The 55,954-nt window shown below is 65.5% G+C and carries 51 protein-coding genes, 2 tRNA genes and 1 riboswitch (1 of these 54 cut by a window edge); of the genes, 28 read left to right on the forward strand and 25 right to left on the reverse strand.

The annotated features are described in order from the left end of the window. Positions 1-369: 369 nt before the first annotated feature. Together ACXR2T_RS13625 and glyA are read right to left on the reverse strand one after the other, a co-directional pair. Positions 370-1,266 (reverse strand): bifunctional methylenetetrahydrofolate dehydrogenase/methenyltetrahydrofolate cyclohydrolase, encoded by an 897-nt coding sequence (locus ACXR2T_RS13625; protein WP_458839825.1) that lies wholly within the window; start codon positions 1,264-1,266, stop codon positions 370-372. A 5-nt stretch (positions 1,267-1,271) separates the two neighbouring features. Further along, on the reverse strand, positions 1,272-2,555 hold the full coding sequence (gene glyA / locus ACXR2T_RS13630; protein WP_458839823.1) for a serine hydroxymethyltransferase: 1,284 nt from the start codon (positions 2,553-2,555) through the stop codon (positions 1,272-1,274). A gap of 51 nt (positions 2,556-2,606) precedes the next feature. Continuing rightward, positions 2,607-2,704: riboswitch (ZMP/ZTP riboswitch) on the reverse strand. A gap of 89 nt (positions 2,705-2,793) precedes the next feature. On the opposite strand from glyA, the gene purU reads away from it, so the two are divergent. Continuing rightward, the gene (gene purU / locus ACXR2T_RS13635) at positions 2,794-3,678 is read left to right on the forward strand and encodes a formyltetrahydrofolate deformylase (RefSeq protein ID WP_458839822.1); all 885 of its coding nucleotides are present in this window, start codon (positions 2,794-2,796) and stop codon (positions 3,676-3,678) included. A 137-nt stretch (positions 3,679-3,815) separates the two neighbouring features. Here purU and ACXR2T_RS13640 read toward each other — a convergent pair whose 3' ends face one another. Next, positions 3,816-4,622, reverse strand: coding sequence for a TetR/AcrR family transcriptional regulator (locus tag ACXR2T_RS13640; RefSeq protein ID WP_489945545.1), 807 nt, complete (start codon positions 4,620-4,622; stop codon positions 3,816-3,818). Between the two features lie 282 nt (positions 4,623-4,904). Here ACXR2T_RS13640 and ACXR2T_RS13645 point away from each other — a divergent pair, with 282 nt between their 5' ends. The 3 genes from ACXR2T_RS13645 to ACXR2T_RS13655 all read left to right on the forward strand — a co-directional run bounded on the left by ACXR2T_RS13645 (position 4,905) and on the right by ACXR2T_RS13655 (position 9,592). Continuing rightward, positions 4,905-6,347 carry an APC family permease gene (locus ACXR2T_RS13645; RefSeq protein WP_458839818.1) on the forward strand — a complete coding sequence of 481 codons (1,443 nt, stop codon included), beginning with the start codon at positions 4,905-4,907 and terminating at the stop codon, positions 6,345-6,347. A gap of 64 nt (positions 6,348-6,411) precedes the next feature. Continuing rightward, a complete protein-coding gene (locus ACXR2T_RS13650) occupies positions 6,412-8,067 on the forward strand; it encodes an amidohydrolase (protein WP_458839816.1) in 1,656 nt (551 codons plus the stop codon). 106 nt (positions 8,068-8,173) lie between these two features. Next, positions 8,174-9,592: an APC family permease gene (locus ACXR2T_RS13655; protein ID WP_458839814.1), complete on the forward strand. Its 1,419-nt coding sequence runs from the start codon at positions 8,174-8,176 to the stop codon at positions 9,590-9,592. A 63-nt stretch (positions 9,593-9,655) separates the two neighbouring features. Here ACXR2T_RS13655 and ACXR2T_RS13660 read toward each other — a convergent pair whose 3' ends face one another. Next, complete coding sequence (locus ACXR2T_RS13660) at positions 9,656-10,660, reverse strand: biotin--[acetyl-CoA-carboxylase] ligase (protein ID WP_458839812.1); 1,005 nt, start codon at positions 10,658-10,660, stop codon at positions 9,656-9,658. A 49-nt stretch (positions 10,661-10,709) separates the two neighbouring features. Continuing rightward, positions 10,710-11,117, reverse strand: a complete 408-nt coding sequence (locus ACXR2T_RS13665; protein ID WP_458813120.1) for a hypothetical protein — start codon at positions 11,115-11,117, stop codon at positions 10,710-10,712. A 1,071-nt stretch (positions 11,118-12,188) separates the two neighbouring features. On the opposite strand from ACXR2T_RS13665, the gene ACXR2T_RS13670 reads away from it, so the two are divergent. Genes ACXR2T_RS13670 through ACXR2T_RS13680 form a run of 3 tightly spaced genes read left to right on the forward strand, consistent with a single transcriptional unit; the run spans position 12,189 to position 14,818 of the window. After that, positions 12,189-13,781 carry an acyl-CoA carboxylase subunit beta gene (locus tag ACXR2T_RS13670; RefSeq protein ID WP_458839810.1) on the forward strand — a complete coding sequence of 531 codons (1,593 nt, stop codon included), beginning with the start codon at positions 12,189-12,191 and terminating at the stop codon, positions 13,779-13,781. A gap of 9 nt (positions 13,782-13,790) precedes the next feature. Next, positions 13,791-14,099, forward strand: coding sequence for a hypothetical protein (locus ACXR2T_RS13675; RefSeq protein WP_458839808.1), 309 nt, complete (start codon positions 13,791-13,793; stop codon positions 14,097-14,099). 17 nt (positions 14,100-14,116) lie between these two features. Continuing rightward, positions 14,117-14,818 (forward strand): NUDIX hydrolase, encoded by a 702-nt coding sequence (locus tag ACXR2T_RS13680; RefSeq protein ID WP_458839806.1) that lies wholly within the window; start codon positions 14,117-14,119, stop codon positions 14,816-14,818. 23 nt (positions 14,819-14,841) lie between these two features. Here ACXR2T_RS13680 and ACXR2T_RS13685 read toward each other — a convergent pair whose 3' ends face one another. Then, positions 14,842-15,477 (reverse strand): class II aldolase/adducin family protein, encoded by a 636-nt coding sequence (locus ACXR2T_RS13685; RefSeq protein WP_458813128.1) that lies wholly within the window; start codon positions 15,475-15,477, stop codon positions 14,842-14,844. A gap of 74 nt (positions 15,478-15,551) precedes the next feature. Further along, the gene (locus ACXR2T_RS13690) at positions 15,552-17,276 is read right to left on the reverse strand and encodes a deoxyguanosinetriphosphate triphosphohydrolase family protein (RefSeq protein ID WP_458813130.1); all 1,725 of its coding nucleotides are present in this window, start codon (positions 17,274-17,276) and stop codon (positions 15,552-15,554) included. A 62-nt stretch (positions 17,277-17,338) separates the two neighbouring features. On the opposite strand from ACXR2T_RS13690, the gene ACXR2T_RS13695 reads away from it, so the two are divergent. Both ACXR2T_RS13695 and ACXR2T_RS13700 read left to right on the forward strand, forming a co-directional pair. Then, on the forward strand, positions 17,339-17,908 hold the full coding sequence (locus tag ACXR2T_RS13695; protein ID WP_458813132.1) for a hypothetical protein: 570 nt from the start codon (positions 17,339-17,341) through the stop codon (positions 17,906-17,908). A gap of 103 nt (positions 17,909-18,011) precedes the next feature. After that, positions 18,012-18,962: a diacylglycerol/lipid kinase family protein gene (locus tag ACXR2T_RS13700; protein WP_458839804.1), complete on the forward strand. Its 951-nt coding sequence runs from the start codon at positions 18,012-18,014 to the stop codon at positions 18,960-18,962. Positions 18,963-18,983: 21 nt separating this feature from the next. Here the strand turns inward: ACXR2T_RS13700 and ACXR2T_RS13705 are convergent, their stop codons facing one another. Continuing rightward, a complete protein-coding gene (locus ACXR2T_RS13705; RefSeq protein WP_458839802.1) occupies positions 18,984-20,177 on the reverse strand; it encodes a RimK family alpha-L-glutamate ligase in 1,194 nt (397 codons plus the stop codon). A 25-nt stretch (positions 20,178-20,202) separates the two neighbouring features. Between ACXR2T_RS13705 and ACXR2T_RS13710 the strand changes: the two genes are divergently transcribed. Together ACXR2T_RS13710 and ACXR2T_RS13715 are read left to right on the forward strand one after the other, a co-directional pair. Continuing rightward, complete coding sequence (locus ACXR2T_RS13710) at positions 20,203-20,682, forward strand: ATP-dependent zinc protease family protein (RefSeq protein WP_458839800.1); 480 nt, start codon at positions 20,203-20,205, stop codon at positions 20,680-20,682. Positions 20,683-20,763: 81 nt separating this feature from the next. Next, positions 20,764-22,155 carry an aminotransferase class I/II-fold pyridoxal phosphate-dependent enzyme gene (locus ACXR2T_RS13715; RefSeq protein ID WP_489945546.1) on the forward strand — a complete coding sequence of 464 codons (1,392 nt, stop codon included), beginning with the start codon at positions 20,764-20,766 and terminating at the stop codon, positions 22,153-22,155. A gap of 145 nt (positions 22,156-22,300) precedes the next feature. Here ACXR2T_RS13715 and ACXR2T_RS13720 read toward each other — a convergent pair whose 3' ends face one another. Both ACXR2T_RS13720 and ACXR2T_RS13725 read right to left on the reverse strand, forming a co-directional pair. Next, a complete protein-coding gene (locus ACXR2T_RS13720; RefSeq protein WP_458813151.1) occupies positions 22,301-23,008 on the reverse strand; it encodes a DUF4282 domain-containing protein in 708 nt (235 codons plus the stop codon). Positions 23,009-23,237: 229 nt separating this feature from the next. Next, positions 23,238-23,324: transfer RNA gene (locus ACXR2T_RS13725), tRNA-Ser, on the reverse strand. Between the two features lie 204 nt (positions 23,325-23,528). Here ACXR2T_RS13725 and ACXR2T_RS13730 point away from each other — a divergent pair. Continuing rightward, positions 23,529-24,167, forward strand: coding sequence for a CHAP domain-containing protein (locus ACXR2T_RS13730; protein WP_458813153.1), 639 nt, complete (start codon positions 23,529-23,531; stop codon positions 24,165-24,167). Positions 24,168-24,260: 93 nt separating this feature from the next. Here ACXR2T_RS13730 and ACXR2T_RS13735 read toward each other — a convergent pair whose 3' ends face one another. Together ACXR2T_RS13735 and ACXR2T_RS13740 are read right to left on the reverse strand one after the other, a co-directional pair. Continuing rightward, entirely contained in the window at positions 24,261-25,601 is a 1,341-nt protein-coding gene (locus ACXR2T_RS13735; RefSeq protein ID WP_458839799.1) for a glycosyltransferase, read from the reverse strand. Next, positions 25,601-26,761: a glycosyltransferase gene (locus ACXR2T_RS13740; protein WP_458839833.1), complete on the reverse strand. Its 1,161-nt coding sequence runs from the start codon at positions 26,759-26,761 to the stop codon at positions 25,601-25,603. The genes ACXR2T_RS13735 and ACXR2T_RS13740 overlap by 1 nt, the downstream gene beginning before the upstream one ends. Positions 26,762-27,008: 247 nt before the next feature. Between ACXR2T_RS13740 and ACXR2T_RS13745 the strand changes: the two genes are divergently transcribed. Further along, a complete protein-coding gene (locus ACXR2T_RS13745; RefSeq protein ID WP_458839797.1) occupies positions 27,009-27,392 on the forward strand; it encodes a helix-turn-helix domain-containing protein in 384 nt (127 codons plus the stop codon). Positions 27,393-27,669: 277 nt separating this feature from the next. Here ACXR2T_RS13745 and ACXR2T_RS13750 read toward each other — a convergent pair whose 3' ends face one another. From ACXR2T_RS13750 to dnaK, 5 genes are all read right to left on the reverse strand, one after another. Further along, the gene (locus tag ACXR2T_RS13750) at positions 27,670-29,202 is read right to left on the reverse strand and encodes a class I SAM-dependent methyltransferase (RefSeq protein ID WP_458839795.1); all 1,533 of its coding nucleotides are present in this window, start codon (positions 29,200-29,202) and stop codon (positions 27,670-27,672) included. After that, entirely contained in the window at positions 29,190-29,612 is a 423-nt protein-coding gene (locus tag ACXR2T_RS13755) for a heat shock protein transcriptional repressor HspR (protein ID WP_458813161.1), read from the reverse strand. The genes ACXR2T_RS13750 and ACXR2T_RS13755 overlap by 13 nt, the downstream gene beginning before the upstream one ends. 78 nt (positions 29,613-29,690) lie before the next feature. After that, complete coding sequence (locus ACXR2T_RS13760; protein WP_458813163.1) at positions 29,691-30,644, reverse strand: DnaJ C-terminal domain-containing protein; 954 nt, start codon at positions 30,642-30,644, stop codon at positions 29,691-29,693. Then, positions 30,637-31,269, reverse strand: coding sequence for a nucleotide exchange factor GrpE (locus ACXR2T_RS13765; protein WP_458813165.1), 633 nt, complete (start codon positions 31,267-31,269; stop codon positions 30,637-30,639). Before ACXR2T_RS13765 ends, ACXR2T_RS13760 begins: the two co-directional genes overlap by 8 nt. A gap of 2 nt (positions 31,270-31,271) precedes the next feature. Continuing rightward, positions 31,272-33,116, reverse strand: a complete 1,845-nt coding sequence (dnaK, locus tag ACXR2T_RS13770) for a molecular chaperone DnaK (protein WP_458813167.1) — start codon at positions 33,114-33,116, stop codon at positions 31,272-31,274. A gap of 270 nt (positions 33,117-33,386) precedes the next feature. Here dnaK and ACXR2T_RS13775 point away from each other — a divergent pair, with 270 nt between their 5' ends. Together ACXR2T_RS13775 and ACXR2T_RS13780 are read left to right on the forward strand one after the other, a co-directional pair. Continuing rightward, a complete protein-coding gene (locus tag ACXR2T_RS13775) occupies positions 33,387-34,754 on the forward strand; it encodes an MFS transporter (RefSeq protein WP_458839793.1) in 1,368 nt (455 codons plus the stop codon). 164 nt (positions 34,755-34,918) lie between these two features. Further along, on the forward strand, positions 34,919-36,193 hold the full coding sequence (locus ACXR2T_RS13780) for an ATP-dependent DNA helicase (protein WP_458839792.1): 1,275 nt from the start codon (positions 34,919-34,921) through the stop codon (positions 36,191-36,193). A gap of 134 nt (positions 36,194-36,327) precedes the next feature. Here ACXR2T_RS13780 and ACXR2T_RS13785 read toward each other — a convergent pair whose 3' ends face one another. Further along, complete coding sequence (locus ACXR2T_RS13785) at positions 36,328-37,446, reverse strand: biliverdin-producing heme oxygenase (protein ID WP_458839791.1); 1,119 nt, start codon at positions 37,444-37,446, stop codon at positions 36,328-36,330. A gap of 198 nt (positions 37,447-37,644) precedes the next feature. On the opposite strand from ACXR2T_RS13785, the gene ACXR2T_RS13790 reads away from it, so the two are divergent. Then, positions 37,645-38,853, forward strand: a complete 1,209-nt coding sequence (locus tag ACXR2T_RS13790; RefSeq protein WP_458813175.1) for a serine hydrolase domain-containing protein — start codon at positions 37,645-37,647, stop codon at positions 38,851-38,853. Positions 38,854-38,946: 93 nt separating this feature from the next. Continuing rightward, positions 38,947-39,017, forward strand: a tRNA-Gly gene (locus ACXR2T_RS13795). A gap of 104 nt (positions 39,018-39,121) precedes the next feature. On the opposite strand, the gene proC is transcribed toward ACXR2T_RS13795, so the two are convergent. Then, positions 39,122-39,931, reverse strand: coding sequence for a pyrroline-5-carboxylate reductase (proC, locus tag ACXR2T_RS13800; protein ID WP_458839831.1), 810 nt, complete (start codon positions 39,929-39,931; stop codon positions 39,122-39,124). 162 nt (positions 39,932-40,093) lie between these two features. Here proC and ACXR2T_RS13805 point away from each other — a divergent pair, with 162 nt between their 5' ends. From ACXR2T_RS13805 to ACXR2T_RS13825, 5 genes are all read left to right on the forward strand, one after another. Next, positions 40,094-41,056, forward strand: a complete 963-nt coding sequence (locus tag ACXR2T_RS13805; protein WP_458813177.1) for a cation diffusion facilitator family transporter — start codon at positions 40,094-40,096, stop codon at positions 41,054-41,056. 206 nt (positions 41,057-41,262) lie between these two features. Further along, positions 41,263-42,411: an ABC transporter substrate-binding protein gene (locus ACXR2T_RS13810; protein WP_458813179.1), complete on the forward strand. Its 1,149-nt coding sequence runs from the start codon at positions 41,263-41,265 to the stop codon at positions 42,409-42,411. Between the two features lie 45 nt (positions 42,412-42,456). Then, the gene (locus ACXR2T_RS13815) at positions 42,457-43,308 is read left to right on the forward strand and encodes an ABC transporter permease (RefSeq protein ID WP_458813472.1); all 852 of its coding nucleotides are present in this window, start codon (positions 42,457-42,459) and stop codon (positions 43,306-43,308) included. Next, positions 43,305-44,183, forward strand: a complete 879-nt coding sequence (locus ACXR2T_RS13820; protein ID WP_458839789.1) for an ABC transporter permease — start codon at positions 43,305-43,307, stop codon at positions 44,181-44,183. Before ACXR2T_RS13815 ends, ACXR2T_RS13820 begins: the two co-directional genes overlap by 4 nt. Continuing rightward, positions 44,170-45,246: an ABC transporter ATP-binding protein gene (locus ACXR2T_RS13825; protein WP_458813183.1), complete on the forward strand. Its 1,077-nt coding sequence runs from the start codon at positions 44,170-44,172 to the stop codon at positions 45,244-45,246. The genes ACXR2T_RS13820 and ACXR2T_RS13825 overlap by 14 nt, the downstream gene beginning before the upstream one ends. 337 nt (positions 45,247-45,583) lie before the next feature. On the opposite strand, the gene ACXR2T_RS13830 is transcribed toward ACXR2T_RS13825, so the two are convergent. After that, on the reverse strand, positions 45,584-46,018 hold the full coding sequence (locus tag ACXR2T_RS13830) for a nucleoside deaminase (protein ID WP_458813474.1): 435 nt from the start codon (positions 46,016-46,018) through the stop codon (positions 45,584-45,586). 57 nt (positions 46,019-46,075) lie between these two features. Between ACXR2T_RS13830 and upp the strand changes: the two genes are divergently transcribed. From upp to ACXR2T_RS13850, 4 genes are all read left to right on the forward strand, one after another. Next, entirely contained in the window at positions 46,076-46,714 is a 639-nt protein-coding gene (gene upp / locus ACXR2T_RS13835; RefSeq protein WP_458813185.1) for a uracil phosphoribosyltransferase, read from the forward strand. A gap of 379 nt (positions 46,715-47,093) precedes the next feature. Then, the gene (locus ACXR2T_RS13840; protein ID WP_458813187.1) at positions 47,094-47,795 is read left to right on the forward strand and encodes a winged helix-turn-helix domain-containing protein; all 702 of its coding nucleotides are present in this window, start codon (positions 47,094-47,096) and stop codon (positions 47,793-47,795) included. 147 nt (positions 47,796-47,942) lie between these two features. After that, complete coding sequence (locus ACXR2T_RS13845; RefSeq protein ID WP_458839788.1) at positions 47,943-48,695, forward strand: DUF4234 domain-containing protein; 753 nt, start codon at positions 47,943-47,945, stop codon at positions 48,693-48,695. A gap of 89 nt (positions 48,696-48,784) precedes the next feature. Further along, positions 48,785-49,408 (forward strand): magnetosome magnetite crystal formation protein family, encoded by a 624-nt coding sequence (locus ACXR2T_RS13850; RefSeq protein ID WP_458839786.1) that lies wholly within the window; start codon positions 48,785-48,787, stop codon positions 49,406-49,408. 113 nt (positions 49,409-49,521) lie between these two features. On the opposite strand, the gene ACXR2T_RS13855 is transcribed toward ACXR2T_RS13850, so the two are convergent. Further along, positions 49,522-49,905: a TIGR02611 family protein gene (locus ACXR2T_RS13855; RefSeq protein ID WP_458813193.1), complete on the reverse strand. Its 384-nt coding sequence runs from the start codon at positions 49,903-49,905 to the stop codon at positions 49,522-49,524. A 131-nt stretch (positions 49,906-50,036) separates the two neighbouring features. Between ACXR2T_RS13855 and ACXR2T_RS13860 the strand changes: the two genes are divergently transcribed. Then, on the forward strand, positions 50,037-51,275 hold the full coding sequence (locus ACXR2T_RS13860; RefSeq protein ID WP_458839784.1) for a MalY/PatB family protein: 1,239 nt from the start codon (positions 50,037-50,039) through the stop codon (positions 51,273-51,275). A gap of 89 nt (positions 51,276-51,364) precedes the next feature. Next, complete coding sequence (locus ACXR2T_RS13865; RefSeq protein ID WP_458839829.1) at positions 51,365-52,738, forward strand: O-acetylhomoserine aminocarboxypropyltransferase/cysteine synthase family protein; 1,374 nt, start codon at positions 51,365-51,367, stop codon at positions 52,736-52,738. Between the two features lie 161 nt (positions 52,739-52,899). Here ACXR2T_RS13865 and panB read toward each other — a convergent pair whose 3' ends face one another. The 4 genes in view from panB to ACXR2T_RS13885 are tightly spaced (at most 44 nt apart) and all read right to left on the reverse strand, a layout consistent with a single transcriptional unit that may run on beyond the window. Beyond that, the gene (gene panB, locus ACXR2T_RS13870; protein WP_458813197.1) at positions 52,900-53,745 is read right to left on the reverse strand and encodes a 3-methyl-2-oxobutanoate hydroxymethyltransferase; all 846 of its coding nucleotides are present in this window, start codon (positions 53,743-53,745) and stop codon (positions 52,900-52,902) included. Positions 53,746-53,789: 44 nt separating this feature from the next. Next, a complete protein-coding gene (gene panC / locus ACXR2T_RS13875; protein WP_458839782.1) occupies positions 53,790-54,638 on the reverse strand; it encodes a pantoate--beta-alanine ligase in 849 nt (282 codons plus the stop codon). Then, on the reverse strand, positions 54,635-55,576 hold the full coding sequence (locus ACXR2T_RS13880; protein WP_458839781.1) for a DUF2520 domain-containing protein: 942 nt from the start codon (positions 55,574-55,576) through the stop codon (positions 54,635-54,637). Before ACXR2T_RS13880 ends, panC begins: the two co-directional genes overlap by 4 nt. Before the next feature lie 21 nt (positions 55,577-55,597). Beyond that, positions 55,598-55,954: the final stretch of a UDP-N-acetylmuramate dehydrogenase gene (locus ACXR2T_RS13885; RefSeq protein ID WP_458839827.1), read on the reverse strand. It continues 789 nt past the right edge of the window; only the last 357 of its 1,146 coding nucleotides appear in the window; the start codon falls outside the window, past its right edge; the stop codon is at positions 55,598-55,600.

Below are 55,954 nucleotides of genomic sequence, written 5' to 3' on the forward strand. Positions count from 1 at the left end.
TTTCCACGAAGCCCCGCAGGAATTCAACGTTCTTGCCCTCAAATACCGGAAAATCACCCCAAAGCGGTCAACTCAGGTTCCAACCCCGTATCCAAAAAAATATGCGCGACTACTTCCGCTTAAGCCAGCCCCAAAAGCGGAACTTGTCGCGCATATTTTTCCTCCGCAGTGCGCGTGAGCCAACCGGCACATAAGGGACTCGTAGATTTACTATGAGGGTTGGTTGTTAACACCGCCCTTGTTCTGAGTGGTGGTCACTAGATCGGTCAGTTCAAGGGCCGCGATGATGCCATCTTGCGGACCAAGAAGATGGGGCTGCTGCCCGTCGACGCCTAGCGTCAACCGGCAGCAGCCCCACCAGTGGCCGAGCTAAGCGGTTGCCCGCTCAGCCATCTCCACCACGTTCTTGAGCAGCAGCGCGCGGGTCATGGGACCCACACCGCCCGGGTTCGGTGACATCCAGCCGGCGACGTTTGCCACCGCCGGATCAATATCGCCCACCACGCGGCTCTTGCCCGTGACGGGGTCGATCTTGCGCGAGACACCTACGTCGAGCACGATCGCTCCCGGCTTCACATGCTCGGGCTGCACGATGCCCTCGACGCCGGCGGCGGCGACGATCACGTCGGCCCGGCGCAGCTCGGCGCCCAGGTCGGTCGTACCCGTGTGCGTAAGCGTCACGGTCGCGTTGTACTCGCGACGCGTGAGCAGCGGCCCGATCGGGCGCCCCACTGTCACACCACGGCCCACGACGACCACGTGCTTACCCGCCCACGACAGGCCGTTGCGCTCGACGAGCTCGATCACACCGCGCGGCGTGCACGGCAGCGGCGAGGTGATCTCGGTGTTTACGTTGAGCACGAGCCGGCCGAGGTTCGTCGGGTGCAGCCCGTCGGCATCTTTCGCCGGGTCGATGCACTCGAGAATACGGTCGGTGTCGATGTGTTTCGGCAGCGGCAGCTGCACGATGTAGCCGGTGCACTCGGGGTTCGCATTGAGCTCGGCAATAACCGCCTCGAGCTCCTCCTGCGTCACCGTCTCGGGCAGCTCGCGCTTAATCGACGCGATACCGACCTCGGCACAGTCACGGTGCTTGCCCGCGACGTACCACTGAGATCCCGGATCGCTGCCCACCAGCACTGTCGCGAGCCCGGGAACGACGCCCCGTGCCGCGAGTGCCGCAACACGCGCGGTGAGCTCTTGCTTGATTGCTTTAGCTGCGGCGGTGCCGTCGAGCTTTTGCGCGGTCTGTGTTTCGTCTGCCATGCGAATTACCAGGTCTCGAGGCCCGGGTAGAGCGGGAACGCCTCGACCAGAGCGGTAACGCGAGCCTTGAGCGCTTCGATGTCGCCAGTCTGCTGCAGCGTCAGCGCGATGATGTCAGATACCTCAGCGAACTCTGCGTCGCCAAACCCGCGAGTTGCGAGAGCGGGCGTGCCGATCCGGAGCCCCGAGGTGACCATCGGCGGGCGGGGGTCGAACGGAACCGAGTTGCGGTTCACCGTGATGCCCACGTTGTGGAGCGCGTCTTCAGCCTGCTGGCCATCGAGCGGCGAGTGGCGCAGGTCAGCGAGCACCAGGTGCACATCGGTGCCGCCGGTGAGCACGTCGACGCCCGCAGCCTTCGATGCGTCGGTGGTGAGGGCCTGCGCGAGCAGCTTCGCGCCCGAGAGGGTGCGCACCTGGCGCTCCTTGAACTCGTCGGTCGCGGCGAGCTTGAACGCCGTTGCCTTGGCAGCAATCACGTGCATCAGCGGGCCGCCCTGCTGGCCGGGGAACACGTTCGAGTTGAGCTTCTTGTAGAGGTCAAGGTCGTTCGTGAGAATGAAGCCCGAGCGTGGGCCACCGATCGTCTTGTGCACGGTCGATGAGACGACATGCGCATGGGGCACCGGGTTGGGGTAGAGACCCGCAGCAACGAGACCAGCGAAGTGCGCCATGTCGACCCACAGGGTCGCGCCCACCTCGTCGGCGATCGCACGGAACGCCGCGAAGTCGAGCGTGCGGGGGTACGCCGACCAGCCGGCGATGATCACCTTGGGCTTGTGCTCGAGCGCCTTTTCGCGCACCACGTCCATGTCGACGAGCATCGTCTCGGGGTCGACGCCGTAGTGCACGACGTTGTAGAGCTTGCCCGAGAAGTTGAGCTTCATGCCGTGGGTGAGGTGGCCGCCGTGCGACAGCTCGAGGCCCAGGATCGTGTCGCCGGGCTCGGCGATCGAGCTGAGTACTGCGGCGTTCGCGCTCGCGCCCGAGTGGGGCTGCACGTTCGCGTACTTCGCGCCAAAGAGGCTCTTGGCGCGGTCGCGGGCCAGGTCTTCTGCGACGTCGACGTACTCGCAGCCGCCGTAGTAGCGGCGGCCGGGGTAGCCCTCGGCGTACTTGTTGGTGAGCACCGAGCCCTGCGACTCGAGCACTGCGCGCGGCACGAAGTTCTCGCTCGCGATCATCTCGAGCGTGCCACGCTGGCGGCCGAGCTCGTTCTTGAGCACCTCTGCGATCTCGGGGTCGACGACCTCGAGCGGCTCATTAAAGAATGCTGACTGGGTTGACATGTGTGCTCCTCGTAGCTCAACTTCACGCTTTGGGCGCGCGAAAATGGATTCGGATTCGGCCCAGGCGAGCGGCCATTCCATCAGTGGAAAGGGTTAAAGTCGTCGTTCCCCGATGGTGTCCCATCTGCACGCCAGTCACGACGCTAGCAAGTTTAGCAAGTCTCGCCTCGATGCACGTGGCATGTTTCGCAGCGTGTAGCGGGGGTATCGCTCAGCGCGCATCGACTACCCTAAAGCCGTGACCAGTAACGACGTGACTAGCTCAAACTCCCAGTGGGTGCTCACCCTGTCTTGCATCGACGGGCCGGGTATCGTGCACGCGATCAGCGGCGCGATCGTTGCCGCGGGCGGCAACATCGAAGAGAGCCAGCAGTTTGCGTCTGCCGACACCGGTCGTTTTTTCATGCGGCTGCAGGTGAGCGCGGTCGCGCAGCCTGACACGTTTGAGGCTCGCTTTGCGGGGGCGCTCGCGCCCGTGACCGAGCGCTACCACATGTCGTGGCGGCTCGACGAGGTGGGGCGGCCCGTGCGCACCCTGCTGCTCGCTTCGACCGCGACGCACTGCGTCAACGACCTGCTCTACCGCCGCCGTGGCGGCCAGCTGCCCATCGAAGTGCCGCTGATCCTCTCCAATCACGAGACAGTGCGCGACATCGCCGAGTTCTACGACGTGCCGTTTGAGCACCGCGCGATTGCTGGCAAGGAAGACAAGGCCGCGTTTGAGGCGCGCGTGCTCGAGGTCGTCGAAGAGCAAAACATCGAGCTCGTCGTGCTCGCCCGCTACATGCAGATCCTGTCGCCCGAGTTGTGCGAGGCGCTGGCCGGCAAGGCGATCAACATTCACCACTCATTTTTGCCCGGGTTCAAGGGCGCAAACCCCTACAAGCAGGCGCACGAGCGCGGCGTGAAGCTGATCGGCGCGACCGCGCACTTCGTCACGACCGATCTTGACGAGGGCCCCATTATTGAGCAAGACACGGTGCGGGTGGACCACTCGTACTCGGTGCGCGAGCTCACGCAGCTCGGTCAAGACGTCGAGGCGCGGGCGCTGCGCCACGCTGTCGCCTGGTTCGCTGAAAACCGCGTGCTGCACGACGGCGACCGCACGATCATCTTCAAGTAGGGATCGCGCGGCGCGGGTTCGAGTTCAGGTTCCAGAAATATGCGCGACTAGTTCCGCTTATGCCTGCGTGATAGACGGAAGAAGTCGCGCACATTTTGCGGGACCCGTAACTTTCTAGGCAGCGCCCGCAGGAGTCACTACCGCGCGGCGTCGAATTCGGCCTTGAACCCCGCGACGAGCGCGCGCAGCCCGAGTTCGAACGAGGCATCGGCAGGGCGCTGCCCCACCGCGCCAAGCGCCCGCTCACGCGCCGCATATGCCGACGCGAACGCTGGCGCCGCCGCGCCCGCGTCTGGTTTCATCATGTCGTCGGGCGCCGACGAGTCGAGCGCCGACCCCAGTATGAATGACTCGAGCGCGACGATCGCGACGAGCACTTTGCGCTCGTCCCACCCCGCGCGCACCATCGCTTCCACCACCCGGTCATACATGAGAATTGTCGCGCCTGCCCCCTCAAGCGGAATCACCGCGAGCAGCGCAATCGTCGACGGGTGCGCCGCAAAGGCTACCCGGTAGTCGCGCGCCCACTGTTCGAGCGCTTCGTCCCACGGCAGCGTGTCAAAGGCCGCGGTCGATATGCGGTCACTCACGAGCTCCCGCATACCCGCGATCAGCTCGGCCTGCCCGCTGACGTGGTTGTACAGTGCCGACGGCCGCACGCCGAGCCGCTTCGCGATCGCACGCATGCCAGCGCCCTCTGCCCCGTGTTCGTCGATCAGCGCCAGCCCGGCCTCAAGAATTAACCGCCGCGACAGCACGCTCTGCTTTGGTCGCCCAACCCGCCGCTTCGGCGCGGTCGCGGGCGCGGGCGCGGTCGCGGGCGCGGGCGCGGTCGCGGGCGCGGGCGCGGTCGCGGGCGCGGGCGCGGGCGCGATCTCACCAGCAGAAGCACCAGCACCCGGCTCCGTTTCAGCCGACACGACCGCCCCACCTTTGCTCGTCATCGTCGACCCTCCCAGTGTGTCTGCGCGGGCACCGCGCGCTTGATCCGGCGCCTTTACAGTACCCCGCTTTCGCAGCGACCCGACGCCACCCGACGCCACGCGCACGCCACCCGCACGCAGCACGCACGCAACACACCACCCGCAGGGTAGTTCGACATCGAGCAAACACTCTCTTGACATCGAACAAATTGCGCACCGCGCCAGATTGAGTTAGTGTCATCACGAACTTAAAAGAACATTGTTCATTTAAGTGAGTTTGACCCAGCATCAAAGGAGATACGCGTGAGCACCACCCCGGGCAAAGCCCACCTGAAACGAGAGCTCGGCCTCGGCGGCCTCGTGCTCTTTGGCCTCGCATACATGGCGATCGCGACGGTCTTCACGACGTACGGCATCGTCAACCAGATCACCGATGGCAAGCTGCCGCTCGCGTACGTCGTGGCACTGCTCACTATGCTCTTCACCGCCAACAGCTACGCGTCGATGGTGCGCCGCTACCCCGTCGCAGGGTCGGCGTACACCTACACACAGCAGGCGTTCGGCGGTGGCGCCGGGTTTTTGACCGGCTGGGTACTGCTGCTCGACTACCTATTCATCCCGATGATCAACTTCATCATCTTGGGTCTCTACGTCAGCACCCAGTTCCCCTCGATCCCCGCGAAGCTCGTCTCGTTCATCACGCTCGTGGCTGTGTTTGCGTTCAACGTGTTGGGCATCAACCTCGTCGCGAAGCTCAACATTGCGATCGTGAGCATCTCGGCCGCCGTCATCGCCGTCTTCGCCATCTTCGCGTTCAAGATGGCAGTCGCAGACCCCTCCGCTCCCAGCATGATCGAGCCGTTCATTCCCGGCGCCGAGGGATTCAGCCCCATCTTCACGGGCGCCGCCGTGCTCGCCCTGTCGTTTCTCGGTTTCGACGCGGTCTCGACGCTGTCTGAAGAGGCGAAGCACCCGCGTCGCGACATTCCCCGCGCCATCATTCTCACCGCCCTCATCGGCGGCGGCCTGTTCATCGCCGTCTCGTGGGTGGGCGCTATCGCATACCGCCCCACCGACTGGGCTCTTATTCCCCGCGAGATGATCGACGCCGCCGGCATCGTGCTCGCGCACCACGTCGCTGGCGAGTGGCTCGGCATGCTGTTCGTGCTGTTCTCGGTGGCGGGCTGCTTCGGATCGGGCCTCGCCGGCCAGGTGTCTGTCGCCCGCATTCTCTACTCGATGGGTCGCGACGGCACCCTCCCCAAGCCACTCGGCACCCTGTGGTCGCGGTTTGGCACCCCCGTCGTCGCCGCGAGCACGGTGTCGGTGTTTGCGCTCGCGAGCCTGTTTCTCACCCTCGAGCAGGCGGCCTACATGATCAGCTTCGGAGCGCTCGCGGCGTTCGCGATGGTCAACCTCTCGGTGATTCGCGTGTACCTGTTTCCGCGAGCTGGCGGGGCCACTGGCGAAGCTACCGGCGGGACCGCGCCCCGCGATGCCCGTTCGTTCAAAAACATCGTTCTGCACGGCATTTTCCCCGCAATCGGCCTCGCGCTGACCCTGTGGCTGTGGACCTCACTCGAGACCATGACCTGGGTGGTCGGCGGCATCTGGTTCGCCATCGGCCTCGTGATTCTCATCGTCAAGACCCGCGGATTCAAGAAGCCTGTGCCACGCATGGACTTTGCTGACGGCCCCGAAACCACCGCCATCGACGCAATGGTCGAAACCGCCAGCGCCAAGTAAGCAGCACCAAGTAAGCAGCACGCAGTAACCTCACCCCAAGACCGTTTCGCGTTAGGAGCACACTATGACCCTCACCGTATTCACCGGCGGCACGATCATCACGGCCGCACGTCTCGACGGCAGCCACGCCACGACCGATGCCCTCGCAATCGAGGCGGGTCGGGTCGTCGCCCACGGCGACGAGGCGCGTGCGCTCGCGACGCCCACCGCGAGCACGCCCCATGATCCGGATCATGCCGCGCCCCAGTCGCCCGTGGTCATCGACCTCGCAGGCGACACGGTCGCGCCCGCCTTCGGTGAGGGGCACGCGCACCCCGTGCTCGGCGGGCTCGAGGCACAGGGGCCCGCGGTGCGCGAGGCGGCAGACCTCGCGGGGATCCTCGCGGCGGTCGCGCAGTGGAAGGCCGAGCATCCCGAGGCAGCGTGGATCGTCGGCGCGAGCTACGACGCAACGTTCGCGCCGGGCGGCCGGTTTGACGCGCGCTGGCTCGACGAGGTGACGGGCGACACCCCCACCGTGCTGCGCGCCTGGGACTACCACACCGCGTGGGTCAACACGGCAGCGCTTGAGGCTGCGGGCATCACGGCAGACACCCCCGGCCCCGAGCTCGGACGCATCTTGCGCCGCGAAGACGGCAGCCCGCTCGGCACACTGCAGGAGGCAGCTGCGAACGACCTGCTCGCACACGTCGTGCCCGCGTTTGCGCTCGAAGACCGCGTGCGCGCGCTCGAGGATGCGACGCGCATGTACGCCGAGCAGGGCACCACCTGGGTGCAAGACGCGTGGGTCGACGCCGCCGACATCGACGTGTACCGGGCTGCCGCGGCCGAAAACCGGTTGCACACCCGCGTGAACCTTGCCCTGCGCGCCGACCCCGCGTCGTGGCGCGAGCAGCTCACCGAGTTTGCGTCGGTGCGTGAAGAGTTTCGCGCCCTCGATCACCCGCGGGTGAGCGCCGAGACGATCAAGTTCTTCGTCGACGGCGTGATCGAAAACCACACGGCGGCGCTCACCGAACCGTACGCAGACACCCCGGGCGACCGCGGCCTGCCCAACTGGAGCGAAGACGAACTCGTCGCCGCCGTCACCGCGCTCGATGCGGCCGGGTTTCAGCTGCACCTGCACGCGATCGGCGACCGCGCGGTGCGCATCGCCCTCGACGCGCTCGAAGCAGCGCAGGAGGCCGAGCCGGGCCGCAGCCGCGCCCACGTCGTCGCACACGTCGCGATGCTCGCCCCCGAAGACGTGTCGCGGTTTGCAAAGCTCGGCATCATCGCTAACTTCGAACCGTACTGGGCGCAGTGCGACGCCGTGATGCGGGCGCTCACGATTCCGCACATCGGGCACGACCGCGAGTCGTGGCAGTACCTGATCGGCTCGGTCGTAGGCTCGGGCGCGACCGTCTCGTTCGGCAGCGACTGGCCCGTCACCACGAAGGACTGGCGGCCCGCTCTCGCCACGGCGATCGCGCGCCGCGACGTCTTTGACCCCGCCGACGCGTCATGGCTGCCCGAGGAGTGCGTGACCCCGGCGACCGGCCTCGCTGCCTACACGACCGGCATCGCGCGGCAGGCCCTCGCGCCGGATCGCGGCACCCTTGCGGTGGGCTACATCGCCGACCTGGTGCAGTTGTCGGCGAACCCGCTCGAGGTCACGCCCGAGGAGATTCCCGCCATCGAGGTGCGGGGCACCTGGCTCGCGGGCGAGCGCACGTTCTAGGAGGCGAGTGAACGTTGTTCATTTAGGCCAGATTCGCGCTATGATTCTGGGCGCGGGGAGCTTACACTTCGAGTGACCGCCCCGCACCAGCATCAAAGGAGATACTGTGAGCGAATCAGCCAGCCCCCACCTGAAACGAACCCTCGGGCTCGTCGGCCTGACCCTGTTCGGCGTGACCTATATGACCGTGATTACGGTCTTCACGACCTACGGCATCGTGAACCAGGTCACCGACGGAAAGTTGCCCGCCGCGTACGTGATCGCCGTCGTCGCGATGCTGTTCACCGCAGCCTCGTACGGTGCGATGGTGCGCCGCTACCCCGTCGCAGGCTCGGCCTACACCTACACGCAGCAGTCGTTTGGCGGCGCGGCCGGATTCTTGACCGGCTGGGTGATGCTGCTCGACTACCTGTTCATTCCAATGATCAACTTCATGCTCATTGGCATCTACTTGAACACGCAGTTTCCGGCCGTACCGGTGTGGGCGTTTACGCTCGCCGCGCTGCTGCTCGTGCTGCTGTTCAACATTTTGGGCATCAACCTGGTGAACAAGGTGAACTTCGCGATCATCGCCCTATCGGTGGTGCTCGTCGTGATGTTTATGGTGCTCGCATTCAAGAGCGCGTTTGGCGGCGATGCCTCGGTGAGCCTCATCGAACCGTTCACGTTTGGTGAGGGCGGCATCGGTGCGGTCGCGTCGGGCGCCGCGATTCTCGCGCTGTCGTTTCTCGGGTTCGACGCTGTCTCGACGCTGTCAGAAGAGGCAAAGCACCCGCGCCGCGACATTCCCCGCGCGATCATTCTGTCGACGCTCGTCGGCGGCCTGTTCTTCATTCTCGTCTCGTGGGCGGGCGCGGCAGCGTTCTCACCCGACTGGTCGACACTGTCAGACACCGAAATCGACGCGGCCGGCGTCACCGTGATGAACAACATTGGCGGCGAAGCGTTCACCGCGTTCTTCGTGGCCGTGTACGTGGTCGGCGCGTTTGGCTCGGGCATGACCGGGCAGGTGTCGGTGTCGCGCATCCTCTACGCGATGGGCCGTGACGGCATGCTGCCCCGCCCCCTCGCACACCTGCACCACCGCTTCGGCACCCCGATCATCGCGGCCTGCGTCGTGTCGTTCTTTGCGCTGTCGGCGCTGTTTCTGTCGCTCGACGTGGTCGCGTTTATGATCAGCTTCGGTGCGCTGGCGGCGTTTGCGATGGTCAACCTGTCGGTGGTTCGCACCTACATCTTTACGCGCGGCGGGCGGCGCGAGGCGTTGACAGTTCGTCTGGTGCTGACAAGGCTCGTCGCGCCGCTCATCGGGTTTGGCCTGACGATCTGGCTGTGGACCTCGCTGCAGCCCACTACCTGGATCGTGGGCGGCATCTGGATCGCGATTGGTGTGGTGATCATCGCGATCGTGACGGGCGGCTTCAAGCGCCCCGTGCCGAAGATGGATTTCTCGGAGGCCGACCCCACCACCGAGCAGATCGACGCGATGGGGGCAGAGTACCCGCTGCACGGCGAGCGGGGGTAGGTACGCGTTGCGGGTGCGGGCTGCGTTGGCCTAGCTGTCTGGCGGAGCGTCTAGCCTGCGCGTCTAGCGCAGGTGCTCAACGTCGCCCGCACTCACTGTGAGCTCACCGCCCGCCGGCAGATCGACAACGAGGGAGCCGTCTGCGGCGAGCGCACGGGCGCGGCCGTCGACGAGTTCACCACCGGGCAAGTGCACACGCACCTCGGTGCCGAGCGTGAGTGAGCTGCGCAGCACCCGGTTACGCACCGCGTCGGGGTGGGTGCCGGCGAGCTCTGCCAGCTTCAACAGTTCGTGAGCGATCGTGGCGAGCAGGTGGTCGGCGAGCGCGGCGCCCGCATGATCCGCGAAACTCTCAGCACCGCCCACCGCGGCGCCCGCGGCCAGCAGTGAAGTGGCGCGGTCAGTGGGCAGTTCCCACTCGGGAATCAGCACGTTGAGCCCCATGCCCACGATCGCACTGCCGTCGGGCAACAGCTCACACAAAATGCCGCACAGCTTCTTGCCCGGGCGGCCAGCGATCGCGTCGTCTTCGTCACGTACGTGCACGTCGTTGGGCCACTTCACCCCCACGCGCAGCACTTCGCGCTGCTCAAAGCCGACGAGGTCGTCTGTGTAGCCGTCGGTCTCGCCGTCGCACGCGGCGGTGAAGAGGGGTTGCAGGGCCGCCTGCACCGCCGACCCGGCAATGAGTGGCAGCCAGGCGGGGCCGAACTCGCCCCATTGCGCGAACGCCACGTTCGGCGCGACGGAGCCGCTGCCCTGCTCGTGCTGGTGCTCGTGCTGGTGGTGGTGCTGCTCGTGTTCCCTGTGACCGTGTTGCGGCTGCTCCCCAAACCCGCGTACGAGCACCGAGATCGCGAGCGCCGAGCCGGGCGGCGTCACCCAGCCGCGATCGAGCCTGCCCCGACCGGCGGTCTGGTTGTCGGTCGCGAGCAGGGCCCCGTGCGGCAGCGGGGCGCCAGCGCGGGCGCGATTCTGCGCGAGATCACGCAGCTCGGCGTTCGTCGAGGCAGACGCCTCGCGCCACAGCACCTCGGGCAGCAGTTCGCGCGTTCGCTTCAGTTCCATAGTTCACGAGCGTAGCCCTGTTGCCCGCGGCGTGGGAGCTGCGTGCCGGTTATGGGCGCCAGCCGCGCATGATCATGCGGGCTTTAACACGCTCGATGAGCTCGTAGCGTCGGCGATACTGCAGGTCAGCCGTGATGCGTAGCATGAACCACCCTCCCTCTTCATAGTCACTCCCTTTGTCGACATCACGGCTCCACTGTTTACTCTCGGTACGATGGTGGTCGCCTTCGTACTCGAGCGCAAACTTGATATCGGGGTACGCGCACTCACTCGTGCCGAGATATCGACCCGCAGTATTGTAGACGTCGACATCGAGGCTGGGTTCTGGCAACCCGGCTTCGACAAGCAGTAGCCGCAGGTGGCTCTCGGGCGCCGAGGCGCTGCCCGTGCGCAGAAGCGGCAGTGCCTCGCGCAGAAGCGGGCGGCCGCGCCGTTCGCGCTGCTGGGTCTCGGCCATGAGACGTGCCAGCGTTGCGTGGGCCAACCTAGGCCGTGGACCTAGGTTGCCCCCGACGCGCGGGGTATGAATAATGCCGTCACCCAGTGCGACGCGATCTGGCAACCGGAGGGCGGGGGCGTATGTGACCCAAATGCTCGACGGGTCAAGAGTGGGCAGTAGATCCTTTCGCACGACCGAGATAAGGCGTGCTACGAATCGTCTGCCCTTGACTCCCCGCCGACGAGGGAACGGCTGCCCCTCACAAACGCCCACCTCGACTAATTGTGGTGCTCGTGTATTGATAGGCACCGGCAGCTTCCAGATGATCGCGGCAGTGATGCCCGCGAAGAATTCACCAGGTTTCATCACTTTGGTGTACGCCAGTGCGCGCTGAATGTGTTCTTCACGCCATTGCTTCGCGGGGTGGGTGGGTTGTGGGCGCTGGGCTTCTTGTGTTGGGCTCCGGTCCACGGGGAATGTTCTGACACCATGAAACGGCCGCGCGAGGTTCGGGCTGCGCCACTGCCAATCGGTGAGGCCCTCGGCACGCGCACCCGCCCGGCTCAAGCTTGGGGCCTTGGGGGTATTGGGCTCTTCGTAGTATCGGTCACGCATGCTTCTACTATCGAGAGCGGTCGGGGCCATGTGTAGGGTCAGTTCACGGTTGTGCATAACTCTCGAATTTGCGTCTAATACGCGACCTGTGGACAACATGTCACGCTGTTGCCCCGCGCCGCAGGTCCCCGTCACGCTCCGCTGTGCCCTCGCATCGAATTTTGGTACAGAAGTGGTTGGTGAACAGGCCGCATCGCCGCAACATTTGCACCAAAGTTTCCACACCGCAGGAACGACTAGTTTGTTGGTACAAAAGTGGTCGGTAGACGGGCCAATTCACCACAACATTTGCACCAAGGTTTTTGCGCTCCAAGCACAACCAATTTGTGAGCGAAAAGGAAGCTCGCACTCTCGCGTGCAGGTCGCTTAGGAGCCCGCTAACCACCCCACCCGTAGGGTTTCAACGAAGGAATCGCGATTCCATTGGAGCTTATATAAGGGATACAGGCAGCAGCCCGCGCTAGGCTGGCATGCGTGACTGGAGACATCAACGACCTCGCTACGACCGCAGGTCGCATCGCCGACCACCGCCAGAAGTACCAAGAGGCGGTGGGTGACCGCGACGCGGCCGCCGCCGCCAAGCAGCACGCCCGCGGCAAGATGACCGCGCGCGAGCGCATCACGGCACTGCTCGACCCCGGCTCGTTCGTCGAGTTCGACAAGTACGTGAAGCACCGCACACACGGCTTCGGCATGGAAAACTCACGCCCCTTCGGTGACTCGGTCGTCACCGGCGCCGGCACCATTCACGGCCGCCAGGTTGTCGTGTACTCGCAGGACTTCACCACGTTTGGCGGCTCGCTCGGCGAGGTCGCCGGCGAGAAAATCGTTAAGGCCATGGAGTTCGCGCTCAAGACGGGCGCCCCCTGCCTCGGCATCCTCGACTCGGGCGGAGCCCGCATCCAGGAGGGCGTCGTCGCCCTGTCAAAGTACGCCAGCATCTTCAAGCTCAACACGATGTGCTCGGGCGTGATCCCCCAGATCTCCATCATCATGGGCCCCTCGGCTGGCGGTGCGGTCTACTCCCCCGCCCTCACCGACTTCGTGATCATGGTCGACCAGACGAGCCACATGTTCGTCACCGGCCCCGACGTGATCAAGACCGTCACCGGCGAAGACGTCGGCTTCGAGGAGCTCGGCGGCGCGCTCACCCACAACCAGAAGAGCGGCGTCAGCCACTACCTCGCGAGCGACGAGCACGACGCCCTCGACTACGCGCGCACCCTCATCGGCTACCTGCCCGACAACAACCTGGCAGAGGCGCCCGTCTACGACACCGACACGGCACTCGAGATCACCGATCTCGACCGCAAGCTCAACCAGGTGATCCCCGACAGCCCTAACCAGCCCTACGACATGAAGACGGTCATCGAGGCGATCCTCGACGGCGGCGACTTCCTCGAGGTGCAGCCGCTGTTCGCCCCCAACATGCTCATCGGCTTCGGCCGCGTCGAGGGCCGCACCGTCGGTATCGTCGCGAACCAGCCCAACCAGATGGCGGGCACGCTCAACATCGACGCGAGCGAGAAGGCGGCACGCTTCGTGCGCTTCTGCGACGCGTTCTCGATTCCCATCCTCACCCTCGTCGACGTGCCCGGCTACCTGCCCGGCACCGACCAGGAGCTGCAGGGCGTCATTCGCCGCGGCGCGAAGCTGCTCTACGCCTACGCTGAGGCGACCGTGCCGCTCGTGACGATCATCACGCGCAAGGCGTACGGCGGGGCCTACATCGTCATGGGATCGAAGCAGATGGGCGCCGACTTCAACATTGCGTGGCCCACCGCCGAAATCGCCGTGATGGGCGGATCCGGCGCCGTAAACATTCTCTACCGCAAGGAGCTGGCTGCCGCGGCCGCTGCGGGCGAGGACGTCGAGGCGCTGCGGGCCGAGCTCACCGCGAAGTACACGGCCGACGTGACGAGCCCGTTCCTCGCTGCCGAGCGCGGCGAGCTCGACAACGTGCTCGAGCCCGCGGGCACCCGCCTCGCGGTCATCAAGGCGCTGCGTGGCCTGCGCGGCAAGCGCGCCGAGATGCCGGCGCGCAAGCACGGCAACATTCCGCTCTAGGCGCGCACGATGACTGAGCAAAATCTAGTTCCGGATCACGGTACCGCCGACCTCCTTCCCCCCGACGCGTCGGCACGCGACGCGGCGCGGCGGGAGGAAATGGGTGACGCCGATGCGCACCTGACGGGTGATGATGTTCGCTTCATCACGAAGCAGGTGTCTGACACTGAGCGTGCCGCGGTGATCGCGGTGCTCACGCAGGTGCGCGCCGAAGAGACCGAGCGTGTGAAGCGGGTGGAGCGCCGCGAGCGTGAGCCGTGGGCCAGGTCGCAGCGTGTGCCCGAGGGCATCAGCGACCTGCTAATCGAGGGCAGCTAGCGCGCTAGGCTGGGCGTATGACCCCGAGTCCCGATGATGCGCTGCGCGACTTGCGCGGGCTCATGCGGCGCGGGGTACGCCTCGACTTTGACCCGCAGGGGCCGCTCGCTTCGCGCCCCATGCGGCGGTCAGCCGTGCTCATCCTGTTTGGGGCGCTCGACAGAGTACCCGCGCGCGGCAGCGCAATGCCCGTGGCGGCCGAACTTGACGTGCTACTCACCAGGCGCGCCACGGGCATGCGGCATCACGCCGGCCAGATCGCGTTCCCCGGAGGCGGAGCGGACCCCGAAGACGCAGACTCCGCCGCAACCGCACTGCGCGAGGCACACGAAGAAACCGGGCTCGACCCTGCAGGCGTCGAAGTACTCGGTGAGCTCCCCGAGATCCACCTGCCGGTAAGCAACAACCTCGTCACCCCTGTGATCGGGTGGTGGCACAACCCCAGCGAGGTCGCGGCAGATCACACCGAGTCGGTCGACGTGTTTCGGGCGCCGGTCGCCGAGCTGCTCGAACCGGCCGCCCGCGGCACGTCGGTGCTCACCCGCGCCACACAGGCTGGAACCACCATCACCCACCGCGGGGCCGCGTTTCGGCTCGCCCCGCGCCTCGGCGAACACATCGTGTGGGGGTTCACCGGAATCGTGCTCGCGACCCTGTTCGACGAACTGGGTTGGGCGGCCCCGTGGGACGCGACGCAGGAGTTTGCGGTGCACCCCTGATCCGGAGCGAGAGCGAGCCGCGGTTACGCGTGCGTCGCGTCGCCCGCAGGGAACACCGTGTCGGTGTCGCCGAGCTGCAACGCGAGCGCGGTCGCCTGGGCCGCGTCTTCGAGGTTGAGCGCGCGACGGTACGCCATGTCGACCGAGTCGGCGACGACCGAGCAGCCGTGGTGCTGCATGATCACGCAGTTGTGCTCGCGTAGCGCCTCGGCCGCGGTGTCAGCGAGCTCGTCGGTGCCGTTGTGGAAGAAGGGCGTCACGCCGATCGAGCCGACGTAGTACGCGTGGTCGAGCGTGAGCAGCCGCACCGGCTTCTCGAGGCTCGCCATCACGACCGCGGTGCGCGGGTGCAGGTGCAGTACGCACGCGATGTCGGGGCGGGCGAGGTAGGCGCGGTGGTGCAGCTTCCACTCGCTTGAGGGTTTCGCGCCGCCCTCGCGCGCGGCCCCGGTTTCGCTCGGGTCCAGGGTGAGCGTCGCGAAGTCGGCGGGGGTGAGGCGGTCGAGCCAGGTTCCGCTGCCCGAGACGACAAACTCGGTGTCGCTCACGCGCGCAGACAGGTTACCGGCGCTCGCCAGCACGAGCCCGCGTGCGACCGCGTCGCGGCCCACCTCAATGAGTTGCTCGATGAGGTGGGCGGCGTTTCGTTCGTTCTTCACCACACCAGGGTACCGCGCTGCCTGCGCGAGCGGCCTTCGCGAGCAGCCTTCGCGAGCAGCCTGCATCCCCCGGCCTACCCGGTGAGTTCGCCGCCCATCAAACTGCGGTGCGTCGTGACCGCCTGCTGGTCGCTGAGAGATGCGACGTAGTCGAGAATCGCCCGCGCGCGGCCCTGCCGCCACAGCCCCGCGTCACTCGTGTCGCCGAGCAGCAGTTCGGGGCGGTTATCGCGCAGCGCGAACGTCGCCTCCGTCGACTCAGCCACCCACTCGAGCAGTCGCCTCGGGGCCCGCCCCGCGTCGTCGGGATCGGTGAGCCAATCGTCAAACCCGAGGGTCAGCTGCTCAACAATACGCGCCATGCCTCGCTGCGGGCCCGCGAGCTCGGGGCGTTCAAGCACAAAGTGGGCGTGCACAAACTTGAGCACCGCGACCTCGTGCCAAGCCTGCTGGCCCAGGCGCACCGGGCCGCTGCGTACATTCGGGTTTTCCTCGACCACGATCGAGGTGCGTAGGTGCTCGATCCAGCGTCGCGTGAACCCCGAGACGGCCCGCTCCGAGTCGATGCCGCCGTCATAGGGTACGGCGAGCAGGCCGTCACCGAGTTCTTCGCTGACCCTGCGCACCGCCGCCGCAAACGCCTCACGGTCGGCGATCCAGCCGTCTTTGTCGTGCAGCCGCAGCCACAGCAGTTCGAGCGAGTGGCCCGGAGTGCGCCAGCTCGCGGCCAGCTCGCCTCGGTGCATGGCGTCGAGCGCGGTTGATCCGGCCAGCCAGGCCCGCAGCTCCCCCGACACAGCCGCGTGCTGCAGTACCCCGGCCCGCGTGAAGTCGTCGAGGTCGTGCACGGCGTAAGCGATGTCGTCGGCGAGATCCATGACCGCGCATTCGACGGTCTGCATGCCCCGTTTGATGCGGGGAAAGGCGGCGAGCGCCGCATCCATCTCGTCGGCTTCGAGCGCGTAGGCCGAAAACTTTTCGGCGCCGTTCAGCGGGTCATCGCCGACGCCGCGGGGGCGCCCCGCAGCTGGCATTGCTGTGGCGGTGTCACCGAGCCAGGCGCCCCGCGTCCAGGGGTACTTGAGGGTTGCCGCCCGCGTCGCCGCGGTGAGATTGAGGCCGGGAAACTGGCGTCCCAGGGTGTCGAGCTTCGTCAGAATGCGCAGCGTTTGCGCGTTCCCTTCAAACCCCTCCGCCAGCCCAAACCGCTCACGGGCGACGCGATCGAGCACGCGTTCGCCCAGGTGGCCAAACGGTGGGTGCCCGAGGTCGTGCGCGTGCGCGGCGGCTTGCGCGACGATGGTGTCGCAGCCACCCAGCCGCGACAGCACTCGACCTGTCTCGTCATCGAGCGGTGACTCGCCGCGGGTGTAGGCCTCGTGTCGCGCAACCTTGCCCGCCAGCTGCGAGGCGATGACTCGCGCAACCGCGCTCACCTTGAGCGAGTGGGTCAGCCGGTTGTGCATGACGGGGCCGACGCCCGACTGCGGCATCACCTGCGTCACGTCAGAAAGCCTGGCGAAGTACGACGAAAAGCGCACGCGTTCGAGGTCGATCCGATATTCGAGGGGGTCCTGGCGCGCTGTGCGAGCCCCGGTCTGCGCGTCGAGCCTCGGTTCGTCCTCGTACTCACTGGGCGCGCGATGCTGCGAGGTCTCATGCTCGACGTAGCGGCGTGCCTCACGCGCCGGGGCCGCCCCGGCACCGCCAGCGTGCTCGCGTTCGCTCGTCGCTTGCGCACGCGTTCGATCCGGATCATGGCCTTCGGCGCGCCTCTGCGCGGGGTCCTGCGTCAGCATGACCCCATTCAAGCATGTCAGAGGTGCGGGTTATTATGACCGGCATAACCGAAGGAGCTGATATGAGCACAGATGCGGCCGCCAACACCGGCACGCGCGCCACGAGCGTGCCGTCCATTGAGCGCGCGACGGGGCGCACTTGGGCTAGCTGGCTCGAGCTATTCGCCGCACAGGGCGCCGAGAAACTGGGTCACGCCGCGATCGCCAAGATCGCGCGGGCGGCGCTCCCCGACGACCTGCAGAGCGTGGATTGGTGGGCGCAGGGGGTCGCGATCGCCTTCGAACAACATACGGGGTTGCGGGTGCCCGGGCAGGGCTCAGACGGGTTGTTTCGTGTGAGCGCAAGTCGCACGCTTGTTCTCGACCGCGACGCTGCGATCGACGCCTGGGTAGCAGTGCATGGAGGCGCCGCCGAGCACCGCGGCTTCGCGGTGCAGAAGCCGCGCAGGTCGCGCACCGAGAAACGATCGTTCTGGCGATTCGACCTCGACGGGATGGGCCGTGTTGAGGTGTCGGCCACGCCCAAGGGTGATGATCGTGTCACGCTGAGCGTCAACCACGACGGCATGCCGAGCGGTGAAGAGGTCGAGCAGTGGCGCGTGTACTGGAAGGGGTTGCTCGCGGCGATCTGACAGTGCCACCCGGCTTTTCCCAGTCGCATCTCAAGTTTCTCGCGTGTCATGGGTGATGTACGACCCCATTCATTTTGCAGGCCCGTTTCAGCCAAGGGACCCCATGAAGAACGCAATCGGAATCGTTTGGAACCCGTCTAAGACCAGCAAAGAAGTGCTGAGCACCGCCCTCGACGAAGCCTTCACGCGCACGGCTGCCCGCGAGGTACTGTGGTTTGAGACCGCAGAAGATGACCCCGGGCGCGAGGCTGCGCGTGCCGCGGTCGCGCAGGGCTGTAGCTTGGTCATCGCGGCGGGCGGTGACGGTACTGTGCGCGCGGTCGCCGATTTTTTGGGCGAGTCCGGGTCGCCGAAGGCTGCGCTCGGCATCGTGCCGATGGGCACGGGCAACCTGCTGGCACGCAACCTTGGCATCACGCTTGGCAACCCCCGTGCAGCGCTTGAGCGCGCTTTGCAGAGTGATGGTGCGCCGCTCGATCTGGGTCGGGTTACAGTCACTACAGCTGACGGCGCTACCGTGAAGCTCGGCTTTGTTGTCATGGTGGGCTTCGGTCTCGACGCACAGATGATTGTTGAAACTGACGATGAGTTGAAGGCCAAGGCTGGATGGCTCGCCTACGTCGAGTCGCTGGGGCGCGCGGCCACAGGCACCGAGATCGTCGAATTCGCGCTCGCACAAGACAGTGGAGAAGCCGTGCAAGAGCAGGCGCATACCCTCCTCGTCGCTAACTGCGGCAGCATCCAGGGCGGCATCACGCTACTCCCCGATGCGCAGCCCGATGACGGCGAACTCGATCTCCTTCTGCTGCGTGCCGACGGCGTCGCAGCCTGGCTGGACACCATGCGCAATCTTGTCTGGGACAACGGGCTCAAACAACTATTCTCGGGAGCGACTGGGGCCGAGAGTTCTGACTCGACGGCGCACCTTCGCGCGCGCCGGGTGCATGTGTCATTGCCGGTACCGCTCGCGTTTGAGGTCGACGGTGACGATGTTGGAAAGGTGACATCGTTCGAGGTCACACTGCTACCGGGCGCATTGCAGGTGTGCGCGTAGACGAAGCCCCAGCCGCGGTCGTTAGCCCTCGGCGAGTTCTTGCGCGCCGGGCGGCAGCTTACGCACACGCGCGCGGCGGCGTTTCTTCTCGGGGATCATGCCGCGCATTTCGTCGAGTTTGCCGAAGCACAGCAGCCGATCTTCGGCCTCGAGCACCACGTGTTTGCGCGGATTGGGGATCACCTGCACGCCACGGTGCAGGGTGAGCACCGTTACGTCCCGATCCCACAACCCCAGGTCGCCGAGGGTCTTACCGACGTGTTCTGAGCCGTGCATGGTGAGCTCGGCAACGCCGTAACCCGTCGAGACCGACAGCCGCTGGCGCACGTCGATCTCAGGGAAGTTCACCTGGCCTGCGATGTAGTCGATGATCGCGCCCGCAACGTCGAGCCCCGTCGCCGCTTCAATGCCCTGCAGCCCGGGCGACGAGTTGACCTCCATCACGAGCGGGCCTTCGTCGCCCTCGAGCATGTCGACGCCCGCGACGCGCAACCCCATGATCTGCGCGGCGCGCACGGCCGCCTGCTCATACTCAGAATCGAGCGTGACGGCCTCAACCGAGCCGCCGCGATGCACGTTCGAGCGAAACTCATCGCCCGCCGCGGTGCGGCGCATCGCTGCGACAACCCGGTCGCCCACCACGAGGGCGCGCACGTCGCGGCCGCGACTCTCTTTCACAAAACGTTGAATGAGCACGTTTTGGCGGGTCGAATGCAGTGTCTCGATGATCGCTTCGGCGACCTTCACTTCGGGGGCCAGAATCACGCCGATGCCCTGGGTGCCCTCGAGCAACTTAATGACGACGGGGGCGCCGCCGACGCTCTCGATCGCGGGGCGCACGTCGGCGCGGTTGCGCACAAACGCGGTCGCGGGCATCTCGATGTTGTGCCGCGACAGGATCTGAATGGCGCGCAGCTTGTCGCGCGAGTTCGAGATACCGTTCGCGGTGTTGGGCGTGTACACGTCCATCTGCTCGAACTGTCGCACGACCGCCGTGCCAAAGTAGGTGATCGAGTTGCCGATGCGCGGCAGAATCGCGTCGTAATCGCTCAACTGCTTGCCGCGGTATGCGAGGTCTGGCTCGTCGCCGGCGAGGTCAATCGAAAAGCGCAGCGTGTTGAGCACGCGTACCCTGTGCCCCCGTTCTTCGGCGGCCGCCACCAGGCGCTGCGTCGAATATGCCTGCGGGGCGCGCGAAAGAATCGCAAGTTTCACCGTGAATACCTGCCAAGATAGAAGCGTGAACGGACTCCCCTATTCAAGCACTCTTACGGGGTGGCGTGAATGGGCGCGCCTCGACGGAATCGGCGTGCCCTGGATAAAGGCCAAGATCGACACCGGCGCACAAACCTCTGCGCTACACGCGACCGAGATTGTTGAGTTTGAGCGCGACGGCGCGCCGTGGGTGCGGTTTCAGGTGCAGCCCTGGCAGGTCGACGATCGCGACGCCGTATCGGTTGAGCTGCCGGTGCACGATCACCGCATCGTGCGCAGCTCGTCGGGTCACGCCGAGTCGCGGCCCGTGGTGCTCACCACCCTCGGTCTCGTGGGTCGCGAGGTCGAGGTGCAGCTCACACTCACCGACCGCGAAGAAATGGTGTTTCGCATGCTGATTGGGCGCGAGGCGCTCGAGCAGGGGTTCATTGTCGACTCGAGCGAATCGTTCTTGGGCGGGCGGCCGCCGCGTGCGGTGCGCCAGCGCAACCGCGGCCAGGCGTAACACGCCCTCAGCCGTAACGTCAGTCTTCACACGCCGACAGCGCAGTGCGCCGCCCATACACTGGTGAGCGTGAATGAGCGCATGAATGCAAGGTGGCGTGACGTTGCGGCTGCGACAGGTCTGCTGTCGGCCACCGGCCAACCCGCCCCCACGATTTTCGCCGAGATGACGGCGCTCGCGACCCGCACGGGCGCCGCGAACCTCGGCCAGGGGTTCCCCGACACAGGCGGCCCCGAATGGGTGCGAGAGGCTGCGATAGAGGCGATCCGGAGCGGACAGAACCAGTACCCGCCCGGTCGCGGCATCATCGAGCTGCGGCGTGCGATCGCGGCGCATCAGGCGCGGCACTATGGCCTCGCGTGCGATCCCGAGACCGAGGTGCTCGTGACCGCCGGCGCGACTGAGGCCCTTGCGGCCGCGATCACGGCGTTCGCGGGCCCGGGCGACGAGGTGGTGACGCTCGAACCGTTCTACGACGCGCACGCCGCGTCGATCGCCCTCGCGGGCGCTACGCACGTGACCGTGCCGCTCGTGCCAGCTGCGGGCCTCGAAGCCGAGGGCGCTGCGGGCGCTGCGGGCGCTGCGGGCGCTGCGGGCGCTGCGGGCGCTGCGGGCGCTGCGGGCGCTGCGGGCGCTGCGGCAAGTTCCGGATCGGGGTTTGCGGTCGATCTCGCCGCGCTGGAGCGCGCGGTCGGGCCGCGTACGCGGTTGATTCTCGTGAACACGCCGCATAACCCGACAGGCACTGTGCTGACCCGCGCCGAGCTTGATGCGGTGGCAGCGGCGGCGAAGCGCGTAGGGGCCATCGTCGTGACTGACGAAGTGTACGAGCACCTCACGTTTGGGGCCGTGCACGTGCCGATCGCGACGCTGCCGGGCATGGCCGAGCGCACGCTCACGATCTCGTCGGCGGGCAAGACTTTCTCGCTGACGGGGTGGAAGATCGGCTGGGTGACGGGGCCCGCGCAGCTCATCGACGCGGTCGCCACCGTGAAGCAGTTCTTGACCTACTCGGGCGGGGCGCCGTTTCAGCCGGCGATCGCGCAGGCGCTCGCCGAGGCGGGAGCGGGCGATGGCGCAAGCTCTGGTGCAAGCTCTGGTGCAAGCTCTGGCGACGCTGCGATCTCCGAGCTGCGTGACAGCCTCGCCGCCCGCATGGAGCTGCTCATCGAGGGGCTGCGCGCGGCGGGGCTTACGCCAGTGCGGCCTGGCGGCACCTACTTCGTGTGCGCAGATGCCGCGCCGCTGTTCGCGGCGGTGTCGGCGCTCGCTGGCGTACCCGTCATAGACGGGGCGTCGTTTGCGCGGGCTCTGCCCGAGGCTGTCGGCGTGGCGTGTGTGCCCGTGTCTGCGTTTTGTCGGGCGGGCTCACCGACCGCCGATGCCCTTAAGGACTGGGTGCGGTTCACGTTTGTGAAAGATGAAACGGTGTTGCGCACCGCGATCGAACGCCTGTCGAGCCTCACGTCGTAGCTCAGCGTACAACGCAAGTGGGGCCACGGGGTGGTGGTTATACGTCTGTATAACCACCACCTGTGGCCCCACTAGCAGTGCGAGAGCGAAGTAGTATTCGCTACTTCAGTGTTCGCTACTTCAGTGTTGGCTACTTCAGCGTTGGCTACTTCTCTGCCGCCGCGCGTCCCAGGCGCACGAGCTCAGCCGTGTGCTGCGAAGTGCGAATCTGAGCGGTCACAAACTCGAGCCCCACGCGCAGCAGAATGACGTTGATGAAGCCGGGGATCCAGCCGAAGATCAGCGCGAGCACGCCGAAGATCATCATGCCGCCACCGCCGCTACCGCCAAACGCCGAGACCGCAGCGCTCGAGATACCGCCCATGATGAACAGCAGAAGGGCCGTGCCGATCCAGCTGAGCACGGCGATCACGATGCCGATCACGTAGATCACCTTCACGAAGCTCGTGGTGACCGATCGCTCGGCCGCAAAGCTCAGGTCAAACAGGCTGCGGAAGAAACCGGCCTGGCCCGAGTGCGCGTGCTGCTGCTTGCCATACTGCTGACCGTTGAACGGGGCCGCCGGCGTGCTCTGAGCGGCAGGTCCACCAGCCGCGCCCACACCCGCGAAACCCGCACCGTAGTTGGCGGTGCCACCGAGCACGGCAGTGTCTCCGGCCTGTGCCGTTTCGGGCGCAACGGGGGCAGGAGGAATGCTCGATGCAGAGTCTGCGCTTCCCGCGGCCTCGGCTACGGCGTCAGCCGACCGCAGCTGCTGGGTCCACTGCTCGCCGTCCCAGTAACGCAGCTGACCGGTGCCGCTCGGGTCGGGGTACCAGTCAGCGGCGGGCTTCTGCGGGGTCTCGTCAGTCATCTGCGTGTCCTTTAACAACTCATACGGGCGGGGCTTGTCGAGCGCTCACAAAACGACAAATATCGCTTGGACACCCTCCAAGCGACGGTACCAGAGCAGTCCACCCGAGCGCACTACTGCCCGAAACTTGGCCATGCTTCAGCACGCTGCGCTCAATAAGCTGCAAGCTCTCACGAAAAAGCCCCCGGCCCTGGCTCAAAGCGTCAGGTCGGGGGCTATTTCTTTACGGCGGAGGATAGGGGATTTGAACCCCTGAGGGCTTTAACACCCAACACGCGTTCCAGGCGTGCGCACTAGGCCGCTATGCGAATCCTCCTGAACTGGCAAAAGCCAGCGCTCGCAAGTCTAGCGTGTTCACTGCGCAGGCCCGAATCGACACACGCCGAGTGCACACAGCTCGCGCACAGAACCCGAAAATCTTCGCGAATAACTTGAAAGTAACAGAACGGTAACGCATACTAGGTGAGGCGCTCGGGCCACGGCCCGGCGCTTTTCAGTTGGAATCAAGGAGTTAAAGTACGTGAAGTTTTCTGCCAAGGCCAAAGCACTGGTCGTGGGGTTCGTAGCCTCCATTACCTTCGCGTTCGGCACGGCACCCTCGTACGCTGAGGTTCCCGTCACTGACTTTTCGAGTTCTGCGGCGCTACCCGCGGCGGCCGTCGCACAGTCCCTCGCGACCGACGGCGACGCCCTTGCAGGCGTCGCGATCGACTCTGTTCTCGCTATCGAAGAGGTCGCCGAGGTCCCCTCGGGCTTCGACGTCGCGGCTTCGATCGCGCTCGCTGAAGAAGAGGTCGGCACGAGCCGTCCCACCGGCTGGAGCCAGCCCGGCGAGTGCATTATGTCTGCCCAGCGCTGGATCCGCGCGGGCGGCGGTGCCTGGACCGGCGGCGGCGACCCCGTCACCAACTACAACAATGCGACCCGCATGACCCTCGCGACTGCCGCTCCCGGCGACATCATTCAGTACGAGTTCATGGCCTCCCCCTCGTCATGGGTCACCGGTGTGCACACCGTCATGATCACCGAGGTCAACGGCGACGGCACGTTCACGATCATTCAGTCGAACAGCCCCGGCGGCTCGGGCCTCGTGAGCAAAGAGGAAAACTGGGTACCGCAGGCCCCCGCGGGCTTCGAAGCCGCCGTCTGGCGCTTCTAACCCCTGTACACGAAAAATATGCGCGACTAATTCCGCTTAAAGCTGGCCCAGAAGCGGAATTAGTCGCGCATATTTTACTTTCCCCGACCGGTGTTAGCTACGCGCGGTCTTGAGGGCGATCTCGTAGGCCTCGAGCATCAACTCGATGCGCCGCGACTGCAAGAACGCGCTGCCCGCGTCGGGCGCGACCCTGTTCGGTGCGGAAGTGCCCTCTGCCGTGGCGTCGGGAACCGCGCCATCGGGAGCTCCGAGGCCCGGCTCGATATCCCCCTTCGATCCGGATCCTGCCCCAGCGCCCAGAGCGAGCTGCGCGACCGCAGCGCGCAGCACATCGGCGAGGTCAGCGACCGTGCCGCCGCCAGCCACCCAGGCGGGAGCCACTGCGACATCGTGCGCGATCTCGGGGTCGCAGAAGATCGTGGGTGTGCCGAGGGCGGCCGCTTCGAACGGGGTGAGCCCCTGCGTCTCGAACCCGATCGACGTTTGCACGAGCGCGTCGGCGTCGTGCATCGCCGCGAGCGCGCCCGCGTAGGGCACCGGGCCGGCGAGGTGCACCCGATTCGTGAGCCCGAGCTCGGCGACCCGCTCTCGCACGCGCGGCAGCAGCAAGCCGGCCCCGTGCAGCGTGACGTCGGCGTCAATGCCCGACTGGGCGATAGCCTCAATAAACTCGAGCACGCGCTTTTCATGACTCATGCGCCCGAGCCACACGAGCTTGGGGCGTACGCGGGCCGTGCGCGGCACCGCGCGGGCGGCCTCGATTGCTTCATCGTCGACACCGCCCGGGGTGACGAGCACTCGGGAGCACACACCCCGTGCCTCAAGCAGCGCCGCGAAGTGCTGCGACGGCGCCGTGACGACGGCAGCCTCTGCCGCGAGCTCGGCGAGGTAGCGCCACGCCCCACGCGCCGCAGCAGCGCCAACACCACCTGCACCGCCTGCACCACCACCGCGCACGCGACCGAGAGCGAGCGTGCGCCAACCTCGCAGCCCCTCGAACGCGAGCGCAGCGAGCCCCGGCACGGGCGTTACCGCACGGGTGCCCTCGTCAACGTGATTATGCATCGTGTGCACGACCGGTACACCCAGCCCGCGCGCTGCACGCAGCCCAATCATTGCACCCCAAAAGTCGCCCTGCACGTGCACGAGATCGACGGGCGGCAGGGCGCGCAGCGCCGTCGCAAGCGCACGGTCAGTGCGGGCGCTGGGCCACGACATGCCGTACTCGCGGTCACGCGTGATCGCCCGCGACGGCAGGTCGATGTAGGCGGCGCGATCCGGAGCCGACGTTTCGTACCCCGCCCGGTGCAGAGCCGGGGCCGCGACCGTGACGCGGTGCCCCAGACGCTCGAGGTACTTGCGCTGCAGCCGGATCGCCACCTGCACACCTCCGAGCGAATCGGGGTGCTGGTCGGTGACGATCAGCACGTGCATTAGCGTGTGACCTCTTGGCCCCGGTAGAGCGCTTCGAACGTGTCGAGCGTGCGGTCGATGTCGTGCACCTTGACGGCTTCGAGCGATGCGCGCTGCATCGCTTCGTACTCGGCGGGCTCGTACTCGAGCACGGTCGTGATGCGGTCTGCGAGCTCACGGTCGTTGCCGGGCTGAAACAGATAGCCGTTCTCGCCCTCGTGCACCAGGTGTGGCAGGGCCATCGCGTTGGCAGCGATAATCGGAAGGCCCGACGCCATCGCTTCCATCGTGGCGATCGACTGCAGTTCGGCGATCGAGGCGATCACAAACACGCTCGCGCCCGTGAGGTGTGCGCGCAGCTCGGCGTCAGACACGCGGCCCGTAAATGTGACGCGATCGGCAATCCCCAGCTCGGCGGTGAGCTTCTCGAGACTCTTACGTTGGTCACCGTCACCGACGATAGTGAACGTGGCCGCAAGGGCAGGGTCAAGGCGCGGCAGCGCGCGCAAGATCACGTCAATCTCTTTTTCGAGGGTGACGCGGCCCACAAACACGATCTTGTTCTCGGTGCGCTTGCCCACGACCGAATCGTAGTCAGAGGCGCGCAGCCCACAGCTCACCGGCAGCACACCGCGGCGGTGCGTGTTGCGCTCGAGGAAGTCTGCGGCGCGGCGCGTGGGGGTCGTTACGGCAGACGCGAGGCGCAGTACGCTGTCGGCAGTGCGCCAGCCCCAGCGCACGAACACGCGCTTGGCCCGCTCGGGCAGCAGGGTGAAATCGAGCACGTTCTCGGGCATCACGTGGTTGGTCGCCACGATGCGTATGCCGCGCTTGCGGCCCTCAATCGCGAGCGCGCGCCCGATGATGATGTGCGACTGAATGTGGATCACATCTGGTCGCACCCGGTCGAGCAACTTGCGCGCCTGCGGGCGTGCGCGCCACGGCAGCACGAAGCGTAGCCAGTCGTGCGGGTACCAGCGCCAGCTCGCCCACCGGTGCACGGTCATCTGCTCGCCCTCGATCGTTTCGATGAACGTGCCCGCGGTGGCGTGCGTCTTCGAAGGCGCGGCGACGTGCACGTCGTGGCCGCGGCTCACGAGCCCCGCTGCGAGGCGCTCTGCGAACCTCGCCGCACCGTTGACGTCGGGCAAGAACGTGTCGCAGCCGAGCAGAATACGCATCGGTCGCTGAGGGGTAGCTTGGCTCACGAAGTTCTGGGTCCTTAATGTCTCGGTGCACGCAATTTCAGACAGGCTCCAGTGTATTGATGGGTCGCTTACAATCTGCGCAAAAGGTGGCAATCGGGTTTTGAGAGGCTCCGGATCGCCATCAGTGTGCGTAAACACTTTGGGTGCAAACATACTAGGTGCAAACCACCTGGGTGGTAACGGGCTGGTGGTGTTAGCTTGATCCCGTCAGTCTTATGTCATGCCCAAAACCAAGTCTGCTGCCGCGCTCAAAATCGGTGGCCGTGTTCGGGCTGTGCGCCGCAAGCTGGGTATCTCGCTCGAAGACCTTGGGCAGCTGTCTGAGATCAGCTGGACCAACATCGGCAAGATCGAACGCGGCGACTCGAGCCCCACCGCCGAATCACTCGTGCGGTTGGCAACGGCACTCGAAGTCGATCCCGGAATCTTCTTGAGCGGCATCACGGCCGACGATTACGGTCGGCGCTCGCACCGTTTCACGGTGGGCGACCTGATTCGGGGGCGCGACCGCGCCGTTCGTGCTGCTGACGCTGATGTTGCTAGTGCTGGCGGTGGTCAGACCGACGATGTCAGCTCAGCCGACAGCGACGCGCAAGCCGGTTAATCTGCAGCGCAGTAGGTGCTGAAGTCGACCTGCACGCCCACGCGCCACAGCCCCACCCGTCGTCCTGCGCGCCCACGGGCCACAGCCCCACCCGTCGTCCTGCGCGCCCACGGGCCACAGCCCCACCCGTCGTCCTGCGCGAGCGCAGCGAGTCGCAGGACCCACCCTGGATTCTGCGACTGCGCGCAGAATGACAAGTGCTCTATCGGCGCAGAATGACAAATGCTCTATCGGCGCAACTCTAACAAGGAGCCCTCGATGCGAGCGCCTGCGTGGGTTAGCGTTTGACGGCTGAGAGCACCGTAAACGTGCGGTCGCGCGCGAGCTCTTTTGTTGCGCCGATCACTTGCTCGACGAGCGGTCGGTATCGCAAGTGTGAGTTAAATACGATGCGCAGTTCACCACCGGGCGCGAGCGCGCCCGTGCATGACCTGATGAGCCGGTGCGCGACGCCCGCGTGCACGGTTGCACCGGTGTGAAACGGCGGGTTGAGCAAGATCAGGTCGGCGGCGCCGGTTGGCACCGCTTCAAGTGCGTCGCCTCGGTGCACGGTGACGCGGTGCCCGACCCCTGCGGCTTCTGCCGTGACCCGGGTCGCGTTCGCTGCGGCGGCTGACTGGTCGGTGGCCGTCACCCGTGCGCCCGGCCAGGCGAGCGCCGCTGACACTGCGAGCACACCATTGCCGCATCCCAGGTCGACCACACGGTACGGGGGTGCAGCGTCGGCAGGGGTGACGCCAGCCAGCTCGCCCAGCTCAGCAGGGTCTGATGATTGCGCGGCGGGAGCGCTTAGTCCCCGCGGCGGGTCGCTGCGCAGCGTCTGCAACAGCAGCCGGCTGCCGTGATCGAGCGTGGGGCCGCCAAACGTCTGCCCGAACGCCGCAACCTGAAACTCGAGCGCGGGGTCGCTGCCCCACTTCGGAAAGGGGGCGGAGCCGTCGGTGCCAGCAGTAGCACCACCAGCACTAGCACCACCAGTGTTAGCCCTACCGGCACCGCGCGACCCCGTCGCGGTGAGCACGCGCGACTTACGCCAGCCGAGGCCCGCTGTGACGTCGGTGAAGTGCTCGGCCAGCACCTCGTTCATGCGGCGGCTCATGTGCTTATCTCGGCCACCAGCGAGCACCACCACGTTAGGGTCGGCGTAGCGCGCGATCGCCCACGCGATCTCCGTGAGTGCTTCGAGCCCGCGCGGCAACTGAACGAGCACCAGTTTTGCCCCGGTCAAGAGCTCCTCGCCCAACTCGTGCGACTGGTAGGCCTCAGTGAAGGTGGATTCTGCGACTCGCTGCGCTCCCGCAGAATGACCAAAACCTGAGCGCTGCGCTCCCGCAGAATGACCAGAACCTATCTCGTCCGCTCCCGCAGAATGACCAGAACCTGAACGTCGCGCTCCCGCAGAATGACCAGAACCTATCTCGTCCGCTCCCGGAGAATGACCAGATTCTACGCCCTGCGCTCCCGCGGCGTGATAGGAGTCTAAGCGCCGCGCGTTCGACGCGAGTGCGCGCTCGGCGAGCACGGGGTCTTGGTGAGTGCGGATCCGGAGCGACTCCAGAAGCGCCGCCGCCCCGAGCGTGAGCGCGCCGTGCCGGTCGCCGATGATCACGAGCTCGCCTGGGCCGCGTTGTGAACGCGCCGCGATGTCGCGCAGCACACCGGCAGCGTCCGACAGCAGCAGCAGATCGGTCGCGTCGTAGGCGCGCAGTTCGTCGGCATCGAAGTCAGGGTCACGCGTGAGCTGCGCGCAGAACGCCTCGATGTCGGGCAGCGTAGGCTCTGGCGCAGCGGCCGCGCTCACGGCTTCCACACCACAACTTCGGCCGCGCGTCGCACGCGCGTGCCACGGTGCAGCGTGATGACTTCGCCGCCTGCGGATCCGGCGGCAAAGACCCGCCTGTCTGGGCGCCGAAGCTGCTCTTCGGTGAGCGCGCGTTCGAGATCGCGCACGCGCGTCTCAAGCTCGCGCACCTGCGCCTCGAGCTGAAACACGCGCCGGATCCCCTCGAGGCTAAGGCCCTCGGCCGACAGCCGGGCCACCTCGCGCAGCTGGGCAACGTCGTGCAGTGAATAGCGGCGGGTGTTGCCGCGGGTGCGCTGCGGTGACACGAGCCCGATGCGGTCGTACTGCCGCAGGGTTTGGGGGTGCATCTCGGCGAGGCCTGCGGCGGCGGCGATCGCAAAGACCGGGGTGTAGCGGTCGAGCTGCTCGTGCGCCATGTGCCTTCTCCGTTCGCTGTGCAGCGTGTGTTGCAGTAAAACTGGGGGGGCGGGCGGCGTGTGGCCGCCCGCCCGCGCCTACCCGTGTGAGCGGGCCAGCAGATCCTCGCGGGGGTTCTCGCTCGGTTCGACCGCGCGAAACGCCTCGAGGGCCTCACGCGCCGCGTCAGACAGGTGGCTGGGCACAACCACCTGCACCTCGGCGAGTAGGTCGCCGACGCCCTTCGAGCTGGTGACGCCTCTGCCCTTCACCCGCAGCACGCGGCCGCTCGGAGTCCCGGGCTGAATCTTCAGCTTGACCGGCGCGCCACCAAGAGTGGGCACCTCTACTGTTGCCCCGAGCGCCGCCTCCGAGAAGGTCACCGGCAGCTTGAGGCGCAGGTGCTGGCCATCACGCTCGAACACCGGGTGCTTGCGCACCGCGATGGTCAGGATCAGGTCGCCTGCCGGGCCACCATTGGGGCTCGGCTCACCCTTGCCACGCACCTTAATCTTCTGGCCATCTGCGACGCCCGCGGGAATCTTCACCTTGACGGTGCCCGTAGGAGCCTGCAGCGTGACAGTGTCGCCGCTGACTGCGGTCTCAAAGTCGAGCGTGGTCGACGCTTGCACGTCGCGGCCGGGCTGGGGGCCGCGTGCGCCGCCCCCAAACATGTTGAAGATGTCTTCGAACCCCTGGCCGCCGCCCTGTGCACCGTAGTGGCCGCCACGACCAGCGCCGCCGCCGAACATGCCGCCAAACATGTCGTCGAAGCCCTGACCACCGCCGCCACCCGAGGTGAACCTGGCGCCGCCCATGCCCATGGCACGAATCTGGTCGTACTCAGAGCGCTGTTCTGCGTCAGAGAGCACCGAGTATGCCTCGCTGATCTCCTTGAACTTCGCCTCGGCGGCGGCATCACCCGGGTTGGAGTCGGGGTGATACTTGCGGGCGAGCTTGCGATAGGTCTTCTTCAGCTCTGCATCGGTGACACCTTTTTGCACACCCAGCGTCTTGTAGAAGTCTTTCTCAAGCCAATCTTGACTAGCCATCAGCCCCCACCGCCACCGCGACCTTGGCGGGGCGCAGCTCGACTTCGCCGATCCGGTAGCCCCGTTCGATTACGTCAAGAACCGTGTGCTCTTCAGTGCCGGGCACCGGCACCTGGGCAATCGCCTCGTGGAACTGCGGGTCGAAGGCTTCACCCTTCTCGCCGTAGCTCTCGAGGCCGAGCTTTTCGAGCGTGCCGCGCAGCTTCTGCGCGATCGTCGCGAACGCCGATCCCTCGGGGAGGTCGCCGTGCTGCTCGGCGCGGTCGAGGTCGTCGAGCACCGACAGCATCGGCGAGACGGCCGCCGCGACTGCGCGCTGCTTCTCGACCGCGGCATTTGCCTCGGTGCGCTTGCGGTAGTTCGCGTACTCTGCGCTCAGACGGCGCAGGTCTTCGAGGTAGGGGTTCTCGGCGTCACTCGCAGATGACTCGTCGCCGCCGCCGTTCTCGCCCTGATCCGGCACCTGATCTGATGCGCCCGAAGCAGCATCGGCCGCGTCAGCGTTCTGCTCAGCGTTCAAGATGTCCTCTACCGTGAAGTCGCCCTCCTGCGGCACAGGGCCGGAGGCATTTGCCTCCGACCCTGCTGCAGGAACGTCACCGTTGTGCTGTTCCTCGTTCGTCATGCTTACTTCTTCTCCTCGTCGTCTTCAACGACCTCGGCGTCAACAACGTCGTCATCGTTCGACTCTTCGGCGCCAGCCTCGGGGGCTTCAGCCTGTGCGGCGGCGTAGATTGCCTCGCCCAGCTTGCCCTGGCTTTCACCGAGCTTGTCTGCAGCTGCCTTGAGCGCGTCGTCATCTTCGCCGGCCAGAGCCTGCTTCAGCGCGTCGAGGTCGCCCTGCACCTCGGTCTTGACGTCCTCGGGCAGCTTGTCCTCGTTCTCCGAGATCAGCTTCTCGACCGAGTACGCGAGCTGCTCAGCATTGTTGCGCTGCTCAGCCGACTCGCGGCGCTTCTTGTCTTCTGCAGCGTGCTCTTCAGCCTCGCGCACCATACGCTCGATGTCGTCCTTCGAGAGAGTCGAACCACCCGAAATCGTGATCGTCTGCTCCTTGCCGGTGCCCTTGTCCTTCGCCGACACCTGCACGATGCCGTTGGCGTCGATGTCGAACGTGACCTCAACCTGCGGCACGCCGCGGGGAGCGGGCGCGATGCCGGTCAGCTCGAACGTGCCCAGATTCTTGTTGTCGCGGGTGAACTCGCGCTCGCCCTGGAACACCTGGATTGCGACCGAAGGCTGGTTGTCCTCAGCCGTCGTGAAGGTCTCGCTGCGCTTGGTGGGAATAGCCGTGTTGCGGTCGATGAGCTTCGTCATGATGCCACCCTTGGTCTCGATACCGAGGCTCAGCGGGGTCACATCGATGAGCAGAACGTCCTTGCGCTCGCCCTTCAGTACGCCAGCCTGCAGCGCAGCACCAACGGCCACAACCTCGTCGGGGTTGACGCCCTTGTTGGGCTCCTGGCCACCGGTGAGGCTCTTCACGAGCTCGGTGACAGCAGGCATGCGGGTCGAGCCACCTACGAGCACGACGTGTGCGATCTCAGAGACCTTCACGCCCGCCTCCGAGATGACGTCCTGGAACGGCTTGCGGGTGCGCTCGAGGAGGTCCTTCGTGAGCTCTTCGAATTTGGCGCGGGTGAGCGTCTCGTCGAGGTTCGCGGGGCCGTTCTCGGTGAGCGAGAGGTACGGCAGCTGAATCTGGGCGCTCATCGAGTTCGAGAGCTCCTTCTTCGCCTGCTCTGCAGCCTCCTTGAGGCGCTGCAGTGCAATCTTGTCCTTCGACACGTCAACACCGGTCGAGCTCTTGAACTGCGTGATCAGCCAGTCCACAACGCGCTGATCCCAGTCGTCGCCGCCAAGACGGTTGTCACCCGAGGTCGAACGCACCTGAATGGTCGAGAAGTCGTCGTCCTTGCCCACCTCGAGCAGCGAGACGTCGAACGTGCCGCCACCGAGGTCGAACACGAGGATCAGCTCGTCCTCCTTGCCCTTGTCGAGGCCGTAGGCGAGGGCCGCGGCAGTGGGCTCGTTGATGATGCGCAGCACGTTGAGGCCCGCAATCTCACCGGCCTCCTTCGTTGCCTGGCGCTCGGCGTCGTTGAAGTACGCGGGCACGGTCACAACCGCGTCGGTGACCTTGTCGCCCAGGTAGGTCTCGGCGTCGCGCTTCAGCTTCATGAGCGTGCGCGCGCTGATCTCCTGTGCGGTGTAGCGCTTGCCGTCGATCTCGTCGGTCTTCCAGTCAGTGCCCATGTGGCGCTTCACCGAAGCGATCGTGCGGTCGACGTTGGTGACGGCCTGGCGCTTGGCGGTCTCGCCTACGAGCACCTCGCCGTCCTTCGTGAAGGCAACGATCGAGGGGGTGGTGCGAAAACCTTCGGCGTTCGCAATGACGGTGGGCTCGCCACCCTCAAGAACCGAAACAACCGAGTTCGTGGTGCCGAGGTCAATACCAACTGCACGTGACATACGTAGCTCCTTAATTTGTTTAACGCTGGGGCGCAGTGTGCGCCTGGTCTTGTGGTCACTCATCTCGGCATACTGGCCCCTGCTTGGACCGCTCACCGAGATTGAGCCCGATGGACTCAAGTTTAGTAAACGCTCAGCGAGAGTCAAGTCGAGTTGACAAAACTTGAGCGAGTCTCACTCAACTTTCAGACTCGCAACCCACTCTCCCCAAGGAACGACAGCCTAGGCCACAACGCACCCTCCTGCGCGACACCCGATACGCTTAGCCCCATGAGCGAGCACGCCCCCGCGAACCCCGCCCCACCGCCCGGTAGCCCCAGCGATCCTGGCGGCATCGGCGCCCCGGCAGCGCACCCCATCAAGAAGCGTACGGTCTTCGCATGGTCACTGTGGGACTGGGGCTCGGCAGCGTTCAACGCCGTTGTTACGACGTTCGTTTTTAGCGTCTACATCACGCAAGAGGCGTTCGGCCCAGAGCACATCGTCTCAGCGAAACTCGGCACCGCCCTCCTTATCGCGGGCATCGCAGTTGCTCTGCTCGCCCCCGTCACGGGGCAACTGTCTGACGCGGCTGGCAAGCGCAAGCTGTGGCTGGGCGTCAATACGGCCGTCGTCGTGGCCTGCACAGCCCTGCTGGTGCTCGTCGCGCCCGAGCAGCAGTTCCTCATGCTCGGACTCGTGCTCCTCGCGGTCGGCAACGTCGCCTTTGAGTTCGCGAGCGTCAGCTACAACGCGATGCTTTCACAGGTCTCCACCAACAAAAACGTGGGCCGCGTTTCGGGCTTCGGCTGGGGCATGGGCTACCTCGGCGGCATCGTACTGCTCGCGATATTGCTCGTCGGGTTCATTTTCCCCGAGCAGGGCTGGTTCGGCGTCACACCCGAGAACGGTTGGAACGTGCGCGTCGCCATGGTCGTGGCTGCGCTGTGGTTCGCCGTCAGCGCGATCCCCGTGTTCTTTGCGGTGCCCGAAATCCAGGCAGACCCCGCTCGTAAACCGGGCATGCGCGGCATCCTCACCGCCTACGGCACACTCTTCAAGCTCATCGCCGACCTATGGAAGAACGCTCGCGAGACCCTCGTGTTTCTCGTGGCGAGCGCCGTGTTTCGCGATGGGCTTGCCGGCGTCTTCACGTTCGGCGGCGTAATCGCGGCCCTAAGTTTTGGCTTCGACCCCACGACTGTGATCATCTTCGCGATCGCGGCCAACATCGTCGCGGGCCTCGCGACGATCATCGCGGGTTACGCAGAAGACCACATCGGCGCGAAGGCGATCATGGTGTGGTCGATCCTGCTCATGGTCGTGGCCGCGATGCTCGTGTTCATACTCGCCCCGCTCGGCTCCTGGGTGTTCTGGGTGTTCGGCCTCGTGCTGTGCATTTTTGTCGGCCCGGTGCAGTCCGCGAGCCGCTCGTTCCTGTCGCGCCTCATTCCCGCGGGCCGCGAGGGCGAGATCTTCGGCCTCTACGCCACGACGGGCCGCGCAGTCTCGTTCCTCGCACCCGGTGCGTTCACCGTCGCGGTCGCCCTCGGCGGCACCGCGCTCTACGGCATCCTCGGCATCGCCCTCGTGCTGCTCGCGGGCCTACTCCTGCTGCTGCCCGTCAAGGCACACCACACCAAGTTGCCTGCGGCGTAATCTCGGCACGGGGTCTTCCAAAGCCCCGGATCGGGCCAAGCTCCGGATCAAGCCGTGCGCTCGCTGACACAAAATATGCGCGACAAGTTCCGCTTACGAGACGTTCAAAAGCGGAACTTGTCGCGCATATTTTTAGAACCGAGAGTCGACGGTACCCTTATGAGGTGGCCCGCCCCTCCCTCTCCCCCGAACAGCTCGACGTCTACGAACGCCTCGAGCTCACCCGCGAACACGTCTTCGTGACCGGGCGAGCCGGCACCGGCAAGTCGACCATTCTGAACCACCTCGCATGGAACACGAGCAAGTCGATCGCCGTGTGCGCGCCCACCGGCGTAGCCGCCCTCAACGTCGGCGGGCAAACGATCCACTCTCTGCTACGTCTACCGACCGGCGTGATCGCGGATCACACACTCGATCAGCCCTCAGAGCTCAAGAAACTACTCGGCGCCATCGACACCCTCGTCATCGACGAAATCTCCATGGTGTCGGCCGACCTCATGGACGCGATCGACCGTTCGCTGCGCCAGGCCCGCGGCAAGCGACACGATCCCTTTGGTGGTGTGCAGATCATCATGTTTGGTGATCCCTTTCAGCTACCGCCCGTGCCGCCGCGCGACCCCCACGAGCGCGCCTACTTTCACGACACGTACCGCTCCCTCTGGTTCTTCGACGCGAAGGTTTGGCAGCAAACCGAGCTCGCAGCTATCGAGCTCACCGAAGTACACAGGCAAAGCGACAATCGCTTCAAACAGATCCTCGGGGCCGTGCGCTTTGGTGTCGTCGACGTCGATCAGGCCGGCGAGCTGAACGCGGCGGGCGCACGCCCCGCCCCGCGCGACGTGATCACCCTCGCCACCACCAATGCAACCGTCAACCGCATCAATGCGGCTAGGCTCGCCGAAATTCGCGGCTCCGCGCTCAAAGCGGTGGCCGAGGTGACCGGCGAGTTCAAGGAGAACACATACCCCGCCGACGAAGTGCTCGAGCTGAAGCCAGGCGCGCAGGTCATGTTCTTGCGCAACGACCCCGACGGGCGCTGGGTCAACGGCACCATTGGCACCGTGTCACGGGTCAAAGGCACGGTGTGGGTTGAGGTTGACGGCGAAGAGTTCGAGGTCGAACCGACCACGTGGGAGCGGTTTCGTTACCGCTACGACGCCGAAACCAAGAAGCTCGAGAAAGAGGTTGTGGCCGAGTTTGAGCAGTTTCCGCTGCGCCTGGCCTGGGCCGTCACCGTGCACAAGTCCCAGGGGCACACGTACGACGCCGCCAACATCGACCTTGGCCCGCGCGCGTTCAGCGCGGGCCAAACCTACGTTGCGCTGAGTCGGGTGCGCTCACTCGACGGGCTCTACCTCGCACGCCCCCTGCAGCCACGCGACGTGATCGTTGACCCCAACGTGGTGCGGTTCATGCACGAGCGCGCCGCGCGCCCCTAGGCCGGTTAAGCACCGGCTAGGCGCTGATCCGGATCGACCCAAAACAAACAAGCCCCCGGGTGCAAGATTGCAGAGACTGCTTGCACCCGAGGGCCGTTGTGTTGTGTGGCGCCCGATGACGGGCGCTTAGACCGTTACGCGTTCGCGGCTGCCTTCGCCTTGCCCAGATCGACGAACACCGCAGTGTTAAAGCCGTATGCCGCGCGCACCTCGTCGAGCATGCGCTGCTGCTCATCGGCAGCGAGCGTCGCCCCGAGAGCGTCAAGCGCACCACGGTACTCGTTCTTAAACTCGTCGAGCGCGCCGAGCGCGGTGAAATCGTAGAACGAGACGCCTGCCTTCTCGAGGCCGTGCTGCTTCGACACGCGGCGGGCAATGATCTGGCCGCCCGACAGGTCACCGAGGTAGCGGGTGTAGTGGTGCGCGACGATGCCGGCGACCCAACCTTCAGCTGCGACCTCGCGAATACGAGCAGCGTAGGCGGCCGTAGCCGGGACGGGTGCGATCTTGTCTGCCCAGTCAGCACCGAGCAGGTGCTCGAGGTCGACCTTGAGCGTCTCGAGCCGCTCAAGCTCTGAGCGGTGGAACGAGGCCATCGTCGCGTTGTCTGCATACTGCGCCGTCGCAGCTTCGAGCGCCTCATACATGAAGTAGTGCTGCGCCGACAGGTCAATGTAGTCCTGCTTAGTCGCCTTGCCACGCATGATGTCTTCCATAAACGTGGCGCCCTCGCTGTCGGAGTGGTCACCCCACGAGCTCTCGCGCACCACGACCGAGAACGGCTTCTCGCCCTCTGCGTATTCCTCGGTGCTCGCGTGCGGGTTGCCGCCGCCGTGACCGCCGTGCGCGCCATGCCCGTGTCCGTGACCGCCGTGCGCGCCATGGCCGTGACCACCGTGTCCATGACCAGCCTGCGCATCATCGACGCCGTGCGAGCTGGCGATCTCACCCTCGTGCTCCTGACGCGCCTCGACGCCCAGCGTCTTACACGCCGCACGGTACACCAGCACCACTGCCTTGCGAATCTCGGGGCGCTCCGTGAGGGGCGCGTTGGGCCAGGGTACGGTCAGCTCGTGGTCGCCTGCGGCGTCAGTAACGCGCCAAACGCCCGCTTCACCCGTGACGCCCACCATCGTGCTTCCCGTCGCCTCGGGGTACCCGAATGCGCGGGCGATCAGCAGGTTGTCCTCCGCATGGTCACCATTCATGTGTCCGGTCACCCCGGCAATTACGTCTTCAGCAAAGTTCGTCACACCTTGTATTCTAGGCACTCTGCAGGGCTCGGGGGCACTGTTCGCGCGAATCTCACCCCTCCGGCCGATTCTTCTCAGCCCCGCCCAGTAGAATCCCGTTGTTTTGTCTTTATTCACCTGGCGTGGATTCGAAGCGTTGATTGGCGGACGAATTTGATTTCGAACCTTGCACACCGAGGTCGTTTTGCAATGGTTGCAATGGTGGCTTCTGCTGCCCTGCTGCTGAGCGGCTGCTCCAGTGACACGACCGCCAAGGCAGTGCCAGACTCCTCAACCGTCTCTGACTCAGCGGCGACCCGTATTAACGATGCGGTAGCTCAAGCGATGACACTCAGCGGCTCAACCGAGGCCGTCGTGGGTGTGTGGGGCGAGGGTGATCAGTCGTTTGTGCGCGGTTACGGTGACGGTGTCAGCGCGAACACGAAGATTCGCGGCGCTCAGGCGACCCAGCCCGTCATGTGTGCACTGCTGCTCGATCTGGCTGACACAGGCCGCATTGACCTCGATCGCCAGATCTCCAAGGATCTCACCCGCCAGTCGGGCATCGAAGACATCACGTACCGCGAACTCTGCGACATGCGCTCGGGGCTCGCGGACTTCAAAAAGGGTTTCGCCGACATCTATGCGAACAACCCCACGCGGTTCTGGCCAGCGCAAGAACTCCTGGCTCAGGGATTCGCCCACTCGCCGATGTCGTGGCCGGGGCTCAACATGCACCAGTCAGACACCAACATTGTGTTGCTCGAGCGAGTGCTCAGGGTTGAGCTGGGCACCGAGCCCACCGACATTCTCAAGAATCGAGTCTTTGCCAAGGCCGGCATGGGCGCCTCGTACTATCCCAATCTTTCGAGCACGACGATAGCGGGCGATACGCTCGCGGGCCTCACCTATCCCGCGGCCGGCGGCAGCCCCGTCTGCGACGTCGAACCCGTTTCGGTACCCGAGGTTTCTCCCTCAATGCTGTCGGGGGCTGGCGCGACCGTGACCACGGTGACCGACCTCAAGAACTTCTACGAGCACTTCGTCGGTGGCACGTTTGGTGGCGAATACGCGTCGCTCGTCACCGAGACCATCCCCACGGACAACCCCAAGCGCGACAAGGAAGGCAACCCGACTGAGGAGCCGCCCGCCGACGGCCGCCAGTGGGCGTTCGGCGCCGAAAAGGTCGGCCCGCTGTACGGCCGCTCGGGCGCCATCACCGGCACCCTCACCGCCGCCTACCACGACCCTGGTACCGGCTTCTCGGTCGTTGTCGCGGTCAATAACTCGTCTGCGGGCGCGGCCTTCATCAAGGCTCTCGCGTTCGAGCTGGCCGCTATCGCCGCCGAAGAAGGTTTTGGCCCCGAGCTGACCTGGAGCGTCGAAGACCAGGCAGCCGAACTCACCAAAACCGCTGTCTGCCAGTAGCGACGCGCCCTAATTCACGTCGCGCGCGGCGTCGCCCCAAACTGCTATAGTTGGTGCGGCGCCAGCGCCAGTCTCGATATCGAGGCGAACTCTGGGATCGTCGTCTAGTGGTAAGACATTTGCTTCCCAAGCAAAGAATGCGGGTTCGATTCCCGTCGGTCCCTCTGATTCAGCTTTTCGACAAAGCTCTTCACAGCAAAGCCCCCGCGCGAGCGGGGGCTTTGCTGTTTGATCCGGATCATTCCAGGCCGCGTACGCAGCTTGGCCGCTAAGCGCCCTCGAGCTCCTCTGAGCGCTGCACGTTCGCAGCGAGCGCGCGATCGAACAGCGCCCCCCAGTCGTCGCCCTGCAGCACCTCGATGGCGCGCTCCGTCGTGCCTTTGGGGCTCGTCACGTTGCGGCGCAACTGCGCGGGCTCGTCATCGCTCTGGGCGAGCAGTTCGGCCGAGCCTACGAGCGTCTGCTGTACGAGCAGGCGCGCCTGCTCGGGCGTGAACCCGCGGCGCTCGGCCGCCGCGATCATGTGCTCGGCGTAAAGAAACAAGTAAGCCGGGCCCGAGCCCGAGACCGCGGCGACGTCGTTGATTTGTGCTTCGGCGACCTCGATCACCTCGCCCACCGTCGCAAAGAGGGCGCATGCGAGCGCCACGTCATCGGGCCGGGCGGTCACTCCGCCCGCGACGCCGGTCATGCCGCGGCCGATATGGGAGGGCGTGTTGGGCATGGCGCGCACGACCGCGACGCCCGCTGGCACGAGTGCCTCAATGCTCGCGCTCGTAACGCCCGCCGCGACGCTCACGAGCACGGTGCCAGGCGTGAGATCGCCCGCGATCTCACGCACCACATCATGAATCAGCCACGGTTTTACGCCCAGAATCACGAGGCCCGCCCCGCGCACCGCAGCGCGGTTCGCTTCTGGGTCGGTCTCGGCGGCGAGCGCTACGACACGGCCCGCTTCGGCGCGGGCTGCGGCGCTTGCTGCCGACTGGGTGGTGACGGTGATGGGCAGGGGGATCCGGATCCCGGGGGCGGTGAGCCCCGAGAGGATGGCGCCGCCCATTGAGCCGACCCCAATCATGGCGGTGCGGGGCAGCGTGCTGGCTGAATCTTGCGTTGTTGATGTGGTCACGGGCCCAGTCTAAGAGCGACGCGGCGATGGCAAGAGTCAGCATGCCGCCGCGCACGGTCTGTGCATCGTAGACTGGCTACACCGAGCCAGAATTCGAGGGAGCATCTGAACATGAGCGCGTCAGGCGGCAGTAAAGCGATCATCGCGGCGTTTCTTGCGAACATGGGTATTGCGATCACGAAGTTCATTGCGTGGGCGCTATCTGGTTCGTCTTCGATGCTGGCAGAGGGTGTGCACTCCCTCGCCGATTCGGGCAACCAGCTGCTCCTGCTGCTCGGCAATAAGCGTGCGAAGAAGGGTGCCGACGCCGCCCACCCGTTTGGGTATGGGCGTGTGCGCTACGTGTACGCGTTTGTGGTGGCGATCGTGCTGTTTTCGGTCGGCGGCGTGTTCTCGATCTACGAGGGTATTGCGAAGATTCGTGAGCCGCACCCGCTCGAGATGTGGTGGCTGCCGCTCGTCGTGCTTGCGATCGCGATTGTGCTCGAGAGTCTCTCGCTGCGCACCGCCGTGCGCGAGAGCCGCCCGCTGAAGGGATCGCGCACGTGGGGCCGTTTCATTAAGGAGTCGAAGGCGCCCGAGTTGCCCGTCGTTCTACTTGAAGATCTCGCCGCGCTCGTGGGTCTCGTGATCGCTTTTGCTGGTGTGGGGCTGACTGTGCTCACCGGCAACAGCGTGTTCGACGGCGCGGCGACCGTCGCGATCGGTGTGCTGCTGGTGATCGTCGCGTTCGTCGTTGGTATCGAGGTGAAGAGCCTGCTGGTGGGCGAGGGTGCGAGCGCAGAAGACGTCGCAAAGATTGAGGCGGCGCTGCTCGAGTCGAAAGACATTGGGCGCATCATCCACATGAAGACCCTCTACCTGAGCCCCGACGAGTTTATGGTGGGCGCGAAGATCGATGTGAACGCGTCGGCGACGATGCACGAGGTGTCGGCGATTGTGAACCTCGCCGAGCGGCGGGTGCGCAAGGCGGTGCCTGCGGCGAAGGTCATTTACCTTGAGCCCGACATCTACATGGATCCCAATGCCGACACCCCCTCAACGAGCTCGATCGTGATGCTGTCGAGCGACTAGCTTCGCGGCGAACACCGCGCTACACCCCGGTCCTCGGGCGCCTTACCGCGCCCGAGGACTTTTGTATGTAACCCACTCGTTACCATTTGATTCATTGCAGGTGTCGCGCTGGACACACGAGCTGGCTAGGCTCGAAGCGAACGCCCCGGCCGCGTTGTTGGCAGTGTCGCCGCGGGTATCTCCCATCTCTGAGAAAGGAATTCATCGTGAACTCACGTGCAATTCTCCGTTCTACCGCGCTTGTTGCGACCGCGCTCGTGTTGGGCGGATCGCTAGTCAGCTGTTCGAGCGACTCTGGGGGGTCAGGCGATGCCGGCGGCTCTGGTAGCAGCGTCGATGCCACCACCGCCACCAGTGCGGCAGACTTCGGCGGCCTCGACGGGCTGGTGAAGGCAGCCCAAGACGAGGGGCAGCTCAACGTCATCGCGCTGCCCGACACCTGGGCCAACTATGGCAAGATCATTGCCGCGTTTGAAGATAAGTACGACATCACCGTGAACTCGGCGTCGCCCGACGCCTCGAGCGCCGAAGAGATTCAGGCCGCACAAAACCTCAAGGGACAAGACACCGCTCCCGACGTGTTTGATCTGGGGACCGCCGTCGCACTCGAGAACCTCGATATGTTTGCCCCGTACAAGGTCGAGACATGGGACGACATTCCCGACAGCAATAAGGAATCGACCGGCCTCTGGGTGAACAACTACTCGGGCATCATGTCGCTCGGGTATGACGCCGACAAGCTGCCCGAGCCGAAGGAACTCAAAGACCTCACCGGCGCAGACTACAAGGGAGCCGTTGCGATCAACGGCGACCCGACACAAGCGGGCGCGGCCTTCGCCGCGGTCGGATGGCTCGCCCTACTGAACGGCGGCAGCATGGACGATTTCGGCCCCGGCGTCGACTTCGTGTCTGACTTGAAAGCCGCGGGTAATTTCTTGACTCTCGACCCGACCCCAGCCACGATCGCTTCGGGCGAGACCCCCGCGGTGTTCGATTGGTCGTTCAACAATGTCGCGGCAAAGGCCGACAAGCCCAGCTGGGAGACCATGGTGTTTGACGGCCCCGCCTACGTCTCGTTCTACAACGAGGCCATCAATAAAGATGCCCCGAACCCCGCAGCAGCGCGTCTGTGGCAGGAGTTCATCTTCTCGGACGAGGCGCAGGCCCTCTACCTCGAAGCGAACGCAGTGCCCGTGCGCGTGGATGCGCTGAAGGAGGCGGGCGCCGCAGATGAGGCGCTCATCGAACAGGCCACATTCGGCACGAATAGCGCCGACTGGGTCTCCCCCACCGAGGCACAGACCGAAACCGCCAACGCGCTTCTTGCGGAGCGTTGGGCCGCGGTCGTCAAATAGCGTGACGTGCGGGTACGGGGCCTGCCCCGTACCCGCACACGCTTTGTGATTGTGAAACGGTTTTCTGCGGCACTCGGGCTCGCCCCCTTCGCCGTCTACATACTGCTCTTTCTCGCCGTCCCCACGCTGCTCGCGATTGGCAGCGGCTTTTTTAGTGACGGCGCCTTTTCCCTAACACAGCTGCGGGTGCTCATCGCGCCCGAAACCATTTCGGCGTTCACTGCCAGCATCTGGGTGAGCGCCCTCACCGCGGTGGTCGGTGCTGCCATCGGCGCTGTGCTCTGCTGGGCGCTGGCGGCGCTCCCCGAAACCTCAGTCCTACGCCGAGTCATCGACTCAGCGAGTTCTGTGCTCGCCCAGTTTGGCGGCGTCATGCTCGCATTCGCATTTATCGCCACGATCGGCATTCAGGGTCTCGTGACCGTGGTGTTGCGCGACCACTTCGGCATCGACATTTTCGCCGAGGGCGTGTGGCTGTACGAACTGCCTGGGTTGGTTCTTCCCTACCTGTACTTTCAGGTGCCTCTTATGGTGATCACGTTCCTGCCCGCGGTGACAGCACTCAAACCGCGGTGGGCTGAAGCCGTTGCGACCCTGGGCGGTTCGAGTCGCTCGTACTGGCTGCGCGTCGGCGTTCCTGTGCTCGCGCCCGCTTTTCTTGGCTCGCTGCTGCTGCTGTTTGCCAACGCGTTCTCGTCGTACGCGACGGCTGCGGCGCTGATCAGCCAGGGCTCGCAGATCGTGCCGCTGCAGATTCGTGCGGCTCTGATCGGCGAGACCGGTGCTTCGACGGCTTCGACAGCCGGTGTGCTCGCCCTCGGCATGATCATCGTCATGACGGTGGCGATGATCGTGTACGGTCGACTCATGGCACGAGCTGCGCGGTGGCAATCATGAGCGCCCGCGTTCCCGGCCGCCCGTCGCGCGGTGTTGCCTACACCGTCATTGCGATCATCGGTGGCATCTTTCTGATTCCGCTCCTCGCGATGCTCGAGTTCACGCTGCGACAGAACACCGGCGGTTACGGTCTCGAGCACTGGGCGGCACTCTTTGACCCCGAGCAGGCCCGCAAGTACCGGGTTTTGTTTCAGGGGCTCACGAACTCGTTCATTCTTGCGGCCGTCACCCTCGTGATCATGCTCGGGCTGTTCTTTCCGACTATCGTTTGGGTGCACCTGCGATTTCCTAAACTCCAGCGTGCCCTCGACCTGCTCACGGTGCTGCCCATCGCGATCCCGGCCATCGTGCTCGTCGTGGGTTTCGCTCCCATCTACCGCGTCATCGGCCAGACGATCGGCTCGGCTGTGTGGACCCTCGCGCTCGCGTACGGCGTGCTCGTGCTGCCGTTCGCGTACCGCGCGATCGTCGCCGACCTGCACGGCATGGACGCCCGCGTGCGCGCCGAAGCTGCCCGCTCACTCGGAGCGGGCTGGGGCACCGTGCTGGTGCGCGTCATTGCTCCCGGCGTGCGCCGTGGCCTGCTCGCGGCGTCCCTCCTCACGATTGCCATCGTGCTGGGCGAGTTCACGGTGTCGTCGCTACTCAACCGCACGACGCTGCAGACCGCGCTGCTGCAAATCTCAAAATCCGACCCGTTCGTTGCGGTGATCGTCTCTCTGCTTTCGCTCATTGGCGCGTTTGTCGTGCTGCTACTCGTGAGCGCAACCGGCTCTGCTGGAGGGGCCGGATCCAAGCGTCGCGCCCGGCGCGCACTCCCCGTCACCGACACCGCCGCCATCACTCTGAAGGACCCGTCACGTGCCCAGTCATGAACTCACCCCCGCGACCGGATCAACGGTCCAACTACAGCAGGTATCTAAATCGTACGGCGCGACAACCGTGCTTGACGGGGTCGATCTTGCGCTCGAGCCGGGCGAGTTAGTCTGCTTACTCGGACCCTCCGGCTGCGGTAAGACCACGGCCCTGCGATGCATCGCCGGACTCGAGGAAGTGTCGGGTGGGCGCATTCTCATCGGCGGTGAAGATGTCACGGGTGTGCCCGTGAACCGCCGCGACATTGGCATGGTGTTTCAGCAGTACTCGCTGTTTCCGCACCTCACCGTGACTCGCAATGTCGAGTTTGGGCTATCAATGCGCAAAATCGCGAAGGCCGAGCGCGCCCGCCGGGTCGGTGAGATCCTCGAGATCGTGGGCCTCGACGGCCTCGCCGGCCGCTACCCGCACGAACTATCGGGAGGCCAGCAGCAGCGCGTCGCGCTCGCGCGCGCACTTGTGACCCGACCGCGCGCCCTGCTGCTCGACGAGCCGCTGTCTGCGCTCGACGCAAAAGTGCGTGTGCGTCTGCGCGACCAGATTCGCGCGATCCAAACCGAACTCGGCATTACGACCGTGTTTGTGACGCACGACCAAGAGGAGGCGCTCGCGATCTCCGACCGCGTCGCCGTCATGGAGGGCGGCCGCATCGCCCAACTCGGCACGCCTGAGGAGCTGTACCGTCGCCCCGTCTCGCCGTTCGTTGCTGACTTTGTGGGGCTTTCGAACCGGATCGCCGCGACCGTGGCCGGCACTGACGTGCTTGTGCACGGTTCACGACTTCCCGCACTCGGTCTTGAAGCGGTGCGTTCACACGCGAGTGTGACCGCGTTTGTGCGCCCCGAACACGTAATTCTCGAGGCCACGCTCGGCGCCGGTGACGAGCTCGACGCGGTCGTCATTTCGAGCGGGTTTCTCGGATCAATTCGTCGCACGGTCGTACAGCTGCCCGACGGCACTGAAATCGCATCGCAGCACGATTCAGGGCTGGTGTTTCGCCCCGGTGACACCGTGCGGGTGACGTTTACGCACACGCCCGTGACGGTGGCGGCGCTCGCGTAGGCAAGTGGCCGACCCACGTCACCCTGCGCGACGAAGGAGTCGCTGGGTCCACACCCCAACACCCCAACGACATCGATCACGCTTCAAGCATCAGTTTTTGCAGAACTTTGATTCTTAAAACCTGATTGATGCTTGAAAAGCACGAGCCGAGCCCACCACGGATTCTGTCAACGCCATATTTCCAGCCCCATACAAAAAATATGCGCGACTACTTCCGCTTAACACCGTGCCAGAAGCGGAACTTCTCGCGCATATTTTTTCTTGCGCCGTGCTGCGGTCGACGCTCGCGCAGAATGATGCAAGCTGTCGAACCCCACGCAGAAGAGTGAGGGGGCGGCTAGCGCAGCTGGGCGAAGAACTCCTCCAGCAGCGCCGCGCACTCTGCTTCACGCACTCCTGCTGTCACCTGCGGCACGGGGTGCGGCAGCCGGCCATCACGCAGCAGGTCGTATACGCTCCCCGCCGCTCCCGCCTTCGCATCCCACGCACCGAAGATCACCGTGGGCACCCGTGCGGCGAGAATCACGCCCGCGCACATGACGCACGGTTCGAGTGTGACGACAAGTGTGCAGTCATTCAACACTCGGTCACCCCGGGCGGCGCACGCCGCCCGGATCGCGAGTACCTCGGCGTGGCCGGTGGGATCCGGAACATGCTCGCGGGTGTTGCGGCCCAAGCCGAGCAGCTCGCCGTTTGGCCCCAGCACCGCGGCGCCGATGGGCACCTCGCCGCTCGCCGCGGCCTCGCGGGCGGCATCGAGCGCGAGGTTCATGGCAGCGAGCTCAAAATCTGATGGAGGGATTAAGGTCACACGAATAGAATAGGCCGCATGCGAGTTTTCGTGGCGGACCACCCGCTCATTACCCACAAGCTTTCCGTGCTGCGCAACGAGAACACCCCGCAGCCCACGTTTAGGCTGCTGATCGACGAGCTCATGACGCTGCTCGCGTACGAGGCAACGCGTGAAGTGCGCGTCGACCCCATCGAGATTCAGACACCCGTCGCGAAGACGATGGGCGTGCACCTGAGCGAACCGTTGCCGCTCATCGTGCCGATTCTGCGTGCTGGCCTCGGCATGCTCGACGGCATGGTGCGCCTCGTGCCCACCGCCGAGGTCGGTTTTTTGGGGATGGTGCGCGACGAAGAAACACTTCTGCCCACCACATACGCCGAGCGGCTGCCCGAATCGCTCGCGGGCCGGCAGTGCTTCGTACTCGACCCGATGCTCGCGACCGGTGGCTCGCTCGCCGGAGCGATCAAGTACCTCTTTGATCGCGGCGCCGACGATGTGACCGCGATCTGCGTGCTCGGTACGCCCGAGGGCGTTGAAGTGATTCGTGAGGCCGCGGGCGACCGCAAGGTAACACTCGTGCTCGGGGCCGTCGACGAGGGTCTCGACGAGAATGCGTACATCGTGCCCGGCCTCGGTGACGCCGGCGACCGCCTCTACGGCACCGCAGGCGACTAGCAAGTTGAGGCTCGCTCGCATGGGAGCGAGCCTACTTGCGCGCGCTTGCACGCGCTCCGTTGCGAAGTGTTACGGCGCATGCCGAAATATTTGACATACGCCGCAACACTTTGATTTACTAAGCAACATGCATGAAATCACTCGTACCCTGCACACCATCGAGGTGACTATTGGGGCAACCGGCATGATGATGGCCGGGATGGGTGACATGCGATGCCGAATGTGCATGTAACGATCGACCAGTAACCAGGCAATTTCGTTTCTTCTGCGCACACCCTAAGGGTGTCGCTCTCGTGGGTTTCTAGAGCACACGCTCACCCACCTACACATTTCGCATACCCGCCAGTCGGGCGCAAAGCAGCACCTAAAGGACATCATCATGGCTACCATCGCTCAGCCCACCACCCAGACCATCGCTCGCCCCGACCTGTCGGCGAAGCTCCCCACCTCCCCTGCCCCCGAACGCAACGTGCCCGAGGGCACCGAGGTGCGCGGCTTCGCCCTCTACGTTGGTCTCGCCGAGGCGAAGCTTGACGAGAACGACCCCAAGCTGGGCGCCGTTGTCGCAAAGATCAAGCAGCTCGTTGCCCAGATCGCGCCGGCCGCCGAAACGTATGCCGCCGTAGCGCTCGCCCCCGAGGGCACCGGCGGCCGCGACGTCGACGTAGTGCGTTTGGCGCTCGGTGATCCGGCGGCACACGCCCGCCAGAAACAGCAGGCTGCTTCGGCCGATGACCGCGCCGAGAGCGGCGTGATTCTCGACCTGTCACGCAAGCGCGTGCTGCTCGATAACGTGGCCGCAGCCCTCACCTTTCGCGAGTTCGAGCTGCTGCAGTACCTGGTGCTGCGCGAAGGCCGCACTATTAGCCGCGAAGAGCTCATCACCGGCCTGTGGGCAGACGCACAGGGCGAGGAGATCCCGAGCGAGCGCACGATCGATGTGCACATTCGTCGCCTGCGCGTAAAGCTCGCGCAGTACCAAGACATCGTGCGCACCGTGCGCGGCACGGGCTACCGCTTCGACCGTCACGCCGACGTGCAGGTGCTGCAGACCTCGGCTCCCAGCCCCGACCTGTTCTAATCGCATGTGGGGCGCGCTGCCTCACAGCACTGCTGCCCAGCGCTTGAGCTTGCCTGGCGGTTTTCTCCGACCTAATTCTGGTCGCGGTACCAATGTGACCTGCACTCGGGTAACGTCTATCGCACAGGTAACTCAAAGGGGATTTCTATGACTTCGCTTCCGCCCAACGGACAGGGTCAACAACCGCACGATGCGCAGCAGCAGGCGTACTACGCGCAGCAACAACAGCAGTATGCGCAGCAACAGGCGCAGTACGCCCAGCAGCAGCAGGCACAAGCGCAGGCACAGGCACAGGCACAGGCACAGGCACAGGCACAGTACGCCCAGCAACAACAGCAAGCACACCAGCAGGCACAGTACGCCCAACAGCAGTACGCGCAGCAGCAGTACGCGCAGCAGCACCAAGCGCAGGCTCAGCAGCAACAGGCCCAGGCTCAGTATGCACAGCCACAGGCACAGTACGCGCAGCCACAGGCACAGTACGCGCACCAGCAGTTCGTTCACGCAAACTACGCCACGAATCGTTCGCTGCTGAAGTACATTCTTCTCGGCATCATCACCTTGGGCATTTATGCCATCTGGGTGACCGCACGGTCTGGCGAAGACCTCAACGCGATCGCCGGCCGGTGGGATAACCGCCGCTCCATGAATTACTGGCTCATGGCACTGCTCGTGAGCCCGATCACCTGGGGTATTGGTGGGCTAGTGTGGTGGCACAAGACCTCTGACCGCATCGGTAACGAACAGCGTCGTCGCGGGCTCCAGCGCACGGTTGCGGCCTCTGACTACTGGCTATGGGGAGTACTCGGCATTCTTATCATCGTGGGCCCCTTCATCTTCGCGTACAAGTGGCTGCACGCCATGAATGACCTCTGCGCTGATTTCAACGTGCGCGGCTAGCCCGCGTGCATGGCTTGCGAACGGGTGTCCTTTCGCTCGCTCGGCGCCTGCGGTAACGTCATAGTCAGCGCCTATCAAAGGAGATCAAAATGACTACGCTTCCCCCAGAGGGCCAAAACCCCGAGGTGCCCAGCGGCCAGCCGTTGGGTGATCCGGTAGCGCCCCAGGCACCGCAGGCACCTACACCGCCGCAGCAACCGCAGTACCAGCAGCCGCAGGCGCCGCAGCAACCGCAGTACCAGCAGCCGCAAGCACCGCAAGCGCCGCAGGCGCCGCAGGCACCGCCCTATCAGCAGCCGGCAGGTGGCCAGGTACCGCCCGGCGGGGGCTACCAACAGGCCTACTCACAGCAGGCTGCCACGGACCCGCTGAGCAACATCACGCTGAACTACTGGCTCTCGGTATTCTTCTCGTGGATCCCCGCGCTCATCTTCTTCCTCATCGAAAAGGACAAGGGCAACCGTCAGGCCTACGACTACCACCGCGACAACCTCAACTTCTCGCTACTGCGGGTGGGCGCGGGGGTGGCCACCTACATCTTGTTTTTCATTGTGGTGTTTATCCCCTATGTCGGCGGGCTTCTCGCGACCGTGCTGTGGCTCGCAAATGTGGTGCTCTTCGTGTTCCACATCATTGCGGCCGCGAAGGCGCCCGCAGCGTTCCGCACCGGGCAAAAGCCGCCGTTCATCTTCAACATTCCGTTGATCAAGTAGGTCACGTGAGCCGCAATTTCAGCGGCATCGCACGAGCGGCATCGCACGAACAGCATCGCCCCGGCTAGGCTATCGAGCTTCACACTCGGCAGCCCAGCTGGGGCGATGCTGCATCAGCGTTCGCTTCGCTCCCGACGCTCGCGCTCACGTTCACGCTCAGCGCGGCGCTCGCGACGGGCCGCACGCCACATGTTCCAGCGCTCCCAGAACCGGGCAAGCACGCGTCGCAACCATCCGAGTAGTCGCCTGGCCCAGTGATACTCGGTGCCCAGCAAAGTGAGTCCGATGAACACGATCAACCAACCGGGGCCCGGCAGCGGAACAAGAATCAGACCGATAATCACCACCAGGCAGCCCAGCGTGGTCACTAACACTTTGTAGACAGTGTTGAGCCACGGGCGCCGCCGAATACGACCGCGCCAGCGCTCCATAAACTTGGCTACCCGACGACTGAGTCGGCGCGCACGTTCGGCGTCGTCGGCGTAGGGATCAACCATAAGCGCCAGAATAGGGGAGATCACTGAAACCTCACAGCTCAAAATCTCAGCTTTCGGTATTCAACAGCGCAAGATGACGCCGCTTTACTCGCGAGGTCGCGCGATCACGTCGCGCGCGCCACCATGGAGACATGAGCACAGGCGCAGGTATTACAGTCACTCCCGGCAGCGACGCCCAGGCCGTCGACCCCGGCGGAGTACCATTCGCACAGCTCGATCCTGCTCTGCTGCGCACGCAGCGCACGAGCATCAAGTGGACCCGCTTTGACGCCGATGTGCTGCCGCTGTTTGTCGCCGAGATGGATTTCGCGCTCGCCCCCGAGATCCGGGCCGCTCTGATCGAGCGCGTCGAGGCGTCTGATACCGGCTACCTCGATTCCCCCGGCCCGCTCGCCGAAGCCTTTTCTGGCTTCGCGCGCGATCGCTGGGGCTGGGAAGTACCTACCGAGCACGTCTACCTCGCGACCGATGTCGCGACCGGCATCGTCGAGGCGCTGCGCGTCGGCCGCCCGGCCGGCGGCCGCATCGCGCTCACGACGCCCGTCTACCCCAGCTTCTTCGAGATGCTCGAGGAGGTGCCGTTCGAGGTCGTCGAGATCCCGCTCGCAATTTCTGCGCCGGATCGCGCGCCCGCCGCCCGCCTTGACCTGGTTGCTATCGAGCGGGAATTCGCCGACACTCAGGGCATCGACGCGTTTTTGCTGTGCAACCCGCACAACCCACACGGCATCGTGCACACGGAAGAGGAGTTGACGCAGCTCGCGCGGCTCGCCGCCAAGTACGACGTATTTGTTGTTTCTGACGAGATCCACGCGCCCCTCACCCACGCCGGTGAAACGTTTGTGCCGTTTGCGCCGATCGCCGCCGCCGCCGGGGCGCTTGCCGTCACCACGACGTCAGCGAGTAAGGGCTGGAACCTCGCGGGCGCGAAGTGCTCGGTGATCGTCGCGGCAGACGAGGCAGCCGATGACCTTCTCGCCCTGCTGCCCCCCGAGGTCGCGGTGCGGGCAAGCATTCTTGGTCTGCACGCTGGCGTCGCCGCCTTCTCGCGGGGCCGCGAGTGGCTCGACCGCGCGATCGCACAGATTCAAGCGAACGACGTGCTGCTCGCTGAGCTCGTCGAGTCGTCGCTGCCGGGTGTGCGGTACACCCGCCCCCGCGCGGGCTATCTCGCGTGGCTCGACTTCACCGCCGCTGGCCTAGGCCAAGACCCGCACGCCCGCATTCTCGAAGACGCCAGGGTTGCCCTCAACAACGGTGCCGCGTTTGGTGCGGGCGGTAGCGGGCATGTGCGTCTCAATCTCGCTTGCGCCCCGGCCACTCTCATCGAAGCCGTGCGGCGCATCGCCCAGATCCTGCCGCGCTCATGACTTCTCTCGCACCGCACCCCGATCTCCCCACCCATCCAGGTCACGCCGCTCCTGCCGACGCGCACCACCACTTCGAAAGGCTCGACGAAATGACCACGGTCACCTCACCCAACACTGCAGCTCCTGCCGCACAACCGATCACCGAGTGGCGTGATTTCGACTTCGACACCCGGCAGGTACACGCGGGCGAATATGCCGACCTCAACTCGGGGTTGCGTGTGCCGTCGATCGCGGTGTCGGCGGGCTACGTGTTTGATGACTTTGATGATCAGGTGGACCGCTTCGCGGGGCGCTCCACGAACCCGATCTACTCGCGTCAGGGCAACCCAACCAACTCGGTGGCCGAGGCCAGGCTCGCTTCGCTCGAGGGCGGCACCGCAGCCGTTGCGGTGTCGAGCGGGCAGGCCGCGATCTCGTCTGCGCTGTTCACGCTCGCGAGCAACGGCGACCACATCGTCTCGACCGCCTCGGTGTACGGTGGCACCCGAATTCTCTTTGGCCGCAGCTTCAAGCGCTTCGGCATCGAGTTCGACTATGTGTGGGACACCGATAGTGATGAGGCGTGGGAGCGCGCAATTCGCCCGAACACGAAGGCGATCTACACCGAGACCATACCCAACCCGCGCAACGACGTCACCGACCTGCGACGCGTCGCTGAGATCGCCGCGCGCTACAACCTGCCACTCGTCGTAGACAACACAGTCGGAACACCCGCGTTGATTCGCCCGTTCGAGCATGGCGCCAATATCGTGGTGCACTCGACCACTAAGTTTCTTACCGGGCACGGTGCCGCCGTCGGTGGCGCGATTGTCGACGGCGGCAACTTCGACTGGGCGGCGGCGGAGCTTGCTGGCCGCTCATACCCGTTGATCACGCAGTCGTCGCGCCCCGGTCTCGGCTCACTGCTAGAGCGCTTTGGTGACGCGGCCTACGCTCGGGCCGCCCGAGAAGCCGTCGTCAACGATATCGGCCCCACGCTGTCACCCTTCAACGGATTTTTGCTGCACCAGGGCATGGAGACGCTGTCGTTGCGTATGGAGCGCCACGTTGACTCGTCAATCGCGATCGCCGCGTGGCTTGAGCAGCAGCCCGAGGTCGAATCAGTCGATTTTGCGGGGCTCCCCTCGAGCCCCCTCTACGCGCTTGCGTGTCGCGACTACGGCATCGACGATAACGGCTTTGCCCGGTCGGGGTCGGTGTTTGGTGTCACCGTGCGCGGCGGCATCGATGGTGCGCGCGCCTTCGTTGATGGGCTCCGCGTGTTCTCACGCATGACCGGCATCGGCGATACCCGCTCGATGGTGTTGCACCCCGCAACCTCGACTCATGCCACTTTCGCGCCCGACATCAACGAGAAGCTCGGCATCACACCCGGCCTCTTGCGTCTCTCGGTGGGCCTCGAATCGGCCCGCGATCTCATCGCCGATCTGCGCGCGGGCCTCGACCGCGTCGCCGCGCTTTAGCAGATGCCCGCGCGCTTCCCCTCTGGATTCTGCGACTCGCAAGCTCGCGCAGAATGACGTAAGCAGTACAAAGCTCGCGCAGAATGACGCAAGCAGTACGAAGCTCGCGCGCTTCCCCTCGTCATCCTGCGCGACGAAGGAGTCGCAGGATCCATCACCTCCTAGTCGTCCAGGGCGGAGCGCGCGGCGGCTACTGCCTCTGCGCCCGCGGCGTACTGGTGCTCAGCGCCAGGAAACTCTGCTGCTCGCACCTCTGAAGCGTAAGCCGCAATCGCTGCCACCGTGTCATCACCGATAGCCCCATACCGCTTCACGAACTTGGCGGTGTGCCCCTCGGTCACTCCGAGCAGGTCGTGCAGCACGAGCACCTGCCCGTCGGCCGGGCCCGCCCCAATACCGATGATCGGAATCGTGAGTGCCGCACGCAGCAACTGGGTAATCTCAGACGGCACCGCCTCGATGACCACGCAGAAGGCGCCAGCGGACTGCACGCCGAGCGCCTCGTGCACGAGTCGCTCGGCGCTCTCGCGCGTGCGCCCCTGCGCGCGCAATCCCCCCAGCGCGGTCGCGGTCTGTGGCGTGAGCCCAATGTGGCCGACAACAGGAATCCCCGCGTCGACGATCGCTCGAATGCGGCTGAGGCGTGCTTCAGACCCGCCCTCGAGCTTCACCGAGTCGGCGCCCGCCTCTTTGGCGAAGCGCATAGCTGTGGCGATGGCCTGCGCGTCAGACTCTTCGGTCGAACCAAACGGCACGTCGCACACAATGAACGCATCAGAGGTGCCGCGGCGTACAGCCCCAGCGAGCACCAGCATCTCGTCAGTCGTCACCGACACCGTCGACGAGTAGCCCAGCACCACCTGCGCGCCCGAGTCACCGACGAGCACCATGTCGACGCCAGCGCGATCCGCGGCGCGCGCCCCCGGGTAGTCATATGCGGTAACCATCACGATCGGCTCGCCTGCGAGCTTCTTCTGCTGCAGCTGCGGAATCGTAATCTGAGGCATCTGTGCGCTCCTAGGTGTTGTGGTCGTCAGGTCAGGCGATCAGGTCAGGCAAATGTCGGGGAGGGCACCAGCAGCTCGTTGTCGATGAGCCGCACTTCACCCACGCGCACCGCGATCGCGCACAGCACGGGTGTATCCACTGTAACGCGCTCGGCGAGCGTCGAGGGGTCGACGATCGCCACATACTCGGGCACGAGCCCGGCGTCTCCGAGTACGCCCGTCACCACGCCCGCGAGTTCAGGTGCCCGCGTCTCGCCCGCGCGCAGCGCAGCCGCTGCCGCTTCGAGGGCACGGGGCAGCGCGAGCGCCCGGCTACGATCCGGAGCGGACAGACGCACGTTGCGACTCGAGCGCGCAAGCCCGTCGGCCTCGCGCGAGATGGGGCACGCGACGATCTCGGTGGGCAGCCGCAGGTCGCTCACGAGGCGCCGCACGACGAGCAGCTGCTGCGCGTCTTTCTGCCCGAAGTAGGCGCGCGTGGCGCCCGCCGCGATGAGCAGCTTGGACACCACGGTCGCGACGCCGTCGAAGTGCCCGGGCCGCGAGGCGCCCTCGAGCACGTCGGTGAGCGGCCCCGCGACGTGCACCGAGGTCATATGCCCCTCGGGGTACATCTCGCTGGCTTCGGGCGCGAACACGAGGTCGGCCCCGGCACTCGCGACGAGCTCGGCGTCACGGGCCTCGGTGCGGGGGTATGCGGCGAGGTCTGCGGGGTCATTGAACTGGGTGGGGTTCACAAACACCGAGACGACGACGAGCTCGTTCGCGGCGCGCGCCGCCCGCACGAGCGACAGGTGCCCCTCGTGCAGCGCGCCCATCGTGGGCACGAGGCCGATGCTCGCGGCCCCCCGCGACGCCTCGCGCAACTCGTCGATCGTGCGAATGATCCTCACGCGGTGGTCTCCTTCGGGTCAGGCCTCGGATCGCGCCCCGCCATCACCCTGGTGGCAGCCGTGAGCGCGTCGAAAAGTTGTAAGTCGGTGGGGCTGAGCGCCCCCGTGGCGAGCGGTTCGGTGGTACTCGGCTGCGTGTTGAGCTCCCCCGGCACGTGCGCCCCCGACACGCACTCGGCAACGGCCGCGCGCTGCGCCGCGACGGTCGCTTCGTCGCCGCGGGAGATTGGCCCCGTGAGAGCTGCGGCCCCGTCGCGCACCCAGCCGTCGAGCGCAGCCTGCGCAAGCGGCACGAGGGCATCGCGCGGCACACCGGCGGTGGCAGCAAGGCGCGCGGCAAAGTCTTCGACGGTGACGAGAAAGTTCGCGGCGACAGAGGCCGCCGCGTGGTACGCCACCCGGTCTGCGCTCGCCACCCGAAACGTGCGCAACTTCAGCATCGCCGCGAGCGCCTCGGCCGCGGCAAGCGTATGCTGGCTAGTGCCATCGACGGCGGCGTACGCCCCCGCAAACGTGGTGCCGGGCCCGGTCACCGCGAGCAGCGGGTGCAGGCTAAACGCTTCGCGTTCGCCGAGCATCGCTAGACCCGACGCCCCCGATAGGTGCGCCACGATGGGCCCCGGCACGATCAGCTTCGCGGCCGCGGCGATGGCCTGGTCGGGCACCGCGAGCAGCACGAGGTCGGCGTGGATCCTGCGACTCGCTTCGCTCGCGCAGGATGACGAAGAAATTCCCTCGCTCGCGCAGGATGACGAAGAAATTCCCTCGCTCGCGCAGGATGACGAAGAAACTCCCTCGCTCGCGCAGGATGACGAAGCGTCAGCCGCGAGCAGGCCCGTCGCGCCGCGCCCCTCGAGCTGTGCCCCCGGCAGCGCGTGCGCGAGCGCACGACCCATGCGGCCGCCCCCGACAATCAGTATGCGCGTCGTCTCAGACATCGTCGCAGGCATCGCCCCTAGCTAAACCTCGAGCCCATACAGCCGGGGCTCGGGCACCAAGATCACGCCAAACTCCTGCTGCACTCGCTGCACGACAAATCGCGCAAGCTCGGCGACCTGTGCGGCGGTCGCTCCGCCGCAGTTGGTGAGCGCAAGCGTGTGCTTTGACGAAATTGCGGCGCCAGAACCGGGCAGCCGAAACCCGCGGGGTACGCCCGCATGCTCAATCAGCCACGCGGCCGACAGCTTCACCCTATTGTCGCTCTCGGCGCGCGGCACCCGCAGCGGCACCCCTGCGGCGAGCTCCTCAAAGCTCGTCACGCCCGGCGCGGGCTCGGGCGCGCGCAGCGCAAACCGCGGGGCGTTCTCGGGCAGCCC

The organism is Leucobacter faecis (assembly GCF_054456635.2).

What these genes read in the sequence shown, in the direction of transcription:
- ACXR2T_RS13625 (WP_458839825.1), bottom strand. Translation starts at nt 1,266, where the DNA reads ATGGCAGACGAAACACAGACCGCGCAAAAGCTCGACGGCACCGCCGCA.
- glyA (WP_458839823.1), bottom strand. Translation starts at nt 2,555, where the DNA reads ATGTCAACCCAGTCAGCATTCTTTAATGAGCCGCTCGAGGTCGTCGAC.
- ACXR2T_RS13640 (WP_489945545.1), bottom strand. Translation starts at nt 4,622, where the DNA reads ATGACGAGCAAAGGTGGGGCGGTCGTGTCGGCTGAAACGGAGCCGGGT.
- ACXR2T_RS13650 (WP_458839816.1), top strand. Translation starts at nt 6,412, where the DNA reads ATGACCCTCACCGTATTCACCGGCGGCACGATCATCACGGCCGCACGT.
- ACXR2T_RS13660 (WP_458839812.1), bottom strand. Translation starts at nt 10,660, where the DNA reads ATGGAACTGAAGCGAACGCGCGAACTGCTGCCCGAGGTGCTGTGGCGC.
- ACXR2T_RS13665 (WP_458813120.1), bottom strand. Translation starts at nt 11,117, where the DNA reads ATGGCCGAGACCCAGCAGCGCGAACGGCGCGGCCGCCCGCTTCTGCGC.
- ACXR2T_RS13675 (WP_458839808.1), top strand. Translation starts at nt 13,791, where the DNA reads ATGACTGAGCAAAATCTAGTTCCGGATCACGGTACCGCCGACCTCCTT.
- ACXR2T_RS13680 (WP_458839806.1), top strand. Translation starts at nt 14,117, where the DNA reads ATGACCCCGAGTCCCGATGATGCGCTGCGCGACTTGCGCGGGCTCATG.
- ACXR2T_RS13690 (WP_458813130.1), bottom strand. Translation starts at nt 17,276, where the DNA reads ATGCTGACGCAGGACCCCGCGCAGAGGCGCGCCGAAGGCCATGATCCG.
- ACXR2T_RS13695 (WP_458813132.1), top strand. Translation starts at nt 17,339, where the DNA reads ATGAGCACAGATGCGGCCGCCAACACCGGCACGCGCGCCACGAGCGTG.
- ACXR2T_RS13700 (WP_458839804.1), top strand. Translation starts at nt 18,012, where the DNA reads ATGAAGAACGCAATCGGAATCGTTTGGAACCCGTCTAAGACCAGCAAA.
- ACXR2T_RS13715 (WP_489945546.1), top strand. Translation starts at nt 20,764, where the DNA reads ATGAATGCAAGGTGGCGTGACGTTGCGGCTGCGACAGGTCTGCTGTCG.
- ACXR2T_RS13720 (WP_458813151.1), bottom strand. Translation starts at nt 23,008, where the DNA reads ATGACTGACGAGACCCCGCAGAAGCCCGCCGCTGACTGGTACCCCGAC.
- ACXR2T_RS13735 (WP_458839799.1), bottom strand. Translation starts at nt 25,601, where the DNA reads ATGCACGTGCTGATCGTCACCGACCAGCACCCCGATTCGCTCGGAGGT.
- ACXR2T_RS13740 (WP_458839833.1), bottom strand. Translation starts at nt 26,761, where the DNA reads ATGCGTATTCTGCTCGGCTGCGACACGTTCTTGCCCGACGTCAACGGT.
- ACXR2T_RS13745 (WP_458839797.1), top strand. Translation starts at nt 27,009, where the DNA reads ATGCCCAAAACCAAGTCTGCTGCCGCGCTCAAAATCGGTGGCCGTGTT.
- ACXR2T_RS13755 (WP_458813161.1), bottom strand. Translation starts at nt 29,612, where the DNA reads ATGGCGCACGAGCAGCTCGACCGCTACACCCCGGTCTTTGCGATCGCC.
- ACXR2T_RS13760 (WP_458813163.1), bottom strand. Translation starts at nt 30,644, where the DNA reads ATGGCTAGTCAAGATTGGCTTGAGAAAGACTTCTACAAGACGCTGGGT.
- ACXR2T_RS13765 (WP_458813165.1), bottom strand. Translation starts at nt 31,269, where the DNA reads ATGACGAACGAGGAACAGCACAACGGTGACGTTCCTGCAGCAGGGTCG.
- dnaK (WP_458813167.1), bottom strand. Translation starts at nt 33,116, where the DNA reads ATGTCACGTGCAGTTGGTATTGACCTCGGCACCACGAACTCGGTTGTT.
- ACXR2T_RS13775 (WP_458839793.1), top strand. Translation starts at nt 33,387, where the DNA reads ATGAGCGAGCACGCCCCCGCGAACCCCGCCCCACCGCCCGGTAGCCCC.
- ACXR2T_RS13790 (WP_458813175.1), top strand. Translation starts at nt 37,645, where the DNA reads ATGGTGGCTTCTGCTGCCCTGCTGCTGAGCGGCTGCTCCAGTGACACG.
- proC (WP_458839831.1), bottom strand. Translation starts at nt 39,931, where the DNA reads ATGATTGGGGTCGGCTCAATGGGCGGCGCCATCCTCTCGGGGCTCACC.
- ACXR2T_RS13805 (WP_458813177.1), top strand. Translation starts at nt 40,094, where the DNA reads ATGAGCGCGTCAGGCGGCAGTAAAGCGATCATCGCGGCGTTTCTTGCG.
- ACXR2T_RS13820 (WP_458839789.1), top strand. Translation starts at nt 43,305, where the DNA reads ATGAGCGCCCGCGTTCCCGGCCGCCCGTCGCGCGGTGTTGCCTACACC.
- ACXR2T_RS13830 (WP_458813474.1), bottom strand. Translation starts at nt 46,018, where the DNA reads ATGAACCTCGCGCTCGATGCCGCCCGCGAGGCCGCGGCGAGCGGCGAG.
- upp (WP_458813185.1), top strand. Translation starts at nt 46,076, where the DNA reads ATGCGAGTTTTCGTGGCGGACCACCCGCTCATTACCCACAAGCTTTCC.
- ACXR2T_RS13840 (WP_458813187.1), top strand. Translation starts at nt 47,094, where the DNA reads ATGGCTACCATCGCTCAGCCCACCACCCAGACCATCGCTCGCCCCGAC.
- ACXR2T_RS13845 (WP_458839788.1), top strand. Translation starts at nt 47,943, where the DNA reads ATGACTTCGCTTCCGCCCAACGGACAGGGTCAACAACCGCACGATGCG.
- ACXR2T_RS13850 (WP_458839786.1), top strand. Translation starts at nt 48,785, where the DNA reads ATGACTACGCTTCCCCCAGAGGGCCAAAACCCCGAGGTGCCCAGCGGC.
- ACXR2T_RS13855 (WP_458813193.1), bottom strand. Translation starts at nt 49,905, where the DNA reads ATGGTTGATCCCTACGCCGACGACGCCGAACGTGCGCGCCGACTCAGT.
- ACXR2T_RS13860 (WP_458839784.1), top strand. Translation starts at nt 50,037, where the DNA reads ATGAGCACAGGCGCAGGTATTACAGTCACTCCCGGCAGCGACGCCCAG.
- ACXR2T_RS13865 (WP_458839829.1), top strand. Translation starts at nt 51,365, where the DNA reads ATGACCACGGTCACCTCACCCAACACTGCAGCTCCTGCCGCACAACCG.
- panB (WP_458813197.1), bottom strand. Translation starts at nt 53,745, where the DNA reads ATGCCTCAGATTACGATTCCGCAGCTGCAGCAGAAGAAGCTCGCAGGC.
- ACXR2T_RS13880 (WP_458839781.1), bottom strand. Translation starts at nt 55,576, where the DNA reads ATGTCTGAGACGACGCGCATACTGATTGTCGGGGGCGGCCGCATGGGT.